Raw genomic sequence first — 57,671 nt, forward strand, 5'->3', positions numbered from 1 at the left:
TGTAAGCCGCTTTGTTCTTTAGTAGGGCAGTTAAGTCGGTGAACCCTTTTTTGGGCAAAATCGCAATTCCTTTTGTCATCATCCGAAATTTTTCCGGCTGCTTGAAATAGATAGTCGCCTTAGCAGGCATAATTCTGACCAAAGGAATATCGGATTTAATCTGTGCATCGACTTTGTAATCGCGCACCTTGTTCATTCGCGCTAACACCTGCACCACCGTCTTATTCGCATCTTGGGCAAAAAGGGAGAAGGAAAGAAATAGGAAAAATAAGCGAATCATGATTGAATGTCTTTGCGGTGAAAAGTATATAACGAAACGGAAATTAACACCACATTATGGGCAACTAAAACGGCCACGGATCTCCAAATGGCCGAAAGCGGCAATGGATCCTCAAAGAATGAGCGCCAAGCTGCCATGTGAGTGGTAAATAAGTACGGTTTAATCGGATCAAAAACGCGTACGTCCAAGGTCCCGATAATCGTAAACAACAAGATAACAGACATCGTCGCCACAATAGGGCCGATGGAATTGTCCGTAAAACAAGACAAACAAATGGACAAAGAACTCACCGTAAATAGCGCTAAAAACGCCACCGCAAACCCGCCCAAATAACGCCAATTCACATCTGCTTCCTGCAAAATCACTAATCCATCTGAATTCAACACCATCATATCCCCCGTTCCGAAAAGTAATTTCCCTACCACCACTGACATCACACCCATCCATAAAATAACGATTAAGGTATAAATGCCTCCCGCAATAAACTTCGATAAAAGTAATTGAACGCGCGAAATTGGCTTAGTCGCTAACATACGAATGGTTCCCATAGCCGCCTCTCCAGAAACTAAATCGCCGGTTACTAAGGCGACTAGGAGCGGAATTTGAACTAATAACATCTGTAAAATGATGAAAGCAACCAGATTTCCATTCAACACATTGCCTTCAAAGGTCAACGTTTGCTCAAAGGAAGAGGTCACAAAGGAAATGATCGACATTCCATCTGCTTTCAAAGCGAATTGGATGACGCCCACTAAAACGGTGATAGCAGCAAGGCCCAAATAGGATCGGGGCTTCAGTGCAATCTTAATTATTTCGTTATATATGCTGTTAATTAAGATCATTGATTGACGATTTTAATGAAATAATCCTCCAGCGTGCGTTTCGCTTCTAGGGAAAAAATCTCGATATTATTTTCCACTAATAATTTTGTGAGTACCGGAATTTCCGACTTCTCGATAGGAAATTGTACCGATGAATCACCTACATTATCCCAAATCAGCGATGGTTTCCATGCAAGAAGTATATTTTTTACCTCTGGTAGTGGACTCGCCTCTAAACGCAAAATCAGGTTTTCGCCATTCATTAAATCACTCACATTTCCCTCGACGATGGATCTACCCTTGTTTATGATGACCATGCGATTACATATCAGTTCGATTTCTGCCAAATTATGGGAAGACAATAACACGGTTTTGTTTTGTTCGTTTTTCAAACGCAAAATCAAGTTCCGGATGTCAATAATTCCTTGCGGGTCTAAACCCGTCGTGGGTTCATCTAGAATAATGAGGTCAGGGTTGTGTAATAGGGTTTGGGCGATACCTAAACGTTGTTTCATCCCGTGGGAAAAGCCGGCAAATTTATCGCGCTCTCGGCCGCCTAAACCCACAAAATCCAACATCTTGTAGATTTCTTGTTTAGTGGAGGGCTTTCCGGAGATGCGGGAGAATATTTCTAAATTTCTGTAAGCGGATAAATATTTGTAGAAATCTGGTTTTTCGATAATACTTCCAATACGGCCCAAAATGGATTCCCGGTGGGTGGTAATGGATTCGCCAAAAATTTCTACCGTCCCGCTGTCCGGTTTAATCAACGAATTCAAGCAACGAATACTAGTACTTTTTCCGGCGCCGTTCGGTCCTAAAAAGCCAAACACATCGCCTTTGTATACAGAAAAACTGACGTCTGAGACAGCTTGGAACGATCCAAATTTTTTCGAAAGGTGGCGGACCTCAATAATTTTTTCAGGCATATCTTGCTAACACCCAAATGCCGAAAAAGGTTTTATTTTTTAATTAAAGAGTGTGAGGTGCGTATGAATTCCAATACTTTATTCTGTGGTAAATAGCGATTTAAGTACATCGTGTTCCAATGCTTCTTATTCATGTGAAAACCCGGGAAGACAGAATCAGGGAATTCCTCTCTTTGTACCAAAATATCCTCGGGAACTGCCTTGTAATTAATCGTGGTAGGGGATGAAACTAAGTCCAATAATAAAAACATTTTCCCTTTCGTCTTAAAAACCAAGTGGTTAGGTCCAAAAGGCTGGCATTCCTCCGAATCCGGAAGATTTAAGGCAAAATCGCGAAGATCTAAAATGTCCATAGTGTTACCGAATAATAAATTTTCAAAAAAATATCAAAATAATTATATAATACTGTGTAGTAGTGTGAAAAATAATTTTTAAATTTTCGCATTACAAGTTAATAATTGCCTGGCTCTTATTGGCTTATCACTCAAACCTTTTATTAATTATGAAAAACAATTTCTACGTAAGCAGAGTGGTCTTTCTACTAGCCTTGATGCTCACCTTATCCTGGGTGGCATTTGGTCAAGACCGAAAAGTTGCGGGAACTGTCTCAGACGCCAAGGGCGGGGGTATTCCTGGAGTTTCTGTGGTGATTAAAGGTACAACTACCGGTACCACTACGGATGTCAATGGTGCATTTAACCTGAATGTGAAAGGCAATGCAGATTTAGTCATTTCTTCTGTGGGCTACAAAACAGTGAATGTTTCTCTAGGAAACCGGAGTTCATTAGCGATTACCCTTGAAGATGATGTTAGCCAATTAAACGAAGTTATCGTCACCGGTTATGCGTCTCAACGTAAAAAAGATATTACGGGAGCGGTAACAGTGGTAGGTGCGAAAGAATTGACGGCGGTTCCATCTGCTTCATTAACTCAAATGTTACAAGGTCGTGCGGCCGGTGTGACGGTAGGTAATGATAACTCCCCTGGTGGAGGAACGATGGTTCGTATCCGTGGTTTTGGTTCAATTAACAATAACTCACCCCTTTATGTGATTGATGGTGTGCCTACTCAAGGTACCTTGAATCAGATTAACCCAAGTGACATCGAGTCGATGCAGGTATTGAAAGATGCGTCTGCAGCGTCTATTTACGGTGCGCGTGCTGCGAACGGGGTTGTGATCATCACGACAAAGCGTGGTGGCGAAGGCGAACCTAAGATCAATTTTGATATGTATACGGGTGTTCAAGATATAGGTAAGACCTTAGATCTTTTGAATACGAAAGAATTAGGTCAATACTACTACGAATCTGAAATCGGTGCGGGTAAGACTCCTGGAACCTCTCCTTCAGCTCAATATCGTTTTGGTGCGGATGGTTCACAAACGATTGCGGATTATATCTATCCAAACGTCTATGGCGAACTACCTTCTAATTATACGTATACGAATGATATCGCAGACCCTGCTTTAGGTAAAACTGCTTTCAATATCACGAAAGCGAATAAGGCGGGGACGGATTGGCAACGGGAGATTTTTGGACCAGCTAAAATCTCTAACTTCCAATTAGGGGCTACGGGTGGATCTAAATATGGGAAATATGCGATCTCAGGTAGCTATTTTGATCAAGAAGGTATTTTGAAATATACAGGTTATAAGCGTTACTCTGTTCGTGCAAATACCGAATTCAAGAAAGGTAAATTAACTTTTGGGGAAAACTTTACAGTTTCTTATGATGAAAGAATCGGTGTGCCATCAGGTAATAACAACGAATCTAATCCCATCATGTTTGCGATTCGTATTCAACCGATCATTCCCGTATTTGATATCACAGGAGGTCCTAAGGGCTTAGGTGGTACTAATACATCAGACTTGAACGGTTTTGCAGGTTCGCGTGGTTCTAACTTAGGTAATGCGCCTAACCCCTTAGCACGTCAATGGAGAGAGAAAGATAATCCAGTTAGAGCCTCTCATATCTTCGGTAACGTGTTTGCAGAAGTGGAGGTGATTAAAGATTTGAAAGCGCGTACTAGTTTAGGTTTTGAATATAATAACTTCAATCAGTCAGCCTATTTAAACCGTGACATCGAAGCGGCAGAACCTCGTTCATCGAACTCATTAACGGTGTCTAACTCATACGATCGGGCAATCACTTGGTACAATACCTTGAACTATAACAAGACATTGGGAGATCACACAGTGAACGTGTTAGTCGGTACGGAATCTGTTTCTACCTATGGTTTTGGTTTCAACGCCGCTCGTTCTAACTTCGCTTTTGATGATCCGTCTTATCGTTATTTAAATAATGGTTCAGCGGCAGGTCTTTCGAATGCAGGTTCAGGTGCGACGATCACTGCCTTATTCTCGCAATTTGGTAAAGTGAACTATGCATACAAGGACTTCTTATTAGCTGACTTCACGATTCGCCGTGATGGTTCATCTCGTTTCTCTTCAGCTTATCGTTATGGTATTTTCCCAGCGTTCTCTGTAGGAGCTCGCTTAACGGAATTAGCCTTTATGAAAGACTTGACGTTTATCAATGATTTGAAAGTACGTGGAGGATGGGGTAAAACGGGTAACCAATTAATCCCGAACGTTTACAATGCCTATACGTTGTTTACACCAGATCCGAACAATAACGCGTATGATATCACGGGTTCAGGTAACTCGATTGCGTCAGGTTTTGATATTTCTCAATTTGGTAACTCAGTAGGTCGTTGGGAAACAAATACATCTACAAACGTTGGTTTTGACGGGGTATTCTTGAATAGTAAATTAGATGTGACTTTTGACTGGTATACTCGTACAACATCAGATATGTTAACGCAGGTGCCTATTCCTAAAACAGCTGGTTCTGCAACGATTCCCTATGTGAATATCGGTGAAGTAAATAACACGGGTATTGACATTAACGTGACGTACCGTGATCGAATTGGTGATTTCCGATACAGCGTTTCAGCAATGTATTCACAATACAAAAACAACGTGGTTAAGTTAAATGATGACCCGAATGCGACTGTATTTGGATTCTCTACACGTCTTCCAGCTATTTCAGTGACGAAGGCTGGTTTACCAATTGCTAGTTTCTATGGTTACATTGTAGATGGTGTAATTAAGGATGATGCAGAGGCGGCTTCTGCACCTAAATTTGGTACGTATACTCGTGCGGGTGTATTTAAATTCCGTGACGTAAATGGTGACGGTGTGATTACAGCCGCTGATAAAACAATTATCGGTAATCCTCACCCTGATTTCTCTTATGGTTTAAATGTAACTTTAGGGTACAAAAACTGGGAATTAACGGCGTTCGCTCAAGGAGTTCAAGGAAACGAATTGTTTAACTATTTAAAATACTGGACAGACTTCAATACGTTCCAAGGTAACCGCTCTAAAGATATGTTATACAACTCTTGGAAGAAGCAAGGAGACGTGGCTTTATTACCTCGCTTGAACTCTCAAGACGGTACGTCACAACAAATCTCCTCTTATTTCGTAGAAGATGGATCGTATATGCGTATCAAGAATATTCAGTTAACGTATACTGTACCTAAGAATTTATTGAGCAAGATTAAGTTAAGCAGCGTACAGGTTTATGTACAAGGCCAAAACTTATTTACCTTCACTAAATACAAAGGTTTAGATCCTGATATCAACTTGAGAACTTCTGGAAATGATAATCAAGATATTCACATGGGTATCGATGAAGGTGCATTCCCTGTAGCTAAATCATATAATGTAGGTCTAAGAGTTGGATTTTAATTAGAACAAATCAGATAGAAAAAATGAAAAAGTTAATCATCATCAGCGCTTTAGTAGCGACCGTCGGTATCAACTTTTCTTGTACGGATAATTTCTTCGAAATCGAGCCTCAAGGTGCGGCTTCTTTGACATCATTAAGTAACAAGAATGGGGTGAATGCCTTGTTAATTGGAACTTACTCCTTATTAGATGGGGTAGGGGCAGGAAATACGGGACGTCAGTCTACGATTTCAAACTACGTTTTTGGAGGTATCACCTCAGGTGACGCTGTGAAGGGAACGGATATTGGTGACCAGCCAGAGCAAGAGTATATCGAGCAATTTAACTGGTTATCAGATAACACGTACTTCTTAGGTAAGTGGCAACATACCTATGATGGTGTAGCTCGTGCAAACGAAACCATCTTACTGGCTAAGAGTACGGACGTAAAGGACATGACAGATGCTGAAAGAGCTCAAGTAGTAGCTGAAGCTCGTTTCTTACGTGGCCACTATCACTTCGAGGGTAAAAAGATGTGGAACAATGTTCCGTATATCGATGAGACCATCTACAAAAGAGATGATCCAAACTCGACTAAGATTCCCAATGACAAGAATATTTGGGCTAATATCGAGGCAGACTTTTTAGAGGCATCGAAGGTTTTACCAGCCGTACAATCTCAAAAAGGTCGTGCAACGAAATGGGCTGCCTTAACCTACTTAGCAAAGGCGTATATTTTCCAAAAGAAATGGGCTGAAGCTAAGACTATTTTGTTAGACGTTTATGCTAACTCAGGCAAAAAGTTAATGCCTAATTACCACGATAACTACCGAAACATTACGAACAACAATGCGGAATCTATTTTCGAAGTAGAATTCTCAGTAAATGATGGTTCAACGGGTAACAATGGTAATGCGGGTGATAACTTGAACTGGCCATACTCTGCGAACTCTCCTGGTCGTGGATGTTGCGGATTCTACCTTCCATCTCAAAACCTAGTGAACGCTTTCAAAACGGATGCAGATGGTTTACCGATGATCGGTTCTAAAGCAGACGGTACAGCGGATACGTATAATGCAGTGGACGTTCCGAATGATCAAGGTTTAAAATCTAACGTAGCCTTCGATCTAAAGAAAGATGTACCTGTAGATCCACGTTTAGACTGGACAGTAGGTCGTCGTGGTGTTAAGTTCTTAGACTGGGGTGTGATGCCAGGTAATGATTGGATTCGTAATCAGCTTTATTCAGGTCCTTACATTGGTAAAAAATGGATGTATTATTTAGCTGATGAAGGTAGTTCGACACACTCCACTTCTAGACGTGCGGTGAACAATAACTACCGTTTGTTGAAGATGTCTTCGGTTATCCTTTGGTTAGCAGAGTGCGAAGTAGAGTTAGGTAATTTAGCTTCAGCTGAAACCTATGTTAACTTGATTCGTAATCGCGCTAAAACGGGTTCGGTTCAAGATGCATCCATTATTTATGCAGTTAATCCTTATCCTGCGGGCACGTTTGCAGCAAAGGGGGCTGATTATGCTCGTAATGCCGTACGTATGGAGAGTCGTTTAGAGTTTGCGATGGAAGGTCACCGTTTCTTCGACTTAGTACGTTGGGGAATTGCAGAGCCTTACTTGAACAAGTACTTGAAAGAAGAGTCTGTAAATGGTACAGATGCGGCTGGACGTACGTATAACAAGCGTGGTTACTTAGTCGGAAAAACATTCAAAGCGGGTCGCAATGAATATTTCCCTCTTCCTAACGACGAGATCTTAAACTCTCAAAAGAATGGGGCTGCTACCTTAAAGCAAAATCCTGGTTATTAATAGCTTGGATTAAATTAATGAAGAAGTCAGGGCTGAAAGGTCCTGACTTTTTTTATATTTGACCTATAAACTTCTCTTAATGCTTCGTCCCCTTCGGTATATTACCCCTTATTTCTTATATGTGCTGGCTTTTCTTGCCTTTACAAAGACAGGGTTTTATTGTTGGGTTCCTTTGATCTATCTGTTTTTCTTGATTCCGCTGGTGGAATTGTTGATAAAACCAGACGCTGAAAATTTAACGGAGACCCAAGAAGCGGAAGCCAAGGCAAATCCCCTTTTCGATTTTGTGCTCTGGTTAACGGTGCCTTTGCAAATAGGAGCGCTTTATTTGTTTTTAACGAGTCTGAATAGTGCCGACTCATTCGTAGATAATGCGGGGCGTGTGGTGGCGATGGGATTATTGTGTGGGACTTTTGGGATTAATGCGGCACATGAATTAGGACATCGGGTGAATAAATTCGAGCAGTTTCTTGCCAAAATCTTATTACTCACTAGCCTCTACATGCACTTCTTTATCGAGCACAATAAAGGACATCACAAACATGTGGCGACGCCGGAGGATCCGAGCACAGCGTTTTATAAGCAGCATTTGTATGCTTTCTGGATTCAGACGTTTATAGGGACCCAAAAGAAGGCGTGGCAGATTGCCACCTCGGAGGCGAAAGGTTCGATCTTTAACGAAATGGCTTTGTTTCAGCTGATTCAATTCGCGCTGGTAGGTCTGATCTATTACTTCTTTGGAGGATTCGTTACGTTGTGCTTTTTAGTCGCGGCTTTCATTGGTGCGGCCTTATTAGAAACCGTGAATTACATTGAGCATTATGGATTGCAGCGGGACTTTGCTAAAACAACCTTTGAACGTGTGAAGCCGGCGCACAGCTGGAATAGTAATCACCTGATGGGCCGATTAACGCTATTTGAGCTTAGCCGTCATAGCGATCACCATTATTTAGCCTCTAGAAAATACCAAATTCTGCGTCATATGGAAGACGCTCCCCAAATGCCCACGGGTTATCCAGGGATGATTTTACTCGCCTTGTTTCCACCTATCTGGTTTAAGGTGATGCACCGGCAGATGGATAGGTTTGGGATTACTCCACAAATTATTCCACGGTAACGGACTTCGCTAAATTCCTCGGCTTATCCACATCCAACCCTCTCAATACACCGATGTAGTAAGAAAGAATTTGCGTAGGAATCACTGAAACAAGTGGTGCTAATAATTCGTCTACTTCTGGAACCACCATCACATGATCCGCCATTTCGCGAATTAAGGTGTCGCCTTCTGAAATAACCGCGATCACCATTCCTTTACGGGCTTTGATTTCTTGAATGTTCGAAACAATTTTCTCGTAGTACGCATCTTTCGTGGCGATGAATAATACGGGTAAGTTTTCATCCACTAAGGCGATAGGGCCGTGCTTCATCTCTGCTGCTGGGTAACCTTCTGCGTGAATGTAGGAAATCTCTTTTAATTTCAAGGCGCCTTCTAAAGCTACTGGGAAATTGTATCCACGACCTAAGAATAAGAAGTCACGAGCCTCAGCGTAATGCTTTGCTACTTCTTTGATAGACTCATGTGTTTCTAAAACGGCTTTGACCTTTTCTGGGATTAAAGCTAATTCTGCCAAATAGCAGTTGTATTCTGCTTCGGTAATCGTCTTCTTCTCACGACCAATTTTGATGGCCATCATCGCTAACACCGTTAATTGTGCAGTGAAAGCTTTTGTACTCGCTACTCCAATTTCTGGACCAGCGTGAGTGTAAGCACCTGAGTGAGATAAACGGGCGATAGATGATCCTACTGCGTTTACCACCCCAAAAATAAAGGCGCCTGCTTCTTTCGCTTTTTCAATAGCCACTAGGGTATCGGCTGTTTCCCCACTTTGGGAAATGGCAATTAATACATCGCCTTCGCCCACGACTGGATTTCTGTAGCGGAATTCAGATGCATATTCTACCTCTACTGGAATCCGGCAAAGGGTTTCGATCATGTATTCAGCGACTAAACCGGCGTGCCAGCTCGTTCCGCAAGCTACGATGATGATACGTTTTGCTTGAGAGAAAACGGACATGTGCTCTTCGACACCTGCCAAAGTCAAGGTCAAGTTCTCCATGTCCAAACGGCCACGTAAACAATCTGTTAAGCTGCCTGGTTGGTCAAAAATTTCTTTCAACATGAAATGGTCGAAACCGCCCTTTTCGATTTGGGCTAATTCCATGTCTAACTGTTGTATATACGGTGTAATAGTTTCGTTACCTAAGTTCTTCAGAATGATCTCATCGGGCGTAATGATGGCTAATTCGTAGTCGTTTACGTAGATAACTTTCTTCGTGTATTCGATGATCGGGGAAGCATCGGAGGCTAAAAAATGCTCGCCTTCACCTACGCCAATCACTAAAGGAGAACCTTTACGAGCTGCGATCAAGCGATTAGGGAAGCCTTCTTCCATCACGATGATCACATAAGCGCCCACTACGCGTTTTAACGCGATGCGCATGGCTTCTTCAAGGGTGGAATTGTTGTTGATTTGGATGTCTTCGATGAAATTTACCAAAACCTCTGTGTCCGTCTCGCTCTTGAATGTGTAGCCTTTTTGGACTAATTCTTGTTTTAAAGAAGCGTAGTTTTCGATGATACCGTTATGTACCAAAGTCAAACGACCACTGTTCGAGCTATGCGGATGCGCATTCGCATCAGATGGCTCACCGTGGGTTGCCCAACGCGTGTGACCGATTCCGACGGTTGCTTCTGAAATGATTTCCTCATCCCAAGCTTCCAGCTCCGCTACGCGGCCTTTTTTCTTGAATGTGTTCACCATATCACCGAATAATGCAATACCTGAACTATCATATCCACGGTATTCTAGGCGCTTTAAACCCTTTAAAATAACGGGAAATGCTGGCTGTTTTCCGATGTACGCTACGATTCCACACATAAAAGATAAAATTTATATTTGTATTATTTAAATAATCGACTTCAGGAGGCTTTTGGCCTAATTTACCTAGCAAATATCTCCAATTACGGGTATAATACCAAATAAATCGGACATATTTTACTTATCGGTCAAACTAGATTATAGGATTCTTCCGGGATGATTCCTTTGAGTCACGATTTTTGTCTATTTTCGTAACACAGCTCGCAAAGCTATTCAATCATTCACTATCAATTATATTTATGAAAAAAGTCCTTTTTCTAGGCTTCCTATTTTGTGCCTCTTTCTCTCTTATTGCTCAAGATTTACGTGTCGAACCACTTAACTGGTGGGTAGGGATGAAGAATCCGAATTTACAATTATTGATCAAAGGTAAAGACCTCAGTGGAGGCGTGGTGACTTCCACGAAGAAAGGTTTGATCGTGAAAAAAGTGACGAACGCTGATAGCCCTAATTACTTATTTGTGGACTTAGTCGTGGAGGCAGGAGCGCAGGCCGGTACCTATCCTTTGGTCATCAAAAAGAACGGAGCAGTCATTCACACGATCAATTATAGCTTAGAAGCACGTGCGAAAAATTCTGCGAATCGTCCATCGTATTCCACGAAAGATGTGATCTATTTAATTACGCCAGACCGCTTTGCGAACGGTAATCCAGCAAATGATAAAGTGGCCGGAATGCGCGATATGTCATTAAATAGAAGCGCGTTATATGATCGCCATGGTGGGGATTTACGCGGGATTTTAGACCATTTGGACTACATAAAAAATATGGGTTTTACTGCTATCTGGAATATGCCGGAGGTGGAAAATGACCAAACCTTAGAAAGTTACCATGGATACGGCATAACGGATCATTACAAGATTGATCGCCGTTTTGGGACGAATGAAGACTACCGCGAGTTGGGAATGAAAACCCAAGCGAATGGGATGTTTTTGATCAAAGATATTATTTTGAATCACTGTGGAAATGGCCACTGGTGGATGGAAGATAAGCCGTTTAAGGACTGGATTAATTTTGGTGGGAAATTCACCTCCACTACACACCGCCGCGAAACGGTTCAGGATCCACACGTATCAAAATACGATGCAAAATTACAGACGGAAGGTTGGTTCGTTCCAGCGATGCCGGATTTGAACCAGAAGAATCCGTTTATGCAGCAGTACATTATTCAAAACACGATTTGGTGGATTGAGTACGCACATTTAGGTGGTCTACGTATCGATACTTATCCGTATTCGACCAAGGAATTCGCGACGATGTGGTCTGATGCGGTATTATATGAATACCCGAATTTGAATATGGTGGGCGAGGAATGGTCATCGAATCCGATCATCACTTCGTACTGGCAACGCGGAAAAGTGAACCGTGATGGCTATAAATCGTCGTTACCGGCTTTGATGGACTTCCCATTGCAGAATGCGATTTCGGAGGCGATGAATGAAAACGATAAGGAATGGGGCAAAGGTTTGAACAAAATCTACAGCGTCATTTCGAACGACTTAGTCTATGCGGATCCTGATAACTTGGTTGTTTTTGGAGATAACCATGATATGTCTCGTATTTATACTCAAGTGAAACACGATCAAGCATTGTTGAAAATGGCGATGACCTATATTTTCACAACGCGCGGTATTCCGCAAGTATTTTATGGCACAGAAATTTTAATGTCGAATCCGAAATCTTCTGAGCATGGTGAGATTCGTGGTGACTTCCCTGGTGGCTGGGCTGGCGATGCGAAAAATGCATTCACGGGCGCTAATATGACAGCAGATGAGAAGGCGATGCAGGATTTCTTTAAGAAGATTTTGGCCTGGAGAAAAGGTTCGGAGGCGATTCATAAGGGTAAGTTGATGCATTTTGGTCCAGAGAATTCAGGCGAAGGAAACGGTGTCTACGTATATTTCCGTTACACGGATAAGGCCAAAGTGATGGTGGTACTAAACAAGAATGCAGATGCGCGTGCCATCGACTTAAGCCATTACGAGGAAATTTTGCCGGCAGGAGCGAAAGCCCATAATGTGATGGAATCGACAGATGTCGTTTTCGGTAAAACACTCAGCGTTCCAGCTAAATCAGCTCAAATTTTTGAAATCCGATGAGACTAATTTTCTTTTTGCTTTTCAGTATTTCTGCCTTTGCGCAAGTAACGACAGAAGAGATTTTCCCCACGGGAGATAAAGAGATTACCTTAATTTTTGATTTGAAGCTCGCGAAAGATTCGCGGGCTTCTGGTCTTTTAGGGAAAACGAGCGACGTCTTTTTATGGTCTGGAGCCGGCGATGCAGATGCAGGTGACGCGTTTAAATACCAGCCCGCTGGCCAAACAAACTTCAGCGCTCCCTTCGAAAAAGGAAAGATGACTTCCTTAGGTAACGACAAATGGTCCATCAAATTAAACCCGCGCACCTATTTTAATGTGCCCGCCGGAAACCCTATAGTTAAGCTGGGACTGTTGTTAAAAAGCGGAGATGGGAAAGCGCAGACAGAGGATTTTATTCTCAAACTGTATGCAGGGTCTTATGCCGTGAAATGGCTTTCACCTACGGAGTCCTTTACCTTAGCGGAGGCGGGAACTTCCGTTAATGTACGTGCGAAATTTTCTGCGACTTCATCGATTAGTTTGAAGTCGGCTGGGACAGTTCTTTCCAGTTCGGCATCTTCTGATTCCATTAATTATACCTATTCTTTAGGTACAGAAAAAGGCAAATTGCATACGCTGATTTTAGAGGGGACAGCTGGAACCTCTACGATAAAAGATTCCGTACGCATTTTGACTAAGCCTTTAGTGGTGACGGAAGCTTTGCCTACTGGAATAAAAGATGGTGTGAATTATGTGGGGAACAAGGTGGTGCTATGCTTTTATGCGCCATCGACCTCGTTTGTTTATGCGATAGGGGAATTTTCGAATTGGTCAGCTTTGCCAGCTTACTTGATGAAAAAGACGCCAGATGGTTTGCGTTATTGGATTGATTTAGGCGTTCAGGAAGCGGGGAAAGAAGTAGCCTATCAATTTTGGGTGGATGGAAAATTAGCGGTGGCAGATCCGTTGACGGAGAAGATTTTGGATCCCAACAATGATACCTACATTTCGGCGACTACCTACCCATCTCTGAAAAAATATCCTTCCGGAGCGAAAGGAATTGTCTCTGTTTTTGAATCAGGAGCGACGCCTTATGTTTGGAAGACGACTAATTTTACGCGTCCAGCGTCTTCGAACTTACACGTTTATGAGCTATTAGTGCGTGATTTTGTAGCGGATCGACGCTACAAAACGGTGGCGGATTCGCTAGGTTATTTGAAGAAATTAGGGATTAATGCATTGGAATTAATGCCGGTGGCAGAGTTCTCCGGAAACGATTCTTGGGGCTATAATCCAATCTTTTATACTGCTCCGGACAAGGCGTATGGGACGAAGAACGACTTGAAATATTTGATCGATAAATGCCACGAAAATGGGATTGCGGTCATTATGGACATCGTGTTGAACCAGGCGGATTATGAGAATCCGTATGTGAAGATGTATTGGGACGGAGCAAAACCTACGGCGACGAGTCCATTCTTTAATCCTACGGCGACGCATCCGTACAGTGTATTCTTTGATTTTAATCACGAGAGCACGCACACTCAATGGCTGGTGGATGTGGTCACGAAGTTTTGGCTAGAAGAATACAAAATCGATGGCTATCGTTTCGATTTGTCCAAAGGCTTTACCCAAACCCCTTCCGGTTCAAACGTGGATCTTTGGGGGCAGTATGACGCGTCCCGCGTGAAGATTTGGAAAAGATTTTATGATAAAATTCGTTCCTATGATGCGTCCGCTTATGTGGTGTTAGAGCATTTTGCGGCAAATAATGAAGAGAATGAATTAAGTAATTATGGGATGCTTTTGTGGGGGAATAGCAAATTCGATATGGCTCGTGTGGCACAGGGTTACACCCAAGATTTAAGTAATGCCTCGTATAAAATGCGTGGTTTTACTAATCCAAGTGTCATGAGCTATATCGAGTCTCATGACGAAGAACGTCTGATGGTAGAAGTGACGAATGGAGGCAAAAAAGTCTTCACAGCACAAGAAAAACTCGAGCGAATGAAAATGGCCGTGGCCACTTTCTTAACGATTCCGGGACCTAAGATGATCTGGCAATTTGGTGAATTAGGTTACGATGTTTCGATCAATGAGAATGGTCGCACTGGAACCAAACCTTTGAAATGGACATACGCTCAAGATTCCGAGCGAGCTAAATTGTTGAAAGTGTACCAGCAATTAGGGGCACTCAAAACGAGTAAACCTATTTTTACGACAACCGATTTTACAGTAGGTTCTTTATCCGCGGTGAAGCGGAATTTGTTAACGAAGGGATCGGATTACTTGTTAGTTGTAGCCAATCCGGATGTGAATTCTCAAGTAATTTCAGCTAGCTTCCCTAAGACAGGTGTTTGGTATGATTATTTTAGTGGCAAGTCATTTGAGGTGAAAGATGCAGAAGCGAAGATGAATTTGCTACCAGGGGAATTTCATTTGCTAACGAATGTGTCCTGGAATACTTCAAATCTTGGTTTAGTGCCTTGGTCGACTCCTGATTTCAATATTATGGGAGTGGAGGCAACATCGCTAAACGTGAAAGTTTATCCGAACCCAGCACGAGATATGGTTCAAGTAGATTGGGAAACTGAAATGACAACCGAAACAAGTTTGCGTGTTATGGATAGTGCGGGTCGCGAAGTACTACAGAAAACCTTGCCTCAAACGAAAGGTATAAATTCCACGACCTTATCCACTCAAAACATTCCTAAGGGATTGTATTTCATTCAATTAAACAATAGCAAAGCTAAACTTGTTGTCCAGTAATATGAAAAAAATCGCCTTCTTACTGCTATTCGCTAGCCCACTTTTTGCCCAAACGAAATCGGATCTTTCAGGTGCGGCAAACTTGTTTGACATTCAATTCACCACCCAAGAATTAGATACGCTCTATTCTGATGTGGTGGATAACCTAGCGAATTACAAGGCGATGCACGCGCTTTCATTGAAAAATAATGTGCCGCTGAGTCTTTGGCAAAATCCGAAACTTCCGGGAATGAAATTTGATCAGACGCAGCGTCCGGTGGTTTGGCCTGCGGTTCGCGCAACGCTACCTGCGAGAAAATCTGATTTAGCTTTCTATTCCATCGATCAACTTGCGTATCTCATCAAGACGAAACAAATTACCTCGGTCGAATTAACGCAATTTTTCATCGAGCGGATTAAGACGCACGGCCCTACTTTGCAATGCGTGATTAGTATACAAGAGGATTTAGCTTTAGCACAAGCGCGTCAGGCGGACAAAGAAATCGCGGCGGGTAAATACCGCGGCTTGTTGCACGGAATTCCCTACGGGTTGAAGGATTTGTTTGCGGTGAAAGGCACAAAAACGACTTGGGGCGCGGCTCCGTACAAGGATCAGGTGATCGATGAAGATGCCTATGTCTATTCAAAATTGAAAGAGTCAGGAGCTGTTTTAGTCGCTAAATTCACGTTAGGCGCCCTAGCCATGGGTGATTATTGGTACGGCGGTAGAACGAAAAATCCATGGAATTTGAATTACGGGTCCTCTGGTTCCTCGGCTGGATCTGCTTCAGCAACGGTGGCAGGATTAGTCCCTTTTGCGATCGGAACTGAGACCTGGGGTAGCATCGTTTCGCCCTCTACGACGTGCGGAGCGACGGGTTTGCGTCCTACTTTTGGGAGCATTTCTCGCTCTGGCGCGATGGCTTTGAGTTATTCTTTAGACAAAGTAGGTCCTATTTGCCGTTCCGCAAATGATGCGGCGATCGTGTTCCATTACTTGCACGGAACGGATGGAAAGGATTTGGCAGCCGTGAACATGCCCTTTAATTACCAGGCAAATCGCCCCATGAAGGGAATGAAGATTGCCTATGCCAAAAACTATTTTGACAAAATCAAAGACACCACTCGCAGCGAATGGAAGGTCTTATCAGATCTAAAGAAGCAAGGCGTTCAATTAATTCCGGTAGAATTTCCAGACGAAAAAGCCTATACCTTTAACATCATGGACGTCGTGATCGGGGCAGAATGCGCCGCGCAATTTGATGAGATGACGCGTAAAAACATCGACGATCAACTCACCCGCCAAACCAAATACGACTGGCCCAACCAATTCAGAACGGCTCGTTTTGTGCCAGCAGTTGAATACATCAACGCCCAACGCCACCGCTATTTGTTAATGCAAAAAGTGAACGAAGTCGTTTCGCAATACGATGCGATTATTTGTCCATCGCGTGGAGGCGGTAATCAATCCGCGATTACGAATTTAACAGGTCATCCTGTGGTCTGCGTACCCACGGGTCTCGATGCGAAAAGCGGCTTGCCTACGGGTATTTCCTTTGTAGGTAAACTCTACGATGAAGGTACCTTATTGCGTATCGCGCAGTTTTACCAGGACAACACCTCTCACGAAGAAATTCATCCTAAGCCCTTTTTGTAGTGCGCTATCTCTTACTACTGCTGACTTTTACCGCCTTTGCCCAAAAGTCTATTGCACCGCTTTTTCGCTCTTCAGAGTCCATTATAGGACAAAAAGAGTATTTGAATACGCCATACAACACGGCTGGCGATAAGCTGTATATGGTAGGGCATCAAGACGGTACTTTTCCGCCTTTGGGCTGGCACGTTAAGGACGAAATGGGTGGAATATGGGCGCATCCAATTAAATTATGGGATGGTTTTTCTGCCTCGTATACGCTTCGTGGAAAAACGGTTTCCTTACATCAAGCCTTGAAATTTATCAATTATCCCTATGCGAACGAACATCGCTATGAAGGAAGGGAAATCGAGGTAAGTCGAGTGCAATTTGTGCCAGATGGTAAGTCTGCTGTATATGTGGAATATGTGTTCGAAAACAAGACGAATCAGCCTCAGCAAATACAGTTTTCGATGGAAGCCATTTCAAATCTTCGACCGGTTTGGATAGGGGAGAGAACGGGGATGGTGGACTCGCAGGACCGGGTCAGTTTTGAGGATAATCAGGTCATTGCCAAAGATCAAAATAACCACTGGTTCGCCGTAATGAGTTCTTCACTGCAGGCGTCAGGTCAGCAACAATTGAAGGGAACTAAACCGAATACGGTTGTTGCAAAAACATCCTATGCGTTCAGTATTTCAGCGAAAGGAAAGCAAATAATTTCCTTCGTTTTCAGTGGCTCATCTGTTTCTAAGGAGGCGGCATTAGCAACCAATGCCACCGTTCTTACCAATGGATACGCATACGCACAAGCGAAAAAAGAACGCTTCGAAAAATTAGCCTCGGCCTCGGAAATCCAGCTTTCGGATCCCGTTTTAACCAAAGCGATGCGCTGGTTAAAATACAATGCGGATTGGTTGATCAATGACGTTGATGGAATCGGTAGAGGTATTACGGCAGGGATGCCGGATTATCCCTGGTTTTTTGGCGGAGATATGACCTACTCCTTGCAAGGCTTGATCTCCTCCGGCCGAAAAGACGTCGCCTTCAGCACGATTGAATTAATCGCCAACCTCTCCGAAAAGACCAATGGGAATGGTAGAATTGTTCACGAAGTAAGCACAAACGGATCTGTTTATAACCCCGGAAATGTCAATGAAACACCTCAGTTTGCCTCTTTAATTTACAAAGTTTATTGCTGGACAGGTGATCAGGCTTTTTTAGCGAAGTATTTTCCTGTAGTGGAAAAAGGTCTTGAGTGGCTAATGCAGCAGGATAAAGACCATAATTTGATTCCAGATGGAAATGGGATGATGGAAATTCATGGATTGGATTCTGAGATGATCGACGTGGCAGCCTATTCGGCGAAGGCCTTTTTAGATGCGTCCAAAATGGCGGAGGCTTTAGGTCGTCCAGATTTAGCCCGCGATTTTTTCGCGAAGTATGAAGCTATTCGATTGAAAATTAACAGCGATTTCTGGGTTCCTTCGTCGAAATCTTATGCAGATTTTTTAGGGACAAAATCCCAGGCACTTCGCTTAACGCAAGACGCCATCGAACGTGCTCGCGATTTGAAAAATGATTGGGCAGTGGAGGAATTGCTGGCTTTGGAAAAGCAAATTGCGGCTAACCCAGACACTTCAAAACGAGGCTTTGTTTTGCACCACAATTGGGTGGTAAATACGCCAATGGAGACGGGCTTGGCTGATCCTGATAAAGCTTCGCAAGCCTTGAAAACCGCGGAGAAGTTCCGCAATAAATTTGGGATGTATGTGACCGGAATTGATCGTTCCGCGAATTCAAATAAAGCGGAGTCTTACGCGGCCAAAGTAGGCAAATCCGATTTCACCTACACCGGTACCGTCATGACTTTGCCCACAGGTGTTCAGGCGATTTCCGAGAATAAGTATGGACAACCTAATGCGGCCTATGATTTAGTGCAACGGATGTTACGCACCTTTTCTTTTGCCTTGCCCGGATCGATGTATGAAGTTTCACCGGATTATGGAATGATGACGCAGGCCTGGAATAGTTATGCGTTAGAAGTGCCGGTGATTCAACAGTTTTTCGGTATACAGCCTTTGGCTTATAAAAAAGAGATTTATCTTTCTCCTTCCTGGCCAGATTCGTTGCGTTCAGGATCGATTAAAAAAGTGGAAATTGGAGACAATTCAATTGATGTTTCTTACGTGCGAGGCGCGCAAAAAGCCACCTACAATTTGCGTCAGACGAAGAATTGGACTCTTTATTTTAGCCCCCGAACCGGAACATATAGACGCTGGGTCTTGGACGGCGAAATCGTGAAACCAACATTCATCGATGGTCGACCTGGTCTTCGTTTAAAAGGAAGGCAACACCATCTGGTTTTAATTGAGTAAATTAGACCATGCGTCCTTTTATTCTACTTCTTATTGTTGCGTTTACCTCCTTCGCTCAAGAGCCTGATTTCCATTACAAAGGACTTTCAGTTTCACTCGATTCCGTCGCGGCGGGATCCGAAGTTCGCAAAATTCAAGTATTAGCAGCTTCAGAAAAAAATCCAGTTAAGCGCGTTCTGCTCCAAAAAGCTGCTCAAGATTACGCCTGGTTAGATGTCCTGCGCAAGGACCGAAAAGTGATTTTAGTGAACATTCCCTCTGCTATGATGCGGGTTTTTTCAGGAACAGAGGAAGTATTGAAAATGAAGGTGATCGTAGGAAAAAAGTCGAATCAGACCCGGACCCTGTTAAGCAAAGTCGATCAATTAACCATTAACCCGTATTGGTTCATCACTCGCCGGATGGCGACGGTCGAATTATTGCCTAAAATTCAGAAAAATCACCAGTTTTTGGACGATAATCAAATCCGGGTTTTGGATGCCAAATACCGCGTGGTTGATGCGCATTCGATCAATTGGTCTAATCTAAACAAAAATAATTTTCCTTATATTTTACGCCAAAACAGCGGAGAAAACAATGCCCTCGGAGCCTTGAAATTTCATTTCAACAATCCCTTCAGCCTCTATTTACACGATACGGATTCGAAGAAGTTATTTGCCTCGACAGAACGCTTCTTCAGCCACGGCTGCATTCGTTTAGAAAAACCCAAAGACCTCGCTCGCTTATTGCTGGCCGATAATCACATCGCCCTTGACACCGTCAAATTCAATCACCACATTAAAAACCCCAAACCTTTGGCTTTAAAAGCAAAAGAAGAATATATCCTGGTGATTTGGTATTCACTAGTCGACTTCGATGAGAAGGGAGAGGTGGTGTTTTTTAAAGATGTGTACGGTCTAGTCCAATAGGCGTATTTTGCCTAAATTCTTAATAATATCCGAGGCAACTAAACTAGATTTTGATTGCGTTTCGATAGCTATATCCGCGGCTAAACCATGTACATACACCGCTAAACAAGCCGCATCTGCATTCTCATAACCCTGCGCACAAAGTGCCGCAGTAATACCCGTCAATACATCACCAGAGCCTGCCGTCGCCATCCCATCATTTCCAGTTGTATTCACAAACTGTTGACCAGAAGGTAAAGAAACCAAGGTAGGAGAAGATTTTAATATGAGATTTGTGTTGTGTGCATGCGCGAAGGCAAAACTCTGCTGCTCGCTGTTGCCAGAGAATTTTTGGATTCGAGCAAACTCCCCAATATGCGGAGTCAAAATATGGCGCTCATTCAATAGATTCAATAAGTCAGGATTCAATCCCAAAATACCTAATGCATCCGCATCAATCACTAAAGGGCCTAGATAGGTCTCTAGTAAATAACGCACATTGTCCACCGCCTCATCCGAAAAACCAATCCCTGGCCCAATCGCAATGGCATCAAAATTACTAAGGTCTAATTCACGTAGAGAACCCGTTCTATACATAATTTCTGGATTCCCAGCGAGCAAAGCGGCAATGCCTTCCGAAGGAATCATCGCCGTAACTAAACCACATCCCGCGTGCAATGCCGCTCGGGCACACAAAATGCCTGATCCCACTTTTCCTGGACTACCCGCAATGACGAGCACATGTCCAAACGTTTTCTTGTGCCCTTTCGTTAAACGGTGTTTCGTGTGGGCGGCAACCCAGTTAGCGTCGATCTGATTCATTTTCTCTTAGGTTTGTGGAGGGCAATGTAAACAAAAAAAGGACTCCATTTGTATGAAATCCTTTTTGAAACCGATGTTTGTAGCCTCGGATGGAATCGAACCATCATATTAGGTACCGGAAACCTACATTATCACAAAACAGGTGTTTATTTGATTTAAAGAACATATTGATGTCTTTTTGTGTAGCAAAATGTTAGTTTTTGGATGTTTTGCTACACAAGTGCTGCACAAATCTTGATTTGAAAAACTTCGTTTAATTTAAAGGAAGTAAATTACCACCTCTTTTTGATTTGTACTCCCTTAATAGGTGGAATGTTGCAGCCGTTTTCGATGTTTAAATTAAAAAATTATGATTCAAAATTTGATGTTTGACACTTTAATAATAACATAAATTAAAATTTGAGGTGAAATGCATCAGAGTAATGAAACAAATTCATACTTTTAAGCGTTTTTAAACATGATGCTGCAAAAATTCCACATACTGCTCATAATTATATTTATTGGCTTTCTAACGATGCCCATGAAATCCTATGCATGTGGAGCAAAATCAAAGAAAACGGAACAATCTTGTTGTTTAAAAGAAAAGCCTGAGAAATCTAAAAAAGATATTTGTTGCGCAAAACATAAAATTATTGGACAGAAGGAAGACAATAGTTGTGGGGGGAATTGTGATAATTCTAAATGTAGTTGTCCGTCAACTTTAACTTCGCTGATTTTGTCTAATTTTTTAGTACCCGTAAATATTAAAACCTTTACCACTCGTGAAAAAGTAAAATCTTATTACAACGAAACCTACCATTCTTTTGGTTTTGGTTACATTTGGACCCCTCCCAATATAGGCTAATTTATTGCCATGGCAGTCATAGGACTGTCTCAACGGAAGCAAATTATTGCTTCAATTCTTACTATTTTTATAAAAAAATTTCAAAAAATGAAATCAATAAAATTATTGATGGCTATGGCATTAATGCTATCCATCTCGACATGTTTCGCAGAAATTAAAAATGCCAAGGTAGAAACCGTACACATTTATGGAAATTGTTCTATCTGTAAGAAGACCATCGAATCGGCTGCTAATGTAAAGAATGTGGTCCATATAGAATGGAACAAGGATACGAAAATGGCCATCCTAACCTATGATGAAAAGAAAACAAATCAAGATGAAATTCTAAAGCGAATTGGTTTGGCAGGATATGACAGCGACAAATTTCTCGCTCCTGACAATGTTTATGCTAAACTTGAAACTTGTTGCCAATATGAACGGACAGGAAAAGTTGTTGCATTAGTTGAAGACGTAAAACCGGTAATTCTTGCTGTAGAAGAAAAAGTTGTCGCGCCCATTTTAGCAACAAATATACAAGAAGAGAAACTCAAAGAAGTATTCGATTCCTATTTTGCAGTGAAAGATGCTTTGGTGAAAACGGATGGTAATCTGGCAGCAACAAAAGCAGTATCCCTGTTGAATTCTATTAATTCGGTCAAAATGGAATCATTAACGAAAGAAGAACATGTAGAATGGATGAAAGTGATGAAAGATTTGGTCTTTGATGCGGAACATATTTCAGAAACCAAAGATGCGGGACATCAAAGAGACCACTTTACATCTTTATCTAAAAACATGTATTCGGTGATGAAAGTCTCAAAACAAGAGACCCCAACATATTATCAATTTTGTCCAATGGCTAACAAAGGCAAGGGTGCAAATTGGTTGAGCAAGGAGAACATCGTTAAAAACCCTTATTATGGTTCTAAAATGTTGGGATGTGGTAAAGTTGTTGAAACCTTAAATTAATGAAACTATACATTAAAAACATGGTTTGTAATCGATGTAAAATGGTCGTGAATTCTGAGCTAGAAAAACTTGGACTTCACCCAATTCACATTGAGTTAGGTGAGGTAGAAATAAAAGAAGAAAATATAGATTCAATAAAATTGGATGTAATCAGTGTCTTCAAGTCTGTTGGGTTTGAATTAATTGATGACAAAAAAGGTAGAACAATTGAACAGGTAAAAAATCTAATTATTGAATTGGTTCATCACAAAAACAATGACTTAAGAGTTAATCTTTCTAATTATTTATCTCAACACTTAAATCAAGAATACAAATCTCTGAGTAACCTTTTTTCGGTAGTAGAACAGCAAACCATTGAACAATTCTTTATCAAGCAAAAAATTGAAAAAGTAAAAGAATTGCTCATGTATGATGAATTAACATTGAGCCAAATTGCATACCAATTGAATTACAGTAGTGTTGCGTATCTAAGTAATCAATTTAAAAGGGAAACAGGTTTTACAACGTCCTATTTTAAACAACTTAAATCAAGTAAAAGAACCGGTATTGACAGTGTATAAGAAAGGAAATCTTATATAATTTCTAAAAAATAACGTAACGTCACGATGGTTTTAATTTGGGAAATTTGCGTTTTATATAACTCTATTTAAAAACACAAATATGACACATACATATCAATTAACTGGAATGACTTGCACAAGTTGTGAATCAAAAGTAAAATCATTGTTAGAGAGCGTTGAAAATGTAACTAATGTTGAGGTTTCTAAGGAATACGATTCGGTTACCATTTCAATGGATAGGCACATCAACTTGTCAAATTTCCAGAAAGTATTAGATGCAAAATATACCATTTCTGCAAAACAAAACATTGAATTAGAGGAACAAGCAAAATCGTGGTTTCAAACTTATGCTCCAATTTTGCTGATTTTTCTCTATGTCTCTACTATTACTTTATTGATACAACTGAAAAGCGGACATTTTATTTTAATGGAGGCGATGCAGCATTTTATGGCTGGGTTCTTCTTAGTGTTCTCATTTTTCAAATTGTTAAATTTAAAAGGTTTTGCCGAAAGTTATGTCATGTATGATGTGGTAGCAAAAAAATTCTCCTTTTGGGCATATTCATACGCTTTTGTAGAGGTTGGCTTGGGTATTTCTTATCTTTTAAATTACAATCCTTTAGTAACAAATGCCTGCACGTTTGTGGTCATGAGTATAAGTATAATAGGTGTTTTGCAGTCAGTATTTGATAATAAGAAAATACAATGTGCTTGTTTGGGGGCAGTTTTTAATTTGCCAATGAGTACTGTGACAATTATCGAAGATGCATTGATGATTGTAATGAGCGGATATATGATTTTAAATTTATTTTAAACATGAGATTGATACCAATAATTGCCGTTTTTGTGCTGTTTTCAACAACTGTTTTCGCCCAAAAAGTTGTTCGTTATGACCTTTATGTAAAAGACACCTTAGTGCATTTTGCTGGCAAAGAAAAACGAGCGATTGCAGTTAATGGTCAAATACCTATGCCTACTTTGACTTTTACCGAAGGCGATACGGCTGAAATACATGTTCATAACCAACTGAAGGAGGAAACCTCGTTGCATTGGCACGGGCTATTTTTACCCAATAAAGAAGATGGGGTTCCCAACCTGACACAAATGCCCATTCGGCCAAATACAACTCATATCTATCGTTTCCCAATTATTCAAAATGGCACTCACTGGTATCACTCACACTCAGGGTTACAAGAACAAATAGGAATGTATGGGAATTTTGTCATGTTAAAAAGACCGAACACCCCATCATTTAGAAAGGGAATTGATGACTTACCTACGCTTCCTATTGTATTGAGTGAGTGGACCAATCTCAAACCCGAGAACATTCATAGGATGCTTCATAATGCCAATGACTATCCTGCATTGAGAAAAAACTCGGTACAAAGTTATGGGGAAGCAATATCTGCAGGTCATTTTAAAACTAAAATGAAAAATGAGTGGAAGCGAATGATGGCGATGGATGTGAGTGATGTCTATTATGAAAAAATATTCATGAATGGTCTACCTATTTCAGAACTTAAAAATATCTCAGGAAATGAATTAAAAGGTGGTGACAAGGTTAGATTAAGAATTTCAAATGGGGGGGCATCATCCTATTTTTGGTTGACTTACGCCGGGGGTAAAATTACAGTAGTCGCAAATGATGGGAACGATGTGGAACCGGTTGAAGTTGATAGATTAATTATTGCGGTTTCAGAAACCTATGATATTATTGTTACTATTCCAGCAGATAAGACTGCCTATGAATTCTTAGCAACGACTGAAGACCGGACTAATTCAGCATCCATTTATATTGGAAATGGAATTAAACAGTTGAAATCACCTTTACCCCGATTAAAGTATTTTGAAGGGATGAAGATGATGAATGACATGATGAAGATGAATGGCGAATTGGATGATATGGGTATGGCCATGAGTTTAAATCAAATGGATATGAATGTGGTGATGTATCCTGAAATAACTGGCGATGCTAAGCCAAAACAAGATGACAATGACCCCAATCGTTATAATGCCAATGCACTGGGAGACATTGTTACCCTGAATTATGCCATGCTGAAGTCCCCTAGCATAACAGCATTGCCCAAGGATGCTCCAGTAAAAGAATTGTACTTTAAACTCTCCGGTAATATGAATCGATATGTTTGGAGTTTAGACAATAGGGTCGTTTCAGAAGCCGATAAAATCCTTATCAAAAAAGGAGAAAATGTTAGAATTATTCTCTACAATGGTTCCATGATGCGCCATCCGATGCACCTACATGGGCATGATTTTAGGTTACTTAACGGTCAAGGACAAAATGCTCCTTTAAAAAACATTGTGGATGTTATGCCGATGGAGACGGATACATTAGAATTTAACGCCAATGTTGAAGGTGATTGGTTTTTCCATTGTCATATTTTGTACCATATGATGAGCGGAATGGGTAGGGTATTAAGTTATGAAAATCAGATGCCCAATCCATTGATTCCTAATCCAAAACTAGCGCAACGGAAACTGTTTGCAGACGACCGCAAGTTTCATTTTATGGCTGAGAATGATTTTGCAACCAACGGTAATGATGGAATGGCCATGTTACAAAATACGAGGTGGAGCATTGGTTCAGAATGGCGATTGGGCTATCATGATTTTCACGGATATGAGGTAGAAACACATATTGGTAGATATGTTGGGAAAATGCAGTGGTTAATGCCATTTATTGGCTTTGATTGGCGTTATAGAAAGTTTGGAATAGATGAACAGGAAACAAATCTATTTGGGCAATCAAATAGTAAGGACCTAAGAAGTCTTGTTACAGTCGGCGTAAATTACACGTTGCCATTACTCATTGTTGGACAAGCTGAAATCTATCAGGATGGAAATATTCGTTTTCAACTTATGAGAGAAGATATGCCTATTACCAAACGACTTAGAGTGAGTTTTATGCTTAACACCGATAAGGAATACATGGCAGGTTTTCGTTACATCGTAAACAAAAACATGGGCATTACATCACATTATGATAGTGATATGGGATTGGGTGCTGGAATAACTTTTTCTTACTAAAAACTTTTTAATTGTCTATTGAGATAATTTAACTTCAATAAAAAACAAAATCATGAAAAAAAACATTGTTTTAAACCTCTTGTTGACATTACCTATTGGCGTTTTTGCCCAACACCAAAACCATCAACCCAAAGTCGATACCAGTCAAACAGCAGTCAAGCCCAAAAGTCCAAAAATGACGGCAATGGCAATGGTAGGCACAAATCATGTACATATAGAATACGGTTCACCGAGTGTGAGAGGGCGGAATATTTGGAATGGTTTAGTTGCCTTCAATCAAGTATGGTCATCGGGAGCTCACAAAGCTACTTGGATAGATTTTGGTCATGATATAATGGTTGAAGGTAAAGTTATTACAAAAGGTAAATATGGATTTTTTACTATTCCTGATAAAGAAACGTGGACTTTGATTTTGAGTAAAACGTGGGATATGCACTTATCGGACGATTATAAAGAAGAAAATGACATCATCCGAATTAAGGTAAAACCCTTCAAAAGCGATAAATTAGTTGAAGCCCTTACGTATGAAGTAATGCCGACCAATGCTAACGAAGGCAAAATAAAATTGAGCTGGGAGTATTTGAATGTTGAGTTTCCATTTAAAAACAAGTAACTGATTTTGGGGGAAGAAATGAGCGAAATCAACTAATTTAACCCGTATTGCTATGAATAGTCTTGGTCAGAAAGCACCCAAGGGCTATGGCTGATTAACTAATCCAAAATTCATCTATTAGGAGATTTGCGGGATAAATCATTAATTTTTATCATTGGAAAGCGACATTTACTTCCTCCAATTTACAGGATGATTTCTCTCTTTAAAAAGTTGAAACCGGATTGACTAAAACCAACTCTTGGCACATTCTTGGCACAATTTGAAAACCACAGGTATAACTCTCAACTAAAATAGTCAAAAAACACTAAGCCCTCTACTGGGCTTAAACCAAGAAAATCGATGAATAGAAGAAATAGAGAATGATTATAAACAAAAAAGTCACCATTTCTGATGACTTTTCTAATTGCTCCCCTTACAGACGAAAGATGCAGCTATAATGCGATGATTGAGTATGTGACTATCAGGAAATTAAAGGGCTGAATGCTATATATAAATTCTTTAGCGGTTTTGATATTTTAGTTAAAGAAAAGAGTATGTAAATATCTACCTGGTGCAAGAATGGCAAAACTTCCTGCAATGATAATACCTCCGATATATAACCTAATCATTGAATTTTTGTGTGTTTTAATATCCCCTCGTTTAATTGCAAACCAAGCCTTTGGGACAGTATATATAGTTAAAATGCTCAGAAGGTGAAGTAACCCAAAATGATTGAAAATCCGTTGACCTACTTGAGCTGGTATAAATAAAGTTAAGATGCCTGTAATAATGTTGGGCAAAGTATTTACATTCGGTAAGATTTATTGAAATGAGAATTGCATTTTCTTTGGCAGGTGCAAAATCCGTGTAAAGCCAATTACCATAATGCAGTTCGCTTTCGTCAATGATGCCTTCAATTGCTCCGTTTAAATCGTCTTTGTGTATTGGGCAATACCCATCTTGCTTTGAAGTATAAAAAGCAAATTCAGCCTCTTGCACTGGGGCTGAAAATGGGATGATATTTAATTGAAGTGTCTGCTGCATAACTTACTTGTTGTGTTGTTTATTTATAAATTATATTGATGGTTGGTTCCTCACTTTGTTTTGTTTGAATATTACAAATTTAAAACTTCATCCGTTGTATTCGCACCGCATTTAATATTGCTAATAAAGCCACTCCAACATCCGCAAAAACGGCTTCCCACATGGTGGCTAAACCACCTGCACCCAATACCAATACAATGGCTTTTACTGCAAATGCTAAAATGATATTCTGTATTACAATGCTCCTGGTGGCTTTGCCTATTTTAATGGCGGTTACAATCTTTAAAGGCTGGTCTGTTTGTATCACTACATTGGCTGTTTCTATGGCTGCATCGCTGCCCATTGCACCCATTGCAATGCCCACATCGCTTAAAGCCAATACGGGTGCATCGTTGATGCCATCGCCTACAAATGCAATGATTTTTGTCTTGTCCTGTTTTAGTTCTTCTACTTTCTGTACTTTGTTTTCTGGTAGCAAATCGCCAAAGGCGGTATCTATGCCAATTTGTTTTGCTACTTTTTGGGTAATGGAATTTTTATCGCCACTAAGCATTATGGTTTGTTTAATGCCGTTCAGGTGCATTTGCCTGATGGCTTCCTGTGCATCCTCTTTTACTTCATCGGCTATCAATACATAACCTGTATACTGGTTGCCTATGGCTACCACTACAATGCTTTCTATAATTTCGTCAATAGCTGCATCGTATGTGATATTATATTTCTTTAGCAGTTTTGTATTACCTGCCAATACTTCTTTCCCGTTCACATTTCCCTTTAAGCCATGCCCTGAAATTTCTTCTATCTCTGTCGCCTGGTAAGTTTGTGTTTCGTTCTTTTCATACTCGGCAATGGCTTTGGCAATAGGATGTGTTGATTTGCTTTCTAATGCAGCTAATGTTTTTATGAAATCTGTTTTGTCCATTCCGTTAGTTACAATTGCCTGCACTTTAAAAACACCTGCCGTTAGTGTGCCGGTTTTGTCCATCACAACGGTATTTATTTTGGTCATTAACTCTAAATAATTAGAACCTTTAAACAAAATACCATTTCTTGAAGCCGCACCTATGCCGCCAAAATAGCCCAATGGAATAGAGATAACCAATGCACAAGGGCAACTGATAACTAAGAAAATTAAAGCCCTGTACAGCCAATCATTAAACACATAATTGCTTAGAACAAAGTAGGGAACCACCACCAATGCTACTGCCAAAAAGAAAACGATAGGTGTATAGATTTTGGCAAATTTTCTTATCAGCAATTCTGTTTTTGCCTTTCTTGCAGTAGCATTTTGCACCATTTCCAAAATCCGTGCAAGGGAACTATCGGCAAATTTTTTGGTTACTTTCAGTTCAATTACTTTATCAAGGTTTAGCATACCTGCCAATACCTGTGCTCCTTTATAAATAGATTTTGGTTTGCTTTCTCCTGTAAGTGCTGCGGTATTGAAGCTGCTGCCCTCACTTAACATTTCACCATCTAACGGAATTTTTTCGCCTGCTTTAATTTGTATGGTTTCGCCTATTTCTACTTCTTCGGGTTTTATTTCTTCGTATTTATTATTCCTTAAAACGCTGGCAGAAGATGGACGGACATCTAATAAGGCTTTGATATTGTTTTTTGCTTTATTAACTGCTGCCTTCTGAAACAATTCACCAACGGCATAGAATAACATTACCGCAACACCTTCGGGATATTGACCGATGGCAAAAGCCCCCATAGTGGCCAATACCATTAATGTAAACTCGGTGAAGAACTCTTTTTTAAGACTGGCTTCCCATCCTTCTTTTATTACCGGTAAACCAACAGGTAGGTATGCAATAGCATACCATGCAAGGCGTACATAGTTTGTAAAGAATGAGGGTTTGAAATAATTATCCAACGCAATGCCAATGAGCAACATAACGAAACTGATAATGGCTGGCAGGTATTGTTTCCATACACTACTATGAGCTTGCAATTGGACTTTATCTTGTCCACTATCAATGGTTTTCTTTTTATGCAGCAGTTGTTCTGCACCTGCTTCGGTATAGATTTTTTCTTCTAATGTGCAGCAGGTCATCCTGCCTTGTTCATCGTAAGTATGCTTATGATTTGGGGCTGTATTTATCATTTTATGAAAATTGATTTAGTTATTATTATTCTTCCTCTTTACCACCACTGGCTTTTGATAATACATAAAATGCACCTTTGGTTGCAATCCTTGCACCTTTCGGTATTTCTTCCAATGGCGTAATTTCTATGTAGCCCAATTCTGTTACACCTGTGGTTACTTCTATCTTTTTAAAATGAATATGCTTTTCAGCTTTGGCTTCTGTATTCTTTTCTGACTTTTCCCCTGCTTCCTTTTTTTCAGCCTTCTCTTTACCTTCGCTTTCCTCATCCACAACCATAAAAATATATTGCTTGCCTTCTGCACTTACCACTGCATCAACAGGAACTGCCTGTACTGTTTGATTACCTACATTAATCAATGCAGATACATACATACCCGGTAACAATTTGATGCCGCCTGTATTGTTGATTTTGGCATGTACAATTACCGATTTGTTTTCATTTTCAAAAGATTGATTGATACCGTAAATAGTACCTGTTATTTGCTTATTGTTCTGATTGGATAGAATGAACTCTACTGTCTGCCCATTCTTTACTTTAAACAAATCCTTTTCATACACCTGCAAATCACAATGAACTTGTGAGTTATCTACAATATCCATTAAGGAGGTTTGCATATCAATATAGCTGCCTGTTTTAATTAGTATATGCCCTATAACACCACTAATAGGTGCGGTGATGGGAATTTGATTTACAAAATTTCCATTCGCCACCGATGCAGGACTGATATTTAATTGTTGCAATTGTTTTTCTATCCCTTTCATTCTTGCTTTATCCGTTTCATATTTGGATGCTGCCTGTTGAAACACTTTTCCTGTACCTGCACTTTCGGTATTCAGTTCCTTTTGGCGTTGGTACTCCTTTTCAGAATAAACAAATTCTTTTTTCAGCATGAGGTAGTCCTGCTGCAACTTCACAATGTCTGTGTTTTCTAATATTGCTACTGTTTGCCCCTGGCGAACATAGTTGCCTTCCAACACTAATATTTTTTTAATGATGCCGGACACCAATGAATTTACATCGGCTTTATTTTGTGGGGGCACTTCCAATTGTCCGCTTGACTTTACCACACTGTTTAGATTTTTCATTTCTATTGTACCTAACTCAATGCCTACGGCTTTCATTTGCTCCTCCGAAACTTCTATGGTTTCTGAATGGGTTTCCTCAACTTTAGTTGTTTCTTTTGTTTCCGTTTTATTGCCCGATTTGCAGGATGTAAAACCGATTGCAACTACAAAGAGTGCAAATGCTATGATTGATTTTATATTTATTGACTTCATTTTATTTATTTCCTTTTAAGTAGTTTAACAATATAATGGACTGATTGAACTGGTTCACTGCATCGGTATATTGCAGCCTTGTATTGATAGCCGTTTGCAGGTTTTGGATATACTCCATGTAACCAATTTCGCCTTTTGTGTATGCTGTGTTTGAAATTCTGATAATATCGTCTGCCTGTTTTAAACCTGTGGTTTCGTAATACTGCAAACCTTCTTTTGCTTTCAGGTATTCGTTGTATTGCACTGCATAACTACTTTGCATGTATAGCAAGGTTTGCTGCCGTTCTGTTTCAATCAACGTATTATTAATTTTGGCAGCTTTTATTTTTGCTTTTTGTGAACCAAAGAATAACGGCACTCCAATACCTACCTGAAATCCTGCTATCCTTGTACCAGGGAAATAATTACGGTTAATTTTTGCTGGGTCAAACCCTTTGACAATAGCCTGATGATAATAGCCCACATTCAAATCAGGAAGTAGCTTGCTTTTCTCCAAATTTATTTGTGATGTACTTACATTCAGCCGTTGATTATAATACTCTATCAGCGGATTTGATTTTATTGCAGCCGTGTCAAACTTGTAATCATCCGGCATCTTGGGTAATTCATTTTCTTTTGGCATTACCGGTTCGGATGTATTCAGCCATTTCTGCAATACCAATTGATAACTGCTTAATGTTGTATTGGCTTGCTTTAACTGCAATTGGTTTTCTTTGTATCTGCTTTCGGCTTGCATTTTCTCCAACTGGTTTGTTTCACCTGTATTATAGCGAAGGGTAGCCCGTTTGAGAAAGTTGCTGTAAATACTATCCTGCTGTTGCAACAGCTTTATTTTTTGTGAACTATAAACCAAATTGTAATAGGCTTCGGTTACTTCTTTTATTATTTCATTCTGTGATAGCAATTTTGATTTTTGTGCTAATAATGTTTCCTGTTTCAGTAGCTTATTTTGATTAGCATACACAGTAGGGAAAGCAATTGTTTGCGTAATGCCTATGCTGTTATCAATATTACCGCCACTTGTTGGGTCTTGCACTAATTGCAGGTTTGTTTTATCAGGATTAAAACCTGTTTTTTGCAGTACCTGAGATTGCTGAATGTATAAGTCGGCTCCCTTTATTTGCAGGTTATTTTTTAAAGCTATATCAATACATTCCTGTAAAGTTTTTTGATTGCTTTGTGCATAAGATTTTTCTGCAAACAAACCAATGAATGTAAACAGTAACAGCACAGTCATTGAATTGCCCTGGAGTTTTGGTTTCTTCATTTTATTTGGTTTGAAATTAATTTTAGTGTTGAATAAAATGTAGAGTGCAGGAAGTACAAGCAAGGTTAAAAGCGTAGCTGTAATTAAACCGCCAATAACTACGGTGGCTAATGGCTTTTGCACTTCACCACCTGCACCTGTGGAAAGTGCCATTGGTAAAAACCCTAATGATGCAACTGCTGCCGTCATAATTACAGGACGCAGCCTTACGGCTGTACCTTTTCTTACCCTTTCATATATATCGGTAATGCCTTCGTCTTTTAACTGGTTGAAGTAACCAATCAATACAATGCCATTTAATACTGCTACACCAAACAAAGCTATAAAGCCAACACCTGCCGAAATACTGAATGGCATACCTCTTAGCCACAAAGCAATGATGCCACCAATGGCGGATAATGGAACTGCGGTAAAAATCAGGAATGATTGTTTTACACTGTTGAAAGTAAAGTAGAGCAATACTAAAATGAGTAATAATGCTACCGGCACTGCAATACCTAACCTTGCCTTTGCTTCTTTCAGGTTTTGAAACTGACCACCATAGGTATAGTAATAACCTGAAGGTAGTTTTAGTTTTTCATCTAATATGGGTTGTATTTCTTCTACCGTGCTTTCAACATCTCTGCCACGAACATTGAAACCTACAAAAGTTCTACGCTGCCCATCCTCATGACTTATTTGTGCAGGGGCTGTTTTGAATGAAATATTTGCTACCTGGTTAATAGGCACTTTGTTGCCTGATGGCAATGGCACATAAAGGTTTTCAATATTGCTGAAGTCTTTCCGCAAATCTTTTTGCAACCGTACCACCATGTCAAACCGTTTATCTCCTTCAAACACAACACCTGCCACATTTCCTGCAAAAGCAGTTTTCAGCACCATGTTTACATCACTGATGTTTAATCCGTATTGTGCAATTTTATCACGGTTATACTCCACTTGTATTTGTGGCAAGCCGCTTATTTTTTCTACAAAAGGTTCACTTACTCCTTTTACATTTTTTATCAAACCTGCTATTTTATTTGCCTGAGCATTCAGTATTTCCAAATCTTCACCATAGATTTTTATTGCCACATCCTGTTTGATACCTGTAATTAATTCATTAAACCGCATCTGCATTGGTTGTGTAATTTCAAAATTTACACCGGGTAAAATGCTTAGTGCTTCTTCCATTTTTTCCATCATTTCTTCCCTGGTATGTGCAGATGTCCATTCTTCTTTAGGCTTCATGGCAAGCATCATATCGGCTCTTTCTATCGGCATCGGGTCAGTTGGAATTTCAGAACTCCCTATTCTTGTTACCGCCTGTTTTATTTCAGGAAACTTATCCTTTAAAATTTTCTCCGCCTTGCCTAATGTTTCTACTACCTGCGTTAATGATGTACCTTGTGCCATGCTTATTTCAACAGCCAAGTCGCCTTCTTCCAATGTGGGGATAAACTCACCGCCTAAGCTGTTGAACAGGATTAAGCTGCCGGCAAATAATACTACCATAGCAGCCACAATAGTTTTTTTCCAATGCAAAGCCCAATTGAGTAATGGTGTATAAAGTTGTTGCAAGAAATCAATTATTTTATCTGATATATTGCGTTTATGTGTTGCCTTTTTACTAAGGAACAATGCACTCATCATTGGTACATATGTCAATGAAAGTATGAATGCACCTAAAATTGCGAAAGCTACTGTTTGAGCCATTGGCTTAAACATTTTTCCTTCAATGCCCACTAATGCGAATAGTGGCAGGTAAACTATTAAGATGATAATTTCACCAAATGCGGCACTGCTTCTGATTTTTGAAGCGGCTTCAAATACTTCATCATCCATTTGTGATTGCGAAAGTTTTTGCAAACCGACATGATGATGCTTACTCATGTAAATCCTATGAACAATTGCTTCAATAATAATTACTGCACCATCTACAATTAAGCCAAAATCAATTGCACCCAAACTCATAAGGTTGCCGCTTACACCAAACAAATTCATCAGTATAATGGCAAAGAGCATTGCTAAAGGAATAACAGAAGCTACTATAAGACCTGCCCTTAGATTTCCTAAAAGCAATACCAAAATAAACACTACAATCAGTCCTCCTTCAATCAAATTCTTTTCTACCGTACCCATTGCCCTGTTTACTAATTCTGTTCGGTCAATAAATGGTTCTATTACTACACCTTCGGGCAATGATTTTTGTATTTGTGCCATTCGCTGTTTAACATTTGTAATTACCTGTGCAAAGTTTTCACCTTTCAGCATCAGGGTAATACCTGCCACTACTTCGCCTTCACCGTTTCTTGTAACTGCACCGTACCGTGTTGCACTGCCAAACTGTACCGTTGCCACATCCCGGATTAATATAGGAATGCCGTTTACGTTTTTTACTACTATTTTTTCAATATCACTTAATGACTTTACCAGTCCCAAACCACGAATAAAATAAGCATTGCTGCGTTGCTCTATATAGCTGCCACCAGTGTTTTCATTATTACTTTCTAATGCCTTGTATATTTCAGGAATTGTAATGTTCATAGCATTGAGCTTGTCATTATCCAAAGCAATTTCATATTGCTTCACATAACCACCCCATCCGCTTACTTCTGCCAAACCCTCTGTACCTGCCAACTGCCTTTTTACAATCCAATCCTGCATAGTACGCAAATCGGTAGCGGTGTATTTGTTTTCATACCCTTTTTTTGCATGTATGATATAATGATATATTTCACCCAATCCCGTAGTAATAGGTGCTAAAGTTGGTTCACCTAAACCTTGCGGAATTTGTGCTTCTGCTTCTTTTAGGCGTTCACTTATTTGCTGCCTTGCCCAATAGACATCAGCATTGTCTTTAAAAACAATTGTGATTACGGATATACCACTCCGGCTCATGCTCCGCTTTTCAATTACATTGGGAATATTTGCAATTGCCAACTCAATAGGTGTGGTAATAAACTGCTCTACCTCCTGAGCACCCAATGTTGGTGCTTGTGTAATTATCTGTACCTGGTTGTTGGTGATGTCCGGCACAGCATCAATAGGTAACCGCATAGCGGATATAACGCCCCAAATAATGAGAGCCAATGTAAAAGCCCCCACTACAAGTTTGTTTTTTATTGAGAACTGAATTATTTTTTGAAACATTGAAAATTTTATTTGTTTATGAATTTTATTTATTGGTTAATCCTTGCAGCAATAGCGAACAACATCAAGATGCATATTATCGCTATCCCTACCGCTTTGAATACCTGCAATAGAGTAAGCGGTTTACGCTTTTTCTTTTTGCTTTTAATGGACAATTTGTTTTTGATTTATATGATTAATCACGGCTATAAACCGGGAAGCATACCACAACGTAAAATGAATTACATCAAACTATAAAGCCTGATGAATAGCATTAAGGAAACGAAATGTTGTGATTTGTAGATTAACCTATCTTAGGCGGTTGCCAAACAGAATGGAAGTCGTAGGAGTTAAAATCTACTTTGTAACGAAACTTCACAGATTGAAATAGCATTTTAGGCATTTTGTATAATGCCAAAGGCTGATAAAAAGCTGATGCAGGACAGTGGGAACAAGTACAGAAGGGAGTACAGGCTTCGTCACCAGTTTGGTGTTGTTGTTGCTGAGTATTAGCAGAAATCTTTTGCTCAGCCATTACATTACGCTCCTGCCTGTCATTGCACGGAAGGCAGGACAGCACTAAAAGGTAAATGCTCATTAAGAGGGCAAAAAATTTCATTGCGGCAAATATAAGCAGAAATATGAAAGGTTGTACCCCCAACCTGCAAAACTTGCAAAGTCTGCAAACTCTGCAATGTGTAGAAGGGTTTGAACTGGTGGGGCAAAAAAAAACCCGAAGGAACAGTTTCAAATGCGTTGGTATGAACCTGCTTTGATTTTGGTAAGGGTATATCCGGTTGCAGATTTTAGCACATCATCAACCGTTCTGGCAGATAGCTTGAACTTAGTGCCTACTTCGGTTGCTTCAGGATGGTCGCAACTAATCAATTCAAGAAATTGGTCTCTGGTTAATTGAGATAAAGATGTGATGAGACCAATTGCTGTAAAGAAGATACTTCGTAAACACGGTTATCCACCTGATATGGAGTTGAAAGCAACCGAGACGGTGATAGAACAGGCAAAGTTGTTGGCAACAGATTATTCAAGTAATTAAGACAAGTGCAATTCATTAAGGTTAATTTTCTATTTCTTTTACTATTATTGGTATCATGTGCTAAAGAAGAACCAATCACACCTGATACCGGAGATTACACCCCGACAACATCCAAAGATTATTGGATTCATTTTATCTAATTCGGGGTCATCTTCACCAGTTAGGAGTTTCGCAGTAACTGTTGATGAGATAGAGAAAAGGACAGGTATCGATTTCTTCCCACAATTGGAAGATGGTGTGGAGAATCAGATTGAAGGAGTTGTTAATTATGGTGGTTGGAACCTCTAAGAAGCCACCGGTATTGATGACTTCCTGTATTTTAAAGTAAGTAGGACTACTCTTCTAAATCTTCCAAGTCATAGTTCTCGAGATTAAAGTCATCATCATATAAAACATCCTCATCGTCAACTACCTCAACATTTAATTCGAAATTTTGGTTGGTGTCACTAATTTGGATATTCCTCCGCAAATTCCCCACATAATACATGGTTTGATTAAAATAATCTATGTTTTTGTTATTTATAGCACATATCATAGCAAGATTGAATATAAGTTCGTTTACTGAGGAACTTACGATTGCCACATTGTCATTCTCATCTATATTAAGTTCTTTAAGAACGGTTTTAAAAAATACCTTGAAGTATTCGATTTCACGAATAAGTCCAAGTTCGCTAATTATGCGAGACGCATGTGGGTCAGAAAATGTTAGATTAAGAATTTTGTATTCATTAATATCATTGTGATTCAAGTCCGAGTTGATTTCTATTAGGCCAGGGATTTTCATTTGTTAGTTTTGGTTTCCGCTTCATTCTTTAGGTTCTTCAGTAGTATCGATGCTTGGGACTCCGTTAAAATAATCTTCATTGAAACGGTCTTGGTTTTGTTCGTTTTTTTCATAAAAGTCCTTTACTATAAATATCGACTAAGACACCAATGTTCCAATTTTGGGAATTTTTTCTACCGGATTTAAAAATGGTTTTTCACCTTTTTTTCAAATCAAAAGGTTTTTAAGGGTAGACATTTCCAATTTCCACAAAAATTTGGTCCGGATTTTAAACGGGGAATTGACCGGGGTCTAAAAACGAAGGTATTTCATATATAAGGGAGGGCCGGAATAGGGACCTCCGGCACCGCCTCCTGTAGGGAGTGGGGGTCAAGGGTAGCAGCTTCTACCCTGTGACGCCCTCCTAATTACCGGGATAATACAGAATGACCTCTTTAAGATTTACTGGTGAGGTTTTTGGTGAATTCAATAACTGTAAAAAATCAAACACGTTTACCGGGACGATTATAAAAGACACGAGGTCCCTATAAGACTCTAATGTGTAAGTTGAGTCAAATTACATTACCAACATCAATTTTTTGACCTTGGTAATCGTATTGATATGAAGACCTGTAATCTTTGATATTTCAACAGATTTGTAGTTCTTTTTAAGCAATTCCATTGCATGTCTATTTTTTGACTTGGATAAGAATTTTAGCGGGTCTTCGCTGGTACCATGTTTTCTCCCTAAAAAAACGTTGCCTTTCAGTTTTGCCAGTTCAATTCCTTCTTTCTGTGCCGACTTAATCATGTTGCGATTCATCTCCGCAATTACAGACATCATGGCAATACACATCTTTGAGATTGGATTCTCTGTACCATCCTGGTTAAGAGTTGATAGACCTTGTTCAATAAAATGAACTGGTATTTTCCTCTCGACCATAAAATGTAGAAAATCAACAATTCCCTTCAGGTCACGACCGCACCGGTCGATTTGCCAAAAGGATACAGACCCTACCAAATCCATTGAGATTAGTTTGAACAGTTCCTTTCCACCGGGTCTTTCAAATAATGCAACCGCTCCTGAAATTTTGTCCTCTATTACCTTATCGTAGTTGGCCTCTTGAACTCGTTGTCTATCTAAGTTTTGGTCAATCGAACTGGTACGAACATATAGAATACTTAGTTTTTTCATAATATTAGACTTGTGGTGTTATAACCCTAAAATTATGCCTTATTGCGCTAGAATGCTGCATTTTTTGTTTAATTTCTACATGTCCAGTCTTCACATTTCAAGGTATACTCTAATATTATGTGTTTGAGTTATGATTGAAGAAGTCGTTAAGGGATTGGTAAGACTTCATCCTGTAATCGAACTCCTTCTTTGCATAATCCCGGTATTTCTTTGCCGATGGATGGTCACTTGACATCAGGTCATGAAACTGTTCCTTGGTTAATTGGGATAACGAAGTAATTGTACCTTTTGCGGGTGAATATTCTTCTGATGAGATGTCTTTTTCTGTCATTTTATAATAAATGGTTTGAGTTTCGAACATGGGTCAATTCCCACCACGTTAAATTACGGCGAAATCTGTTCTATTTTACACCCTATATTGTTGCTGGTGATACAAATATCCCAAGTATCATATTTTTTGTCAATTAGAAGTTACACCTATGGCCGGTACGATAAAAACCTCCTTTAAATTACAGGAAGTGGGGTCAGATTTCTTAGCAATTCCTTAGCATTGGAGCCTTCCCTTTTTAATTCATTTTCGATATATTTATTAAAAAGGTAAGAATTAGTTTGTAGTGGAGCTGATTTATACCATAAAGATTTAGAGTACTCCCCCTCATTAAAGTAACCGTCCACTACCGGTGAAATAGTGAGGGATTTTTAATTACATGTTTTCTTATTTTAAGGGTGGAATACAAGACAAATACCTCAACAGACATATCGACTTACCATCACTTGTAAGGTTTATAAAGAATAATCCAGAGGAACTTAAAATCGAAAAGGTTCGAGAACTTAGAAGAATTGGTAAGGATTACGATACACTAAAAAAATCCTTACCGAACGTAACACCTAATTGTTTACTCAAGGTTCGAAAACTTAAAGATGCAGATTACAACCTAATTGCACCATCATCATATATCTACTTTGATATAGATGATTATCCCAATTCTCACAAACTAAAAGACCGGTTCATCGATGAATACGGTCACCTAGCTTCTCTAATATGTATATCATGTAGTCGGGGTGGTATTTCTATCTTCTTTAAGGTATCTAATCATCTTAAGAATGAAAATGACTTCCTTATTGCTCGGCAACACATTATTGATAACATATTGATTAATGAGAAGATTGATACCAATGCTGGTGGTATTGCACGTGCTATGTTTATATCCTCAGACTCTGATTTATTCTATAACTATGAGAATGAATTAGACATACCGGTGGAATTATTTAAAAAGGGCAAGAATAAGGTTGATAACTGCCGGTTGGAAGATAAAAAACCTAATGATGATATGATACGTATCCATTGTGCACCCCAAGAACCATTTGTACCCACCCCAATCAAAGAAGTTTTAGAGCAATTGATACTGGAAACACCAGTAAATGTAAAGAACCCGGTAGTAGATTATAATGAGGTCAATTACGTTGAGATACGTTTTCAATATCTAATAAAGGATGGGTTGAAACATAAGACGTTCACAAATATGATTCATAAGTTAATATTCCTTAATCCAGTTGCCGATAAACATTTGCTCCAATCATATCTATATCATGTGAATGAGGGATATACCGGTAATAAGAAGATGGAGCTGCGTGAACTGATGGGTTTATTTGATACCGTATATAATGGTGCAATATTCCTTGGGAACTCAAAAGTCAAGCCGGTCTTAAAACGTATCCATTATAACAAGGATTGCGATGCAACATTTAACAAACGTAAAGTGTCGGGTAAGATTCGAGGTATCCTAAAAGAGAACGAAACCAAGCTAAAAATTAGAGCAACTATTGAAGAGATGGAAACCAAAGGTATCCCCATTTCCAAGTCAAGTATATCCAAATATTCAGGAATTCACAGGGGAACTATCATAAAACACATGGATACGAACCTTCATGACATAAAAAAAATTATAGACGAAATCAACGATTCTATTGAATAATGGCACATTTTATCTTTTTTTAATTTACAAGAAGAAAAAAGTTGACAAAAATATTTGTATGAAAATAAAACTTCACATACATTTGTAAAAAATTACAAGGGAATGAAAAATAAGGATTCGGATAATAAGGAGGTAAAGAATAAAAACCTTAAGATGTTGACAGAGGATTTGGCAACATTAGACTTCATAAACGGAAAGTCATTCATGGCATTTCCCGCTGATGAAATTGATGGGATGACTTTACCTCAGATGATTTCCGCTTACGAGTCAGGTAAATTCTCTGCTAATATTTTAGATGGGTTCAGAAAGATGGTATTTGCGGAACGGGATAGATTGGTTGAAGAGGTTTTAAATTTTTACACAACCAAACTTGACTTCAAGGATGCTGAGTCTTCGATGTCACCTGAAGAAATATTTCAAGTAATAGAAGAAAAGAAGATTCGTGTTAGACGACTTACTATGGTTCTTAAACCTGACTGCTATCAAACGATTACCAAGAAGGCTAACGGAGATGAATATGACCTGGTTAAATTAAACTGGATAGGTGATGATGGTGCCAAGTTCATCAAGGTTTCAAAGACATTTGGTTTGAAGGGGAAATTAGGATTAGAGTTTTCCATGAAAAAGGTACTTAAAGACTACTTCATGACTGAAGCTGAACAAGTAACGGATTGGAAACAATTACAAAAGTTTGCCAGAGCAGTTAGAGCTGACCATGTTGCGTCAATTGATGGTAAGACGTGGGTGTTTGAGTTCAAACTTAGTGACAAGAACGAGTTCATCAAAACAGCGTTAAGGTTTGAGTTGTGGGATAACTACTATCAAACATATCTAAACACAGGAAAGAATTAAAAAAAACGAGACGGATGAAAGTCCGTTTTTTAAGACCCAAACATGGTTGACAAAATATTTTACCAACTTTTAAACAAATTCATTAACAATTAAATTCTAACGCATGAAAAATGTAATTAACGTTGAGGTTATCGAAGTCGATAATATCAAAATTCACCCTTTGCTTGAGCAATTTGTGAAACCCAAAAAGAAGGACCACATCGAATACACCATGAATCGATTGGGTCAGTTTACTCCACTACTTGGTAATTATGTTGGAGATACCTTTTATGTAACGGACGGAATCGTCCGATTGGAAGTTGCGAAATCCTTAGGATTGAAAACTTTACAATGTCTGCACATTAACATTCCTGATGAGGATGTGGTAAAAATCAGATTAACCAGTAACCAGCGAACCAAAATGTCATACAGTGAGATGATGCATTATGGAGAGCATATGTTAGGTCTTATTGGAAAATCTCAAGGAAAGAAAAGAGATTTAATGGAGTTTGACTTCATTGACAAGGATGAACATTATGGGCTTAAGGGTAAAGAAAGATTGGAATTAGTCTGCCACTTGCTTGACCTACCAATCGGAGCGTCATCATTACGAAAGTTGATGGAAATCAAATGGTTCGAAGATGAGAATCCGGGGAATAAAGTAGGGATTATGGCCGGTTTGGAAAATGGGTTGTACAAGATTGATAAAGCGCATCAATTACTCGGTGAAAAGGCTAAGAAAGAAGGCCAAATTGCAGATAGGAAACGGAAAGATTATGAAGGGAAAGTAAATGATATTAGTTACCATTTATTTAACATATCCTCAATGGACCTTTCGGACATTCCTGATTCTAGCATGAGAATGTTCATTCAATCACCACCATATTTTCAGCTTCGGGAATATCGAAATCAACCTAAATCATTTATCCACGGTCAAGAGAAAACCTTAACTGAATACATCGATAATGAAATTAGATTTTACGATGGTACAAAAAGCAAGTTGTTACCAAATGGGGTCATCGTTATTATTATTGGTGAGACTTACAGAGATGGTTATCAAGGTGTTTGCACCAAATTGGAAACTGCACTTGCTGAGAATGGTTGGTATATTCATGATGTAAATACCTTTGTCAAGACCAACGCTAAGGCTACGCCTCACGTGGCAAGATTTCTGAATTCAAAAGAAACCATCATCGTAGCGGGTTTAAAACCAGCAAATGAAACGTTATTTAATGAAGTCACAAGACCCTCTTCAATTGGGGAGTTCAAAGTGATACCTGGTTCATCAAGAACCACTGGTGGTAAGGGATATTCAATGGCATCTCCTGAGTCATCTATTACGAATGTTTTTATCGAGTCTGTATTTCAAAAGTCAGAATACTCGGATGTTGATGAGGAATTTTATCATCAAGCACCTACTTCAGTCAAAATTTATGAAAAATTCATCAAGGCTTATAGCAATCCAGGTGATAATGTAGGGGACTTATTTGTAGGAAGTGGTTCGGGGTTAGAAGCGGCAATTCAGAATGGAAGAAATGGATTTGGCTGGGATGTAGACCATAAGTCTATCGACTTTTGTAATATCCGTCTTACAAAGCGTCTTGAAGAAAGAGAACAAGTGAAAATCGAATTATCGATTGCTGCATAATTTGTGGAATTTTAAAAATGCAATTGAAAATATAGAAAAGGCTTATCATTGCACTGAATGTCCTTTTTTGTGTTAAAATTGCTCCCAATTTAAAAATAGGAAGTGAGGACAAATAATCAATTTTTAGTGGATTTGAAGGAGGTCATCCAACCAGGTGGTCTCCAATCAAATCTTGGTTATAACCAAGTTACTACAAGAATTTCTATTAAGGAGCTACACGTAAAAAAAGGATACCATTGTAAACTAAATGACATTCTGAATTTCTGTCAGAATATTGAAAATGGCGAAGTTTTGGACCCTATTGAAGTTAATCAAAATAATATGATTGTCGATGGCGTGAAAAGATACTTTGCCTATAAAAGGTTGAAGTACAGCTTCGTTCAAGTTAAAGGAAGTAATGTGTTTATTGAAGAGTTTATAGGTGAAGGGTTTAAAATAATCAAGTGAAAGTCATGTACCAGTTTTTTTCTTTAAGGAAGTCTCAGAAGGACAAGAATATTGGCTCAATCATTGAAAGTATTTTCGATGATAGAACACCTGTATCAAGAAAGTCAATTGGATATAAAATACCGGTGAGACTTTGGGATGGAAACAATGAAAAAGTAAAAGTGAACGAAGGTGTGGATTACATTCTAATCAACAGTAGGATTCAAATGTTGAAAAACCAGTTCAGTCAAAAGATTAAAACTCAGAAGAGATTTGACCACCAAACACCTTCGTTAGTTGCTGAGAAGGAGATATGTTTTATTGAGTTCTGCAGGGAGATATTGGTCAAAGATTACGATTCTATCGCAACCCAAAATAAGTACACCACCATCGTCAATTCTATGGTTCTCTTCATCAAGGAACGCTACAACTTGGATAGACTTCCAATTGAAATTTTGCGTCGGTTTGACTTTATCTATGAGTATGCAATATTCATTGCAAAGCAAACCAATCGAATTAAGGACCCAACCGCTACAAAGAAAAACAACACGAGGTTCAACTACATTGTGGTAATCCAAACTCTTGTTAGGAAGTTTAATCAACACCATCCGCACCTTGAGACAATAAAGACCGACCATTATATTATCCAAGTACCAAAGAAGAACTTGGAGAAGATTAAGTCACGCATGTTGAAGAAAGATGAAATCGAAAAGATTATCAACTACCAAGAAATGGATGGTAAAAAGAGAATCAAGACAATGGAAGGGAAGTACCAGTTCCTGTTTCAATTTTTTACCTCAGGTCTTCGTGTTTCAGATATTCTGCTAATGAACTTTAAACACTTCGTAGATGGACGACTTGAATTGATTATTCAAAAGAACGATGATTTGTTATCTGTTCCTTTCTCCTTCAAATCTGCGAAACTACTTTCTTACTTTTACCCAATGGAATTTCAACGAGCCTTGGAATTAAATCCAATTGGTCAGTTAAATCTAAGCGTTAATGAATTGGAGATATTACTCAATATACATACTGAGAAGGATTTCGGTTCCTTAACGGTGTTGGACGTTGTCAACCTCAACAACCATCTTAAAAAAAATAAGTTTGATGATTACAGTGACGAGGTAATGATTATTGATGGTTTAATCCGTAGAATGGAGTCAATGGTTGCATACTCAATGTGTGAAATAATGGGGGAGAAAGAACCGGGACATGTTTTTGACTATCTCCCTTATGAGGATTTTAAGGATTTGAAGATTTTCGACAAGAAAAGGTTGAATAGAGACCAAATAAAACTACTGACAAGAGGTCGTTCCCGATATAACTCAAAATTACGAAGAATCGGAAGAGATTTGGGAATTAAGGAATTGTCAAGTCATGTTAGTCGACATTCATTTGCTTATCACATGTTGGAAAGTGGGGCTTCAATTGAGGAAATTTCTTTTGCCCTTGGTCATGCAACGGTACAACAAACACAAGGGTATTTGAAGCAGTTTCCACAGAAATTTGCTGATAAGGCAATAAAGGTTTTCGAGGACAGCTTTGAATTGTAATTCACACTTGCTACACAAATCTGCTACACAAATTCCCTTTTTACTTAAAATACAAAAGGACATTTCATTGCGAAATGTCCTTTTTTGTTGACCAGAGGTCAGTTTGTAGCCTCGGAAGGAATCGAACCTTCATCTTAGGTACCGGAAACCTACATTCTATCCATTGAACTACGAAGCCAGGGCTGCAAAATTACGAATACTTCTCCAAAGTCTTAACCAGCACATTGAAATCTTTTGGATAAGGCGCTTCCACTGTAATGGGGTCTCCATTCATCAAGTTGAAGGACAAACTGTGGGCGTGAAGAGCTACGCGGCGCATAACGGGTAATTCTTCCGTCTCTTTTTTCAAGTGGAAATTACGTTTTAGATCGGATAAGTAAATTTCTGGACCGCCGTACATCGCGTCTGAAACGATAGGCGCTTTGAGGCAGGTCAGGTGAATACGGATTTGGTGCATGCGTCCTGTGATGGGCATACATTCCACTAAGGTATACCCTCGGAACACTTTCAGGGTGCGGAACCAGGTTTCGGCGTGCTTTCCTTTGGCACGATCAATCACCACTTTTCCATCTTTCAAAGGTAATATGGGTAAGTTGACCAAAAAGCCATCCCAGTCCTGCATCCCCTCCACGACCGCGTGGTAGCGTTTTGCCGTTTCGCGGTGCTCGAACTGCATCGAGATGTGGCGGTAGGCCTCCGGATTTTTGGCGATTACTAAAGCTCCTGATGTTTCTTTGTCCAAACGGTGTCCCACCTGCGCATCAGACGAATATTCCTTCGCTAAACGCAAGATAGCCGGCGCTAAATCATCCTTCCGCTCATCCAGCGTAGAAATGCCAGAGGGCTTGTTAATCACAATAAAATCAGCATCTTCGAACAAGATGGAATCGGTAAATTTGTATTTCATATATCGCGCCGTTTCACGGCTTAGTCGTCAGTTGTCAGTGGGCAGTCCGGAGGAAATGAGTCCGGAGGATTTTTCTCTTTACTCATCGCCGAAGGCGATTCCAACTTTATGCTTTGTGCTTTATGCTCTATTCTTTAAATAAAAAATTATAAGGAAATCTTTCCCATACTCACCCACGGCGAATCCCCCAATCTTTCTGAACTTGGCGAATCCGCCAACGTTTCGTTCGCTAACAAAGCAAATAAAACTGCCTCTTTCGCCGCAGAAGGCATGCCTAGCTCATCGCTTTCGCAAACGCGGAAAGGAAGAAGCTCGGTTAAACGGGTCATGATTACAGGATTTTTGCTTCCACCACCACTCACGTAAACGCTATCATCGATATCCGATGGAATGTAGGTTTTCATGGCGAGGGCGATGCTTTGAGCGGTGAATTCTGTTAAGGTCGCGACTAAATCAGCTGGGCTGATCGAGGCGTGAATAATGTCCAAATTAAAGTATTCGGGGCCAGTGCTTTTAGGGAATGAATCCTTGAAAAAGCTCAAGCTCATGAGTTCTGCTAAAATGCCCGTGTCGATTTTTCCTGAGAGGGCGATGGCACCATCTTCGTCGTAGGCTTTGTTGAAATAACGGCGAACTGCTGCGTCAATCAAGGTATTTCCGGGGCCGGTATCTGTCACTAAAATGCCAGCTGGATCTCCAGAGGCAGGTAAATAAGTGAAGTTTCCGATGCCTCCTATGTTTAATAAGATTCGGTTTTCGCCTTTCTTGGAGAACAAGAAATAGTCTCCAAACATCGCCAAAGGAGCCCCCTCGCCACCAGCTGCTACGTGTTTTTGGCGAAAATCGGAAAGGGTAATAATGCCCGTTAATTGGGCGATATGATCGCCGTCGCCAATTTGCAAGGTCGAATGCGGAAGTTTACCTGTTCTGTCTGGGCGGTGCATGACGGTTTGGCCGTGGGAGGCAATCGCGTCTACTTCAGCTACATCCACACCCCACCTAGCTAAAACTTCTAAAATGAGCGATGCATGCAAACGTCCAATTTGCGCGTTAAGCGTAGAAAGGGTGGGGAAATGAATATTCTCTTTGGCAAAAACTGAACGAATCGATTCCTTAAATTCTGCCGGATAGGGGCGGGTGTCGTAGTGCAAAATCTCGTAAGACGTGTCCAGCCCAAAACCCGTGAAGCGAACCAAAGCTAAATCCAAACCATCCAGGGATGTACCCGACATGAGACCTAAAATGGTTCGTGTAGGGGCTTTGGAAATCTGATATAGTTGCTCTATCCGCGGGTTCATAGGTCAAAGCTACGAATAATTCTTTTTACCACCGTTTAGCCGTATATTTGTTGTTCAAATTTCATTTTATGGCATTAGACGTAATCATCGTAGGCGGGGGCATCGTGGGCCTCGCAACGGCGCATCGCATATTAGAGGCGAGACCTGATCTTCATATCGCTTTGTTTGAGAAAGAAAGTATGGTCTCCATGCACCAAACAGGCAATAATTCTGGCGTGATCCACTCGGGCTTGTACTACAAACCGGGTTCTTTGAAAGCAAAGAATTGCATTGAGGGTTACCATCAATTGATTGATTATTGCACGAAAGAGAATATTCCATTCGAATTGACCGGAAAAATCGTGGTTGCTTCGACCGAAGAGCAGCGTGGACAATTGGAGACTTTATACCAAAGAGGTCAACAAAATGGCCTGGATGGATTGAAAAAATTGAGCTTAGCAGAAATGCGCGAATACGAGCCGCACGTGACAGGGGTAGAAGGAATGTTCGTTCCTCAAACGGGTATCGTGGATTACCGAGCAGTCGCTGCGAAATTAGCCGTAGGAACCCAAATCAAGGGTTGCGAGATGCATTTAGGCGAGCAAGTGATTGATATTAAGAAAGGTTTGACTTTCTCGATCGTGGAGACGACGAAGTCAGTCTACGAAGCTAAATTAGTGATCAACTGTGCGGGTCTTTACTCCGATAAAGTAGCCCAGATGACCCAAAAAGAACCTTTGGACGTACGCATCGTACCGTTCCGCGGGGAATACTTTAAGCTGAGAAAAGACAAAGAATACCTAGTGAAGAACCTGATTTATCCGGTGCCAGATCCGAACTTCCCGTTCTTAGGGGTTCACTTCACCCGCATGATGAAAGGTGGCGTGGAGGCAGGACCGAATGCGGTTTTGGCCTTTAAGAAAGAGGGTTACAAGAAATTAGGGATTGATGTGAAGGAGCTTTGGGACACCTTAACCTGGCCTGGATTCCAAAAAGTAGCGGTGAAATACTGGGAAACTGGTTTGGGCGAAATGTACCGCAGCTTCTCAAAAGAGGCCTTTACGAAAGCTTTACAGGTCTTAATTCCAGAGATTCAAATCACCGATTTAGTCGAAGGCGGCGCGGGTGTGAGAGCTCAGGCTTGCGACAGAAATGGGGGATTATTAGATGATTTCTCGATCGTAGAAGATGCGAAAGTGATCAATGTATTGAATGCGCCTAGTCCGGCGGCGACCTCGTCCTTATCTATCGGTAAGACGGTGGCGGAAATGGCCTTAAGTAGATTCTAATCAACAAATATGAAATTATTACTGAATTATTTAAAAGTATACCGCTGGCGCGTGGTGGGGGCCTTAGCCCTGGCAGCCACGAACCAGATCTTCTCCTTGATGGATCCCTATATTTTTAGGAAGATCATCGACGATGTGGCGGCGGTGTACCGCTCGGATACCCACACGATGGACCAGTTCGTGGCGGCGATTTGGCCTTTAGCCTTAGCGTCCGTGGGCGTGGCTTTCGTGAGCCGGGTAGCGAAAAACTTTCAGGATTATTTCATTAATACGGTTACCCAAAAAGTAGGTGCAAACCTCTATTCAGACGGCATCCGCCACTCTTTAGAATTACCTTACGAGACGTTTGAGGACCAAAGATCAGGCGAAACCCTAGGCAAGCTCCAAAAAGTTCGTACCGACGTCGAAAAGCTGATCACCCTTGGAATCAACATTCTATTCCAATCCATCATTGCCTTGATTTTCATCTCGGTCTATGCCTTCTCGGTGCATTGGATGGTGATGCCCCTTTTCTTAATCACAGGGCCACTAATCGGTTATGTATCGTCTGTATTAAGTAAGAAGATCAAAGTGATTCAGATCGAAATCGTGAAGGAATCGACTGGGCTAGCAGGATCAACGACGGAATCCTTGCGCAATATCGAGCTGGTGAAATCTTTGGGTTTAGCAGAGCAAGAGATCGCACACTTAAATGCGACAACGGAGAAAATTCTGAAATTAGAGTTAAAGAAAGTGCGCTATGTACGTTCGATGGCCTTTGTCCAAGGAACCTGCGTGAACTTGTTACGCATGCTGATGGTGGTCGTGTTAATCTACTTGATCTACGAAGGAAAGATCACGATCGGCCAATTTTATTCGTTAAACATCTATTCGTTCTTCTTATTTAACCCCTTGCAAGAGATTGGTAATGTGGTGAATACCTACCGCGAGGCAGAGGTGTCTCTCCAAAATTTCGAGCAGGTATTAAGTATTCCTTCGGAGAAGAAGCCTGCTAACCCGAAGGCGATTTCTTCTATTCAGGAATTGAAGTTCGATCACGTTTCATTCAAACACCAATCTGCTACGACGGAAGCGTTGGACGGAATCACGTTCTCCGTTAAAGGCGGCGAGACGATAGCTTTCGTGGGGCCTTCAGGCGCCGGAAAGTCGACTTTAGTTAAGCTACTAGTAGGTTTATACCGTCCCAAAAAAGGTCAGGTATACTACAACGGCGAACCAAGTGACGCGATTGATTTCGATGAGTTGCGCAAGAAGATCGGTTTTGTAACCCAAGACACACAATTGTTTTCCGGTTCGATCCGCGAGAACTTGTTGTTCGTTAACCCGAACGCGACGGACGCACAATGTATGGCCGTGTTAGAAAAGGCTGCTTGCCAAACTTTACTAGCCAGAGCCGACAAAGGATTAGATTCCTTGATCGGTGAAGGTGGAGTGAAAGTGTCCGGAGGCGAGAAGCAGCGCTTGAGTATCGCGCGCGCTTTGTTGCGTGACCCTAATTTATTGGTTTTTGATGAGGCGACTTCAGCGTTGGATTCTTTGACAGAAGAAGAAATATCCGAAACCATTCGTTCTTTATCCGTTGATACGGAGCACCTTACGATCTTAATTGCCCACCGTTTATCCACAGTGATGCACGCGACGCGGATCTATGTGCTAGAGAAAGGACAGATTGTAGAACAGGGCTCGCACGACGATTTAGTGGCGAGCAAAGGATTGTATTTTGCGATGTGGAGACAGCAGGTAGGAGAAAACAAATAATTAATTTTGCTTTTTCTATAATTGCCAAAGATTCTTTGGCATAATTAACCTGTCTACAAATCGAATTGCGTATATTTGTTGTTTGAAAAAATTTCTTAAACCCTATGTCATTAAATAAGTATTCACGGACATTAACTCAGGAAGTATCTAATCCCGCTGCGAAAGCGATGCTCTACGGTATCGGCTTAACAAGCGAGGATATGAACAAAGCCCAAATCGGTATCGCAAGTACAGGTTACGAAGGCAATACCTGTAATATGCACTTGAATGGCTTATCTGTTCACGTGAAAAAAGGGATCCAAGAGAATGGAATGGTCGGTTTGATCTTCCACACGATCGGGGTTTCAGACGGAATGACCAATGGAAATGACGGGATGAGCTATTCTTTGCCATCGCGTGATATCATCGCAGATTCGATTGAAAATGTAGTAGGCGCACAATGGTATGACGGCGTCATCGCGGTCGTAGGTTGTGATAAGAATATGCCTGGCGCTATGATGGCGATGGCGCGTTTGAATCGCCCAGGGATGCTGGTATATGGCGGAACGATTCGCAGCGGTTCTTACAAAGGAGAAAAATTAGACATCGTTTCGGCCTTCGAAGCTTTGGGAAAAAAATATGCAGGAACCATATCTGACGAGGATTATGAAGGCGTTATTCGCAATTCAATCCCGGGAGCAGGAGCCTGCGGCGGTATGTACACAGCGAATACGATGGCTTCTTCGATGGAAGCGATGGGCTTAGTACTACCTAATTCATCGACGTATCCAGCCACGCACGAAGGCAAGAAAGAGGAGTGCTTAGCGATAGGCGCGGCGATGAAAGTGTTATTAGAAAAAAACATCTGTACACGTGACATCATGACGCGTAAGGCATTCGAGAATGCGATGACGGTGGTGATGGCCTTAGGAGGTTCTACAAACGCGGTGCTTCACTATTTAGCGATTGCACACGCTGCTGGAATCACGTTTACCTTGAAAGATATCCAAGATATTTCAGATCGCACGCCTTTGATCGCAGACTTAAAGCCAAGTGGTAAATACTACATGGAAGATGTATTAGCGATCGGTGGAATGCCAGCGATTTTGAAATATTTACACAGTGTGGGCTTGTTACACGGAGATTGTTTGACGGTGACAGGAAAGACGATGGCGGAGAACCTTGCGGAGGCTCCTGACTTGAATTTTGACACACAAAAAATTATTTTCCCTATCACTCAACCTTTGAAACCAACAGGTCACTTGCAGATCTTGTATGGTAATTTAGCTCCAGGCGGTGCCGTGGCGAAGATTACTGGTAAGGAAGGTGAGCGTTTTGAGGGTATTGCTAAAGTGTGTGAGCGCGAAGAAGAGGTCATCGAATACATCTCGAAAGGCGAAATTAAAGCAGGTCACGTCATCGTGATTCGCAACGAAGGTCCTAAAGGTGGTCCAGGGATGCCAGAAATGTTAAAGCCTACTTCGGCCGTAATCGGTGCTGGTTTAGGAAACTCGGTGGCGATGATCACCGATGGTCGCTTCTCTGGAGGAACACATGGTTTCGTGGTAGGACACGTAACACCAGAAGCACAAGAAGGTGGTCCAATCGGCCTGGTAAAAGACGGGGATAAAATCACGATTGATGCGGTGAACAATACCTTGGTATTGCACGTATCGGATGAAGAATTAGCAGAACGCAAGAAAAATTGGAAGCCTATTGAGTCTCCCTTTAAGCAAGGCGTTCTTCGCAAATATATTAAAAACGTATCCTCTGCTAGTCAGGGATGTGTGACGGATTTATAAGAAAATAATTTTTTTATCTATCCAGAAGGCTTAAATTGGGCTTTCTATTACATTGAGACAGAATTTTTGAAAATTGTTAACCATGGGACAAACCCTAACTCAAACCGAAGCAGCTAATCAACCTGGCCAAAAGAAATTTTTGTCAGGCGCCCAAGCTATCATGCAATCATTGGTAGAGCAGGGTGTGGACACGATTTTTGGTTACCCTGGTGGGGCCATTATGCCTACCTATGATGCGCTTTACGATTACCAAGATCGCTTAAAACATATTTTAGTTCGTCACGAACAAGGTGCAGGACATGCCGCTCAAGGTTATGCTCGCATGTTAAATAAGGCGGGGGTCTGCATGGTGACTTCTGGTCCTGGAGCTACGAACTTAATCACGCCTATCGCGGATGCGATGTTGGATTCTACGCCTTTGGTGTGTATCGTAGGTCAAGTAAAAGGAAATTTATTAGGAACGGATGCGTTCCAAGAATGCGATTTGATTGGTATCTCCATGCCTGTGACGAAGTGGAACTACCAAGTTGTAGATGCGAATGAGATCCCAGAAATCATGGCGAAAGCCTTCTACATCGCAGAAACAGGGCGTCCTGGTCCCGTTTTAATTGATATTACACGTACGGCTCAGACAGATATCATGACTGTGTCTTTCGAATACAAACCTTGCAAGTCGATTATTTCCTACAAACCACGCGTAGAGCCTAAGGCAGAGCATGTGGAGGCTGCAGCGAAATTAATCAATGGTGCAAAACGCCCTTATATTTTAGCCGGTCACGGTATTATTATTTCTGGTGCTGAAAAAGAATTGAATGATTTCGTGGATAAAACGGGCATTCCGGTGGCGACAACCTTATTAGGAATGTCTTCTATGGATGCGGATCACCCGCTTTATGTGGGCTGGCCGGGTATGCACGGAAATTATGGTGCGAACGTATTGACGAATTCTTGCGATGTTTTAATCGCAATCGGGATGCGTTTTGATGACCGAATTACGGGAGATTTAGCGACTTACGCGAAGCAGGCGAAAGTGGTTCACATTGAAATCGACCCGAGTGAAGTAGATAAAAATGTGAAGGCAGATGCTCCAGTTGTAGGGGATGCGAAGGCTGCACTTCAGGCGTTGTTGCCTTTAGTGAACAAGGCGGACCACAGCGAATGGAGAGCTGAATTCAAGAAATACGACGACGAAGAGTACGAAAAGATCACGAAGAAAGACTTGTTCCACGAAGGGGATAAGATCAAAATGGGTGAGGCCGTCAATCTGTTGTCGAATAAGACAAAAGGAGAAGCCGTAGTCGTAACAGACGTAGGGCAACACCAAATGATTACGAATCGCTATTACCGATTCAAAAAACGCAATTCGATCGTTACTTCGGGAGGCGCAGGAACCATGGGCTTTGCCTTGCCGGCTGCGTTTGGTGCGAAGGTAGCGGTGCCTCAGCGCGAGGTTGTAGCGGTCATCGGTGATGGTGGTTTCCAAATGACATTGCAAGAACTAGGTACCATCGCACAAAGCGGTTTGCCAGTGAAAATAATCATCTTGAATAATAACTTCTTAGGCATGGTGCGCCAATGGCAGCAACTGTTCTTTGATAACCGTTATTCATTCGTTGAATTGCAGAATCCAGATTTCATTACGATTGCGAAAGGTTTTGGCATTGCGGGTCATACCGTTTCGAATCGAGCGGAATTGAGTGATTCATTAGATACTTTATTGAATTCAGATAAGCCTTATCTGTTAGAAATCGTTTGTGAAAAAGAGGAAAATGTATTCCCCATGGTACCTGCAGGTGGCTGTGTAACCAGTGTGAGGCTAGAATAATTATGTTAACGAATTACACTATTTCTGTTTTTACCACCAATACGGTCGGTTTATTAAATCGCATCACGATTATTTTCACGCGTCGTCGAGTAAATATCGAGAGTTTGACGGTTTCTGAGACAGAGCGTAGAGGCGTATCACGTTTTACGATTGTGATTAAGCACGAAAATCGAGAATTCGTTGAGAAATTAGTTCGCCAAATCCGTAAAGTAACCGACGTTCTCGCGGTGTTTGGTTACCTAGATGACGAAATCGTATTTAACGAAATCGGCTTATTTAAGATTGCCACTCCGCTAGGAGGTACTCCGGTGGATGTAAAGACGATTAATTTAGATTGGAATGCGAAGATTGTGCATTTTGGCCTTGATTATGTAGTCGTGGAAAAGAATGGCTCTGAAGAAGAAATTCAAGAGTTTTATGCCTATTTAAAGAAATGGGAAATTTTAGAGTACGTTAAGTCGGGTCGTGTTGCCGTAGGTAAAACAGAGAAAGGCTTAGTGGAGTTTTTGCCGGAAGAAGGCAATTGGGAAATTGTATAATCGAACAAAGAATATAAATTAAATAACAAAAAAATGGCAAAGATTAATTTCGGTGGAGTTGTTGAAGACATCGTAACAAGAGAAGAGTTTCCATTAGAGAAAGCTAGACAAGTATTAGCAGACCAAACGATCGCCGTGATCGGATATGGAGTTCAAGGTCCAGGACAAGCGTTAAACATGAAAGACAATGGTCTAAATGTAATCGTAGGTCAACGTAAAGGTAAAACTTATGACAAAGCTGTCGCTGACGGTTGGGTTCCGGGTGTAACTTTATTTGAAATCGAAGAAGCGTTAGAAAAAGGAACGATCATTTGTTACTTACTTTCAGATGCCGCTCAAATCGAGTTATGGCCTACAGTAAAGAAATATTTAACGGCTGGAAAGTCTCTTTATTTCTCTCACGGTTTTGGTATCACCTACAAAGAAAAAACAGGAATTGTTCCTCCAGCAGATGTGGACGTATTCTTAGCTGCACCTAAAGGTTCAGGAACTTCATTACGTCGTTTATTTGTAGCCGGTAAAGGTTTGAACTCTTCGTTCGCTGTTTACCAAGATGCATCAGGAAAAGCACGTGAAAAATGTATCGCAATGGCGATTGGTGTAGGTTCAGGCTATTTATTCGAAACTGATTTCTACAAAGAAGTAACGTCTGACTTAACAGGTGAGCGTGGAACATTAATGGGAGCTATCCAAGGTATCTTCGCTGCACAATACGACGTATTACGCGCGAACGGTCACTCTCCATCAGAAGCTTTCAATGAAACTGTGGAAGAATTAACACAATCGTTAATGCCATTAGTGGCTGAGAACGGAATGGATTGGATGTATGCAAATTGCTCAACTACGGCACAACGTGGTGCATTGGATTGGTGGAAGCCATTCCGTGATGCAACTAAGCCTGTATTCGAGCAATTATACAACTCAGTGAAAACTCAAGCGGAAGCTGAGCGTTCTATTACTTTGAATTCTCAACCGGATTACCGTGTGAAATTAGATGCTGAATTGAAAGAAATGGCAGATATGGAAATGTGGAGAGCTGGTGCTGCAGTACGTAGCCTACGTCCAGAGAATAACTAGTTTTTTCTAGTGTTTGAAAAAGGGTAGACAAGCAATTGTCTACCCTTTTTTTGTTAATTTTGGGGCGCATGGAATTTAACAAACTACAACACGTTCCTAGCGTCACAGAAATAAAACAAGTAGCGGAGCAGCTAAAAGGGGTCATCTCAGAGACGCCTTTAGAATTCTCGGCCTCTCTTTCTGCGCGCTATGGGGCAAATATCTATTTAAAGCGCGAAGATTTGCAGGTCGTTCGCTCCTACAAAATTAGGGGAGCCTACCACAAAATCACTAACATTCCCTCGGAGTTAAGATCGAAAGGGGTGGTGGCTGCGTCTGCAGGTAACCATGCGCAAGGAGTTGCTTTAGCCTGTGCGTTACTCGGAATTCAAGCTCACATTTTTATGCCTAAGTCGACACCTTTGCAGAAGGTGGAGGCGGTCCGTTTTTTCGGAAAGGAAAAGGTGCGTATTTACTTGGTGGGAGAGACTTATGATGAGGCCTTCGCAGCATCACGGAAATTCTGCGAGTCGAACGGCGCCATTTATATTCCTCCGTTTGATGATTTTGACATTATTGCGGGTCAAGCCACGGTTACTTTGGAGATTTTGGATGCCTTGCCAGTGGCACCTGATTTTTTGTTTTTAGCTATAGGCGGTGGCGGATTAGCGGCCGGGGCTTCATTAGTATTGCCCTCTTCTACTAAGTTGATAGGAGTGGAACCGGCGGGTGCACCGTCGATGCAGCAGAGTTTGGCCGCTTCAGAAGTGGTGGTGCTGGATGAGATTGATCGTTTTGTGGATGGAGCCTCTGTGAAGCAGGTAGGTTTGAAGACCTTTGCTATTTGTGCCAAAGGCTTAGCTCGCATGTTAACCGTATCTAAAAAAGCTCTTTGTCAAACCATGCTTGATCTCTATGCATTGCGTAGCATGATCGTAGAGCCAGCTGGTGCTTTAAGTGTGGCTGGTCTTGAAGAAATGGCAGAGGAAATCAAGGGGAAAACGGTAGTTTGTGTCATCTCTGGCGGAAATTTCGATCCAAAACGCTTTCCAGAGATTAAATCTCTAGCCTCGGCTTAAAAAAATCCAAAATTTTATATTCTGACGTCTTTTTGTATTTTAGATTAATTGTCTTATTAAATAGATTATAAAAGATTATTAGTAGTTAAATAATCTTATTTACCTTAATTTTTAAGATTTTTAATCTATACTCTGTACTCTCTAATCTCTCATCTCCTTGCTTGCAAACTGAATTAGGTGTAATTTCACAACGAAATAAAACACCTTAAATAAGATGAGTAACCGCATTCAGATTTTTGATACCACCTTACGTGATGGCGAACAAGTTCCCGGCTGTCAATTAAACCGAGAGGAAAAAGTAGAAGTTGCTTTACAACTCGAGTTACTAGGTGTAGATATCATTGAAGCCGGTTTTCCGATCTCATCTCCCGGTGATTTTGCCTCTGTTCAAGCCATATGTGATGCCGTAAAGGAGCCCACAGTTTGCGCCTTGACTCGTGCTAAAAAAGAAGATATCGACGCAGCTGTTGCTGCCTTAAAAACGGCTCGCAAACCTCGTATTCATACAGGAATTGGTTCTTCAGACGTACATATCAAACATAAATTTAATTCGACACGCGAGGAAATTATCGAGCGTGGCGTTTGGGCGGTAAAGTATGCCAAATCCTTTGTGGAAGACGTCGAGTTCTTCGCTGAAGACGCAGGCAGGGCTGACTTAGCTTTTTTGGCACAATTAACACACGAAGTAATCAAAGCCGGTGCAACAGTCGTCAACTTACCAGATACAACGGGTTATTTATTGCCGCACGTCATGCACGAGCGTATCAAATATTTATACGAAAACGTAGATAACATTCACCAGGCTACGATTTCAATGCACAATCACAACGATTTAGGT

At 40.6% G+C, this 57,671-nt stretch carries 45 protein-coding genes and 1 tRNA gene (2 of these 46 cut by a window edge); 30 read left to right on the forward strand and 16 right to left on the reverse strand.

All coding sequences use genetic code 11. The annotated features are described in order from the left end of the window. The 4 genes in view from G9X62_RS07550 to G9X62_RS07565 are tightly spaced (at most 32 nt apart) and all read right to left on the reverse strand, a layout consistent with a single transcriptional unit that may run on beyond the window. Positions 1-280: the 5' end (the start) of a LolA family protein gene (locus G9X62_RS07550; protein ID WP_223130123.1), read on the reverse strand. The gene continues 389 nt to the left of window position 1, outside the view; 280 of the gene's 669 nt are visible here — the first part of the coding sequence; its start codon is at positions 278-280; its stop codon lies off the left edge, out of view. After that, entirely contained in the window at positions 277-1,122 is an 846-nt protein-coding gene (locus tag G9X62_RS07555) for an ABC transporter permease (RefSeq protein WP_223130124.1), read from the reverse strand. The genes G9X62_RS07550 and G9X62_RS07555 overlap by 4 nt, the downstream gene beginning before the upstream one ends. Beyond that, positions 1,119-2,030, reverse strand: a complete 912-nt coding sequence (locus tag G9X62_RS07560; RefSeq protein WP_223130125.1) for an ABC transporter ATP-binding protein — start codon at positions 2,028-2,030, stop codon at positions 1,119-1,121. The genes G9X62_RS07555 and G9X62_RS07560 overlap by 4 nt, the downstream gene beginning before the upstream one ends. 32 nt (positions 2,031-2,062) lie before the next feature. Then, on the reverse strand, positions 2,063-2,383 hold the full coding sequence (locus G9X62_RS07565; protein ID WP_223130126.1) for an MmcQ/YjbR family DNA-binding protein: 321 nt from the start codon (positions 2,381-2,383) through the stop codon (positions 2,063-2,065). Positions 2,384-2,532: 149 nt separating this feature from the next. Here G9X62_RS07565 and G9X62_RS07570 point away from each other — a divergent pair, with 149 nt between their 5' ends. The 3 genes from G9X62_RS07570 to G9X62_RS07580 all read left to right on the forward strand — a co-directional run bounded on the left by G9X62_RS07570 (position 2,533) and on the right by G9X62_RS07580 (position 8,703). Further along, entirely contained in the window at positions 2,533-5,784 is a 3,252-nt protein-coding gene (locus G9X62_RS07570) for a SusC/RagA family TonB-linked outer membrane protein (RefSeq protein WP_223130127.1), read from the forward strand. A 23-nt stretch (positions 5,785-5,807) separates the two neighbouring features. Continuing rightward, positions 5,808-7,586, forward strand: coding sequence for a RagB/SusD family nutrient uptake outer membrane protein (locus G9X62_RS07575; RefSeq protein WP_223130128.1), 1,779 nt, complete (start codon positions 5,808-5,810; stop codon positions 7,584-7,586). A gap of 79 nt (positions 7,587-7,665) precedes the next feature. After that, positions 7,666-8,703 (forward strand): alkane 1-monooxygenase, encoded by a 1,038-nt coding sequence (locus tag G9X62_RS07580; protein WP_223130129.1) that lies wholly within the window; start codon positions 7,666-7,668, stop codon positions 8,701-8,703. Here G9X62_RS07580 and glmS read toward each other — a convergent pair. Further along, entirely contained in the window at positions 8,690-10,525 is a 1,836-nt protein-coding gene (glmS, locus tag G9X62_RS07585) for a glutamine--fructose-6-phosphate transaminase (isomerizing) (RefSeq protein ID WP_223130130.1), read from the reverse strand. The genes G9X62_RS07580 and glmS overlap by 14 nt on opposite strands. A gap of 239 nt (positions 10,526-10,764) precedes the next feature. Here glmS and G9X62_RS07590 point away from each other — a divergent pair, with 239 nt between their 5' ends. The 5 genes from G9X62_RS07590 to G9X62_RS07610 are packed head-to-tail and all read left to right on the forward strand — an operon-like array spanning position 10,765 to position 20,272. Then, positions 10,765-12,624 carry a glycoside hydrolase family 13 protein gene (locus G9X62_RS07590; RefSeq protein ID WP_223130131.1) on the forward strand — a complete coding sequence of 620 codons (1,860 nt, stop codon included), beginning with the start codon at positions 10,765-10,767 and terminating at the stop codon, positions 12,622-12,624. Next, the gene (locus G9X62_RS07595; protein WP_223130132.1) at positions 12,621-15,374 is read left to right on the forward strand and encodes an alpha-amylase family glycosyl hydrolase; all 2,754 of its coding nucleotides are present in this window, start codon (positions 12,621-12,623) and stop codon (positions 15,372-15,374) included. The genes G9X62_RS07590 and G9X62_RS07595 overlap by 4 nt, the downstream gene beginning before the upstream one ends. A gap of 1 nt (position 15,375) precedes the next feature. Further along, the gene (locus G9X62_RS07600; RefSeq protein WP_223130133.1) at positions 15,376-17,010 is read left to right on the forward strand and encodes an amidase; all 1,635 of its coding nucleotides are present in this window, start codon (positions 15,376-15,378) and stop codon (positions 17,008-17,010) included. Next, on the forward strand, positions 17,010-19,364 hold the full coding sequence (locus tag G9X62_RS07605; protein ID WP_223130134.1) for a glucosidase family protein: 2,355 nt from the start codon (positions 17,010-17,012) through the stop codon (positions 19,362-19,364). Before G9X62_RS07600 ends, G9X62_RS07605 begins: the two co-directional genes overlap by 1 nt. A gap of 8 nt (positions 19,365-19,372) precedes the next feature. After that, positions 19,373-20,272, forward strand: a complete 900-nt coding sequence (locus tag G9X62_RS07610) for a L,D-transpeptidase family protein (RefSeq protein WP_223130135.1) — start codon at positions 19,373-19,375, stop codon at positions 20,270-20,272. Here the strand turns inward: G9X62_RS07610 and G9X62_RS07615 are convergent. Continuing rightward, entirely contained in the window at positions 20,261-21,073 is an 813-nt protein-coding gene (locus G9X62_RS07615) for an NAD(P)H-hydrate dehydratase (RefSeq protein WP_223130136.1), read from the reverse strand. The two genes, G9X62_RS07610 and G9X62_RS07615, sit on opposite strands and share 12 nt — an antisense overlap. Positions 21,074-21,593: 520 nt before the next feature. Here G9X62_RS07615 and G9X62_RS07620 point away from each other — a divergent pair. The 6 genes from G9X62_RS07620 to G9X62_RS07645 all read left to right on the forward strand — a co-directional run bounded on the left by G9X62_RS07620 (position 21,594) and on the right by G9X62_RS07645 (position 27,083). After that, on the forward strand, positions 21,594-21,917 hold the full coding sequence (locus G9X62_RS07620; protein ID WP_223130137.1) for a hypothetical protein: 324 nt from the start codon (positions 21,594-21,596) through the stop codon (positions 21,915-21,917). Between the two features lie 9 nt (positions 21,918-21,926). Next, positions 21,927-22,865 carry a DUF3347 domain-containing protein gene (locus tag G9X62_RS07625; RefSeq protein ID WP_261345504.1) on the forward strand — a complete coding sequence of 313 codons (939 nt, stop codon included), beginning with the start codon at positions 21,927-21,929 and terminating at the stop codon, positions 22,863-22,865. Next, positions 22,865-23,425: a helix-turn-helix domain-containing protein gene (locus G9X62_RS07630; protein ID WP_223130138.1), complete on the forward strand. Its 561-nt coding sequence runs from the start codon at positions 22,865-22,867 to the stop codon at positions 23,423-23,425. Before G9X62_RS07625 ends, G9X62_RS07630 begins: the two co-directional genes overlap by 1 nt. Positions 23,426-23,525: 100 nt before the next feature. Next, positions 23,526-24,239 carry a heavy-metal-associated domain-containing protein gene (locus G9X62_RS07635; RefSeq protein ID WP_223130139.1) on the forward strand — a complete coding sequence of 238 codons (714 nt, stop codon included), beginning with the start codon at positions 23,526-23,528 and terminating at the stop codon, positions 24,237-24,239. A gap of 2 nt (positions 24,240-24,241) precedes the next feature. Beyond that, a complete protein-coding gene (locus G9X62_RS07640) occupies positions 24,242-26,470 on the forward strand; it encodes a multicopper oxidase domain-containing protein (protein ID WP_223130140.1) in 2,229 nt (742 codons plus the stop codon). Between the two features lie 52 nt (positions 26,471-26,522). Further along, positions 26,523-27,083: a DUF2911 domain-containing protein gene (locus tag G9X62_RS07645; protein WP_223130141.1), complete on the forward strand. Its 561-nt coding sequence runs from the start codon at positions 26,523-26,525 to the stop codon at positions 27,081-27,083. A gap of 639 nt (positions 27,084-27,722) precedes the next feature. Here G9X62_RS07645 and G9X62_RS11250 read toward each other — a convergent pair. The 4 genes from G9X62_RS11250 to G9X62_RS07665 all read right to left on the reverse strand — a co-directional run bounded on the left by G9X62_RS11250 (position 27,723) and on the right by G9X62_RS07665 (position 35,897). Beyond that, on the reverse strand, positions 27,723-28,106 hold the full coding sequence (locus G9X62_RS11250; protein WP_161566399.1) for a hypothetical protein: 384 nt from the start codon (positions 28,104-28,106) through the stop codon (positions 27,723-27,725). A 79-nt stretch (positions 28,107-28,185) separates the two neighbouring features. Beyond that, positions 28,186-30,216 (reverse strand): heavy metal translocating P-type ATPase, encoded by a 2,031-nt coding sequence (locus tag G9X62_RS07655; protein WP_223130142.1) that lies wholly within the window; start codon positions 30,214-30,216, stop codon positions 28,186-28,188. A gap of 25 nt (positions 30,217-30,241) precedes the next feature. After that, positions 30,242-31,498, reverse strand: coding sequence for an efflux RND transporter periplasmic adaptor subunit (locus tag G9X62_RS07660; protein ID WP_223130143.1), 1,257 nt, complete (start codon positions 31,496-31,498; stop codon positions 30,242-30,244). A 1-nt stretch (position 31,499) separates the two neighbouring features. Next, positions 31,500-35,897 carry a CusA/CzcA family heavy metal efflux RND transporter gene (locus G9X62_RS07665; RefSeq protein ID WP_130895639.1) on the reverse strand — a complete coding sequence of 1,466 codons (4,398 nt, stop codon included), beginning with the start codon at positions 35,895-35,897 and terminating at the stop codon, positions 31,500-31,502. An 18-nt stretch (positions 35,898-35,915) separates the two neighbouring features. Here G9X62_RS07665 and G9X62_RS07670 point away from each other — a divergent pair, with 18 nt between their 5' ends. Beyond that, positions 35,916-36,134, forward strand: a complete 219-nt coding sequence (locus tag G9X62_RS07670; RefSeq protein ID WP_223130144.1) for a hypothetical protein — start codon at positions 35,916-35,918, stop codon at positions 36,132-36,134. 46 nt (positions 36,135-36,180) lie between these two features. Here G9X62_RS07670 and G9X62_RS07675 read toward each other — a convergent pair whose 3' ends face one another. After that, entirely contained in the window at positions 36,181-36,495 is a 315-nt protein-coding gene (locus tag G9X62_RS07675; RefSeq protein ID WP_315857604.1) for a DUF6660 family protein, read from the reverse strand. Positions 36,496-36,804: 309 nt separating this feature from the next. On the opposite strand from G9X62_RS07675, the gene G9X62_RS11285 reads away from it, so the two are divergent. After that, positions 36,805-36,930: a type I restriction enzyme endonuclease domain-containing protein gene (locus tag G9X62_RS11285; RefSeq protein ID WP_223130146.1), complete on the forward strand. Its 126-nt coding sequence runs from the start codon at positions 36,805-36,807 to the stop codon at positions 36,928-36,930. A gap of 24 nt (positions 36,931-36,954) precedes the next feature. Beyond that, complete coding sequence (locus tag G9X62_RS11290; protein WP_338078491.1) at positions 36,955-37,218, forward strand: DNA/RNA non-specific endonuclease; 264 nt, start codon at positions 36,955-36,957, stop codon at positions 37,216-37,218. A gap of 46 nt (positions 37,219-37,264) precedes the next feature. Here the strand turns inward: G9X62_RS11290 and G9X62_RS07690 are convergent, their stop codons facing one another. Beyond that, complete coding sequence (locus tag G9X62_RS07690; protein ID WP_223130148.1) at positions 37,265-37,714, reverse strand: hypothetical protein; 450 nt, start codon at positions 37,712-37,714, stop codon at positions 37,265-37,267. 556 nt (positions 37,715-38,270) lie between these two features. Next, positions 38,271-38,888 carry a recombinase family protein gene (locus G9X62_RS07695; RefSeq protein ID WP_223130149.1) on the reverse strand — a complete coding sequence of 206 codons (618 nt, stop codon included), beginning with the start codon at positions 38,886-38,888 and terminating at the stop codon, positions 38,271-38,273. Positions 38,889-39,595: 707 nt separating this feature from the next. Between G9X62_RS07695 and G9X62_RS07700 the strand changes: the two genes are divergently transcribed. The 5 genes from G9X62_RS07700 to G9X62_RS07720 all read left to right on the forward strand — a co-directional run bounded on the left by G9X62_RS07700 (position 39,596) and on the right by G9X62_RS07720 (position 45,322). After that, positions 39,596-40,864, forward strand: coding sequence for a hypothetical protein (locus G9X62_RS07700; RefSeq protein ID WP_223130150.1), 1,269 nt, complete (start codon positions 39,596-39,598; stop codon positions 40,862-40,864). Between the two features lie 102 nt (positions 40,865-40,966). Continuing rightward, entirely contained in the window at positions 40,967-41,716 is a 750-nt protein-coding gene (locus G9X62_RS07705; protein ID WP_223130151.1) for a hypothetical protein, read from the forward strand. A 103-nt stretch (positions 41,717-41,819) separates the two neighbouring features. Then, positions 41,820-43,343 carry a DNA methyltransferase gene (locus tag G9X62_RS07710; protein ID WP_223130152.1) on the forward strand — a complete coding sequence of 508 codons (1,524 nt, stop codon included), beginning with the start codon at positions 41,820-41,822 and terminating at the stop codon, positions 43,341-43,343. A 126-nt stretch (positions 43,344-43,469) separates the two neighbouring features. Beyond that, positions 43,470-43,790 carry a hypothetical protein gene (locus G9X62_RS07715; protein WP_223130153.1) on the forward strand — a complete coding sequence of 107 codons (321 nt, stop codon included), beginning with the start codon at positions 43,470-43,472 and terminating at the stop codon, positions 43,788-43,790. Positions 43,791-43,795: 5 nt separating this feature from the next. Beyond that, positions 43,796-45,322, forward strand: coding sequence for a tyrosine-type recombinase/integrase (locus G9X62_RS07720; protein WP_261345568.1), 1,527 nt, complete (start codon positions 43,796-43,798; stop codon positions 45,320-45,322). A 106-nt stretch (positions 45,323-45,428) separates the two neighbouring features. Here the strand turns inward: G9X62_RS07720 and G9X62_RS07725 are convergent. The 3 genes from G9X62_RS07725 to G9X62_RS07735 all read right to left on the reverse strand — a co-directional run bounded on the left by G9X62_RS07725 (position 45,429) and on the right by G9X62_RS07735 (position 47,527). Next, positions 45,429-45,500: transfer RNA gene (locus G9X62_RS07725), tRNA-Arg, on the reverse strand. Between the two features lie 12 nt (positions 45,501-45,512). After that, entirely contained in the window at positions 45,513-46,229 is a 717-nt protein-coding gene (locus G9X62_RS07730) for an RluA family pseudouridine synthase (RefSeq protein WP_223130155.1), read from the reverse strand. Between the two features lie 146 nt (positions 46,230-46,375). Continuing rightward, positions 46,376-47,527 (reverse strand): anhydro-N-acetylmuramic acid kinase, encoded by a 1,152-nt coding sequence (locus G9X62_RS07735; RefSeq protein WP_223130156.1) that lies wholly within the window; start codon positions 47,525-47,527, stop codon positions 46,376-46,378. A 68-nt stretch (positions 47,528-47,595) separates the two neighbouring features. Between G9X62_RS07735 and lhgO the strand changes: the two genes are divergently transcribed. From lhgO to G9X62_RS07775, 8 genes are all read left to right on the forward strand, one after another. Beyond that, positions 47,596-48,795, forward strand: a complete 1,200-nt coding sequence (gene lhgO, locus G9X62_RS07740) for an L-2-hydroxyglutarate oxidase (RefSeq protein WP_223130157.1) — start codon at positions 47,596-47,598, stop codon at positions 48,793-48,795. A 9-nt stretch (positions 48,796-48,804) separates the two neighbouring features. Further along, positions 48,805-50,553, forward strand: a complete 1,749-nt coding sequence (locus G9X62_RS07745; protein WP_223130158.1) for an ABC transporter ATP-binding protein — start codon at positions 48,805-48,807, stop codon at positions 50,551-50,553. A 104-nt stretch (positions 50,554-50,657) separates the two neighbouring features. Further along, positions 50,658-52,334, forward strand: coding sequence for a dihydroxy-acid dehydratase (gene ilvD / locus G9X62_RS07750; protein WP_223130159.1), 1,677 nt, complete (start codon positions 50,658-50,660; stop codon positions 52,332-52,334). Between the two features lie 82 nt (positions 52,335-52,416). Further along, positions 52,417-54,159, forward strand: a complete 1,743-nt coding sequence (gene ilvB / locus G9X62_RS07755; RefSeq protein WP_223130160.1) for a biosynthetic-type acetolactate synthase large subunit — start codon at positions 52,417-52,419, stop codon at positions 54,157-54,159. A gap of 2 nt (positions 54,160-54,161) precedes the next feature. Beyond that, positions 54,162-54,698: an acetolactate synthase small subunit gene (gene ilvN / locus G9X62_RS07760; protein WP_223130161.1), complete on the forward strand. Its 537-nt coding sequence runs from the start codon at positions 54,162-54,164 to the stop codon at positions 54,696-54,698. 33 nt (positions 54,699-54,731) lie between these two features. Next, a complete protein-coding gene (ilvC, locus tag G9X62_RS07765) occupies positions 54,732-55,775 on the forward strand; it encodes a ketol-acid reductoisomerase (protein WP_223130162.1) in 1,044 nt (347 codons plus the stop codon). Between the two features lie 68 nt (positions 55,776-55,843). Next, positions 55,844-56,833 (forward strand): threonine ammonia-lyase IlvA, encoded by a 990-nt coding sequence (gene ilvA, locus G9X62_RS07770; RefSeq protein ID WP_223130163.1) that lies wholly within the window; start codon positions 55,844-55,846, stop codon positions 56,831-56,833. A gap of 214 nt (positions 56,834-57,047) precedes the next feature. Then, on the forward strand, positions 57,048-57,671 hold the 5' portion of the coding sequence (locus G9X62_RS07775; RefSeq protein WP_223130164.1) for a 2-isopropylmalate synthase. It continues 516 nt past the right edge of the window; 624 of the gene's 1,140 nt are visible here — the first part of the coding sequence; its start codon is at positions 57,048-57,050; the stop codon falls past the right edge of the window.

It is taken from the genome of Aquirufa lenticrescens (assembly GCF_019916085.1).
GTDB lineage: Bacteria > Bacteroidota > Bacteroidia > Cytophagales > Spirosomataceae > Aquirufa > Aquirufa lenticrescens.

Bases quoted from the DNA above. Each gene is read 5' to 3' on its own strand.
- lhgO (WP_223130157.1), top strand. From the start codon at position 47,596: ATGGCATTAGACGTAATCATCGTAGGCGGGGGCATCGTGGGCCTCGCA.
- G9X62_RS11285 (WP_223130146.1), top strand. From the start codon at position 36,805: ATGAGACCAATTGCTGTAAAGAAGATACTTCGTAAACACGGTTATCCA.
- G9X62_RS07560 (WP_223130125.1), bottom strand. From the start codon at position 2,030: ATGCCTGAAAAAATTATTGAGGTCCGCCACCTTTCGAAAAAATTTGGA.
- ilvA (WP_223130163.1), top strand. From the start codon at position 55,844: ATGGAATTTAACAAACTACAACACGTTCCTAGCGTCACAGAAATAAAA.
- G9X62_RS07640 (WP_223130140.1), top strand. From the start codon at position 24,242: ATGAGATTGATACCAATAATTGCCGTTTTTGTGCTGTTTTCAACAACT.
- ilvC (WP_223130162.1), top strand. From the start codon at position 54,732: ATGGCAAAGATTAATTTCGGTGGAGTTGTTGAAGACATCGTAACAAGA.
- G9X62_RS07565 (WP_223130126.1), bottom strand. From the start codon at position 2,383: ATGGACATTTTAGATCTTCGCGATTTTGCCTTAAATCTTCCGGATTCG.
- G9X62_RS07690 (WP_223130148.1), bottom strand. From the start codon at position 37,714: ATGAAAATCCCTGGCCTAATAGAAATCAACTCGGACTTGAATCACAAT.
- G9X62_RS07675 (WP_315857604.1), bottom strand. From the start codon at position 36,495: ATGAAATTTTTTGCCCTCTTAATGAGCATTTACCTTTTAGTGCTGTCC.
- G9X62_RS07630 (WP_223130138.1), top strand. From the start codon at position 22,865: ATGAAACTATACATTAAAAACATGGTTTGTAATCGATGTAAAATGGTC.
- G9X62_RS07625 (WP_261345504.1), top strand. From the start codon at position 21,927: ATGGCAGTCATAGGACTGTCTCAACGGAAGCAAATTATTGCTTCAATT.
- G9X62_RS07645 (WP_223130141.1), top strand. From the start codon at position 26,523: ATGAAAAAAAACATTGTTTTAAACCTCTTGTTGACATTACCTATTGGC.
- G9X62_RS07710 (WP_223130152.1), top strand. From the start codon at position 41,820: ATGAAAAATGTAATTAACGTTGAGGTTATCGAAGTCGATAATATCAAA.
- ilvD (WP_223130159.1), top strand. From the start codon at position 50,658: ATGTCATTAAATAAGTATTCACGGACATTAACTCAGGAAGTATCTAAT.
- G9X62_RS07555 (WP_223130124.1), bottom strand. From the start codon at position 1,122: ATGATCTTAATTAACAGCATATATAACGAAATAATTAAGATTGCACTG.
- G9X62_RS07615 (WP_223130136.1), bottom strand. From the start codon at position 21,073: ATGAATCAGATCGACGCTAACTGGGTTGCCGCCCACACGAAACACCGT.
- G9X62_RS07720 (WP_261345568.1), top strand. From the start codon at position 43,796: ATGTACCAGTTTTTTTCTTTAAGGAAGTCTCAGAAGGACAAGAATATT.
- G9X62_RS07705 (WP_223130151.1), top strand. From the start codon at position 40,967: ATGAAAAATAAGGATTCGGATAATAAGGAGGTAAAGAATAAAAACCTT.
- G9X62_RS07575 (WP_223130128.1), top strand. From the start codon at position 5,808: ATGAAAAAGTTAATCATCATCAGCGCTTTAGTAGCGACCGTCGGTATC.
- G9X62_RS07745 (WP_223130158.1), top strand. From the start codon at position 48,805: ATGAAATTATTACTGAATTATTTAAAAGTATACCGCTGGCGCGTGGTG.
- G9X62_RS07580 (WP_223130129.1), top strand. From the start codon at position 7,666: ATGCTTCGTCCCCTTCGGTATATTACCCCTTATTTCTTATATGTGCTG.
- G9X62_RS07655 (WP_223130142.1), bottom strand. From the start codon at position 30,216: ATGATAAATACAGCCCCAAATCATAAGCATACTTACGATGAACAAGGC.
- G9X62_RS07700 (WP_223130150.1), top strand. From the start codon at position 39,596: ATGTTTTCTTATTTTAAGGGTGGAATACAAGACAAATACCTCAACAGA.
- G9X62_RS07600 (WP_223130133.1), top strand. From the start codon at position 15,376: ATGAAAAAAATCGCCTTCTTACTGCTATTCGCTAGCCCACTTTTTGCC.
- G9X62_RS07730 (WP_223130155.1), bottom strand. From the start codon at position 46,229: ATGAAATACAAATTTACCGATTCCATCTTGTTCGAAGATGCTGATTTT.
- ilvB (WP_223130160.1), top strand. From the start codon at position 52,417: ATGGGACAAACCCTAACTCAAACCGAAGCAGCTAATCAACCTGGCCAA.
- glmS (WP_223130130.1), bottom strand. From the start codon at position 10,525: ATGTGTGGAATCGTAGCGTACATCGGAAAACAGCCAGCATTTCCCGTT.
- ilvN (WP_223130161.1), top strand. From the start codon at position 54,162: ATGTTAACGAATTACACTATTTCTGTTTTTACCACCAATACGGTCGGT.
- G9X62_RS07620 (WP_223130137.1), top strand. From the start codon at position 21,594: ATGAAATCCTATGCATGTGGAGCAAAATCAAAGAAAACGGAACAATCT.
- G9X62_RS07665 (WP_130895639.1), bottom strand. From the start codon at position 35,897: ATGTTTCAAAAAATAATTCAGTTCTCAATAAAAAACAAACTTGTAGTG.
- G9X62_RS11250 (WP_161566399.1), bottom strand. From the start codon at position 28,106: ATGCAGCAGACACTTCAATTAAATATCATCCCATTTTCAGCCCCAGTG.
- G9X62_RS07660 (WP_223130143.1), bottom strand. From the start codon at position 31,498: ATGAAGTCAATAAATATAAAATCAATCATAGCATTTGCACTCTTTGTA.
- G9X62_RS07595 (WP_223130132.1), top strand. From the start codon at position 12,621: ATGAGACTAATTTTCTTTTTGCTTTTCAGTATTTCTGCCTTTGCGCAA.
- G9X62_RS07735 (WP_223130156.1), bottom strand. From the start codon at position 47,527: ATGAACCCGCGGATAGAGCAACTATATCAGATTTCCAAAGCCCCTACA.
- G9X62_RS07670 (WP_223130144.1), top strand. From the start codon at position 35,916: ATGAATTTTATTTATTGGTTAATCCTTGCAGCAATAGCGAACAACATC.
- G9X62_RS07635 (WP_223130139.1), top strand. From the start codon at position 23,526: ATGACACATACATATCAATTAACTGGAATGACTTGCACAAGTTGTGAA.
- G9X62_RS07695 (WP_223130149.1), bottom strand. From the start codon at position 38,888: ATGAAAAAACTAAGTATTCTATATGTTCGTACCAGTTCGATTGACCAA.
- G9X62_RS07570 (WP_223130127.1), top strand. From the start codon at position 2,533: ATGAAAAACAATTTCTACGTAAGCAGAGTGGTCTTTCTACTAGCCTTG.
- G9X62_RS07590 (WP_223130131.1), top strand. From the start codon at position 10,765: ATGAAAAAAGTCCTTTTTCTAGGCTTCCTATTTTGTGCCTCTTTCTCT.
- G9X62_RS07610 (WP_223130135.1), top strand. From the start codon at position 19,373: ATGCGTCCTTTTATTCTACTTCTTATTGTTGCGTTTACCTCCTTCGCT.